This is a genomic window from Solidesulfovibrio aerotolerans, assembly GCF_009856865.1.
Taxonomy (GTDB): Bacteria; Desulfobacterota; Desulfovibrionia; order Desulfovibrionales; family Desulfovibrionaceae; genus Solidesulfovibrio; species Solidesulfovibrio aerotolerans.
Genome location: NZ_WVUD01000010.1, coordinates 1 through 57,671, shown reverse-complemented (window position 1 = coordinate 57,671; position 57,671 = coordinate 1). Strand labels below are relative to the sequence as shown.

Here is a 57,671-nt window from a genome sequence, read left to right as displayed (position 1 = left end):
CGGTGTTGGCCGCTCACAAGGGGCGGGTCGATGGCAAGCGGGTCAGCGACGCCGTCAAGGCGCGCCTCGCTTCCTGACCAGCCTCGCCTACACCCCTTTTTTTATGGAATCCAGAACCCTCTCGTTGCTGGAGTTTCCTAAGGTTTTGGAGCGGTTGGCCAATATGGCCGCTTCCGAACCCGCCGCCGCCGCCTGTCGGGCCATTGTGCCCCTGGGCGATGTTGCGCTTGTGGCCAGGGAACAGCAGAAACTGGCCGAAGCCCTGGAGTTGCGCCGTAATCGCGCCTTTGAATTTTCTCCTTTCCCAGATCTTGAACCCCTTTTCCCCGTGCTCGACAGCGAGCGGCGAACCCTTGATCTGGATGCGTTGGTGGCTTTGGGGCATGTCCTGTCCCGGGTGGCCGCCCTGCGCGACGCCCTGGGCCAGCCGATTTCCGGCGAGGCACCGGCGTCCGTACTGGGGGCCATTGTCTCCGGCACGCCTTGGGCCAAAAAGACCCAGGCCGCGCTGACCCGCTGTCTGGCCCCGGACGGACGGCTGCGTGATGAAAGCTCGCCCGAGCTTTTTTCCGTGCGCCAGGAGATCCGCTCCATCCACCAGACGATCCTCAATAAGGTCAAAGAGTTCGTCTCTGAACGCGATCTGGGACCGCTTTTGCAGGACGACTACGTCACCATCTCCTCGGACCGCTATGTCCTGCCGCTGCGGGCCAATTTCAAGGGGAGGCTCCCCGGCATCGTCCACGACTATTCCCAGACCGGGGAAACCATCTACGTGGAACCGTTTTTCCTGGTGGAGATCAACAACCGTCTCCAGGAGCTTAAAAACGAAGAGCGCGAGGCCGAGGCCCGGGTCATGGCCTTTTTAACCGGTCTGGCCAAGGACGAGCGCCGCGAGATCGTCGCCTCCTACCGCCTGCTGGTGGACTGCGACGTGTTGTGGGCCAAGGCGGCCTTGTGCGACGCCTTTGGCGGCACCCTGCCGGAAGTGGCCGGCGGCCATGCCGTCCAGTTGCTGGCCGCCCGCCATCCCTTGCTGGTCCTGGCTGCTGCCGCCGGCAACCCGGCCGTGGCCCAGGATCTGGTCCTGGCCGAAGACCAGCGGGCGCTTATCGTCACCGGAGCCAATGCCGGCGGCAAGACCGTGTGCTTAAAGACCCTGGGCCTTTTGGCGGCCATGGCCCTGTCCGGGCTGCCCGTACCGGCTGGGGAGGGCAGCAGCCTGCCCTTTTTCCGCAAGATTTTCGTCTTTCTGGGCGACGAGCAAAGCCTTGAGGACCATCTGTCCACCTTTACCGCCCAGATTCGCCATCTGTCCCGGGTCTGGCCCGCCATCGACGCCGATACCCTGGTACTGCTCGACGAATTCGGGGCCGGCACCGATCCTTCCCAGGGCGCGGCCCTGGCCCAGTCCGTGGTGGACGGCCTCCTGGATCGGGGAGCCTGTCTGGCGGCGGCCACCCACTTCCCGGCGCTCAAAGCCTACGGCCTGTCCCGGCCGGGGGTGCGCGCCGCCTGCATGCTGTTTGATCCGGCCACCAAAAAGCCGCTTTATCGGCTGGCCTATGATCAGGTCGGGGCGTCCATCGCCCTGGATGTGGCCCGGGAGCACGGCCTGCCTGAAGATATTTTGGAGCGGGCCAACCGCTATCTGCTGCTGGACGGCAACGATACGGGCTTGGTTTTCGAGCGCTTAAACGAGTTGGCCCTGCGCCGCGAACAGGAATTGGAAGCCATTGCCGCCAAGCGGGTGGTGGAAGAACAGCGCATCCAAAAGCTCAAGGACAACTTGCAAAAAGCCCAGGACAAGCTGGTTGAAGAGATGCGCGAACTGTCCCGGGACATCGTGCGCCGCCACGAAGCCGGACGTCTTGGTCGCAAGGAAGCGCAAAAGGCCCTTGCCGATGCGCGCAAAAGTCTTATTGATGCAAGCAGCGATATTCTTGGCGAACGCAAAGCCGAGTCGCCGGCCGCAGCCTTTGATCTGGCCACTGTCCCCTTGGGCGATACGGTGCTGGTGGTGAGTTGGCAAAAAACCGCCGTGGTGCGGGAAAAAGATTTGAAGCGCCAAGCGGCCAAGGTCGATATTGGCGGTGTCAGCCTGTGGGTGGGCGTGGCCGATCTGGCGGCGGCCGGGAAAGCGGCCAAGGCCGGGGGCACGACGATTGTCAACACGGCCCCGTCCGATGCGGTGCGAGGTGGCGGGCTGGTGTGCGATATTCGGGGCCTTCGGGCTGATGTGGCCGAAAGCGAGTTGCTGGCCTTTCTCGATCAGGCTTTGCTGCGCGGGCATGGCGAACTGGAGATCATCCACGGCCGGGGCACCGGGGCGCTGCGCCGCGAGGTGCACCGCCTGCTCAAAGCCCACCCGCAAGTGACGCAGTTTGCCCTGGCTCCCGAGGATCGCGGCGGCGACGGCATGACCATGGTGACGCTGAAATAGGCTGCCCTAGGGCCTGCCGCGCTTGGGAGCGCAACGATAAGACTGGTCGGCCGGCTGGGTTTGGTCAACGAAAAAGAGAAAGGCGCAAAACGCATATGCAGGATCTCCGGTTTCGCCCGCTTGCCGAAGCCTGCGCGCCACAAGGGGTTATCCCCGCCGGCCGGGTGCAATGAAAAATGATTCCGGAGCGGTGGCGGCGGTTAAGGCCCGGGCCAATATTGCCGATGTGGTGGGACGCTATGTGAACCTGCGTTCCATCGGCAGCCGGCTGGTGGGGCCGTGCCCGTTTCACCAGGAGACGAAAGGCTCGTTTAACGTCCATCCCGACAAGGGTTTTTTTCATTGCTTCGGCTGTCAGGCCTCGGGCGATGTGATTGATTTTTACTGCCGCATAAACGGCCTGGAATTTCGCGAGGGCCTGGAACGGCTGGCTTCGGAATTCGGCGTCGATCTGGGCCGGGTGCGCAACGATCCGCGCGCGGCAGCCAGAAAGCAGGCGCGTGACGCCTGCCTGGCCATGCACGAGCTGGCCGACCGCTATTACCGCCATCTGCTGGGGCAGGGCGAGGGGGCGGTTGCCCGGGAGTATCTGGAAAAGCGCGGGGTGAGCGCCGCCATGATCGAGGGTTTCGCCCTGGGGGTGAGCCCCGAGGGGTGGCAGGGCCTGCAAAACGTGTTGCGCTCCCGGGGCTTTGACGACGACGCAGCCGTGACCGCCGGGCTTTTGACCCTGGGCAAAAACGGCCGCACCTGGGACCGGTTTCGCGGCCGGCTCATGTTTCCCATCCGCGACGGCGGCGGGCGGGTCATTGCCTTTGGCGGGCGCACCATGGGCGATGGCGACCCCAAATATTTAAACAGCGCCGAGACGCCGATCTATACCAAGGGACAGCATCTGTACGGGCTGTACGAGGCGCGTCCGGCCATGGCCAAGTCGCGCCGGGCGCTTTTGGCCGAAGGGTATCTCGACGTCATTACCTTGCACCAGTTCGGCTACACCGACGCCTGCGGCGTGCTGGGCACGGCCATGACCCATGAGCAGGCCCGGCGGCTGACCGGGTTGGCCCCCAAGGTCGATCTGGTTTTTGACGGCGATCCGCCGGGACGCAAGGCGGCGCTGCGCTCGGCCCAGATGTTTTTAACCCTTGGCGGGGCCTGCCGGGTGGTGCCGCTGCCGGACGGCGAGGACGTGGACAGCCTGCTCCACGCCGCCGGCCGGGACGGTTTCGAGGCGTGTCTGGCCCGGGCCGAGGACGGGCTGACGTTTTGCCTGCGCATGGTGCGCGAGGCGTCTTCGCCCAAGGAGATCATTACCTGGGCCACGGATTTTTTGGGCGGCCTGGCCGACGACGGGCTGCGGGCGGTGTTTCTCCCGCGGGTGGCGGCTGGGCTTGGGCTGGCCGAAATCGAGCTGCGCCGGACCGTAGCCGCGCCTTCCAGGCGGCCGGGCGGCGGGGCGGTGGCGGCGCGAAACAATAGCACGCCCCAAAAGCCGCAAACGCTGGAGCTTTCGCCTCGGGACGCCCAGCTCTTGTCCTTTGCCGTGCGGCGTCCCGATTATCTTGCCGGGCTGGCCGGTGAAGGATTGGTCGAGCATCTGGGCAGTGGATCGGCTCGGGAATTTTTCAGCAAACTCGCCGGGGACGGCCCTGACGAGTTGGCTTCGCGTTTTGGCGAAGCCGAGCGGGCGTTTTGGACCAAGGCCCAATTGGAACCGGCCCTTGACGACCAGGACGCGGCGGCGTTTTTTGAGGAAATCCGCGTGTTTTTGCACGAGGCGAGAATAACGGACCGGCGAGGAGCCGTCATGGAAGCTATACGTCGGGCACAGCAGCGGGGAGAAAACGAAGAAGCCTTGCGGCTTCTCGGGGAACTACAGGCCCTTTCCGGGAGGGGAGATGAGTAATCTCAAAGAGATACAACAAATCAAAAGCCTCATCGTCAAAGGCAAGCAAAAAGGTTTTCTCACCTTCGATGAGGTGAACAAAGCCCTGCCTTCTGAGGTCAACAATCCCGAGCAGCTCGAAGAGGTCATTGCCATCTTCGATCAGCTCGACATCAACCTCGTCGATACCGACAAGGACGGCCGCAAGATCGAAGCGGCTGTCGCCGAGCCAGACGACGCCCCGGACGCCGATCTGGAGCTGACCGAGAGCGAGGATTCCCTCGATTATTCCTCGCGCAGCACCGACCCTGTGCGCATGTATTTGCGCGAAATGGGCGCGGTTCCGCTGCTTGACCGCGAGGGCGAGGTGGTCATCGCCAAAAAGATCGAGAACGGTGAGATGGAAGTACTCTACGCCCTGGTGGAAGTGCCGGTGGCGGTGGAGGAACTGATCCAGGTGGGCGAAGACCTCAAAATCGGGCGCATAAAGCTCAAAGACGTGGTCAAGACCATCGAGGAAGACGATCCCTCCGAGGACGAGATGAACCAGCGCCAGCGGGTCATTTTCCTGCTGGAAGAGGTCAAGACGTCCTTTCGCAAAAAGCGCAAGATCTACAGCAAGTTCGACCAATGCGCCTGTCTGGACCGCCGGGTGTTTGGCATCCAGAAAGAGATCATGGTCTTTAAAGAGGAAATTGTAACCCGTCTTCGCGACATCAAGCTCGAAAAGACGCTCATTGATCGCATCATCGAGATTGTCGAGGACTATGTGCGCCAGATGCACAACTGTCAGCGCGATCTTTCGGCCTACATCCTTTCGGTTGGGAAATCCCACTCCGAGATCCAAGAGATGTTCGCCCAGCTCGACGCGCGCTCGATCAATCCCATGGTTGCGGCCGAATCCCTGGGCTTGACGGTGGAAGAGCTTTTTTCCTTTAAGGAAATGCTCTCGGCCAAGATGGAGATTCTCGACCGCTTGCAAGACAAGTGCTGCCACAATGTCCACGAGCTGGAAGAAGTGTTGTGGCGCATCAAGCGCGGCAACAACGCGGCCCAGCGGGCCAAGCAGGAGCTGATTCGGGCCAACCTGCGCCTGGTCGTCTCCATCGCCAAAAAGTACACCAACCGTGGCTTGCAGTTTCTCGATCTGATCCAGGAAGGCAACATCGGTCTGGTCAAGGCCGTGGACAAGTTCGAGTATCAGCGCGGCTACAAGTTCTCGACCTATGCCACCTGGTGGATTCGCCAGGCCATCACCCGCGCCATCGCGGATCAGGCCCGCACCATCCGTATCCCGGTGCACATGATCGAGACGATCAATAAGCTCATCCGCACCTCGCGCTATCTGGTCCAGGAGCTCGGCCGCGATCCGACCCCGGAAGAGATTGCCGAGCGCATGGACTATCCGTTGGAGAAGGTCAAAAAGGTGCTCAAGATCGCCAAGGAGCCGATTTCCCTCGAAACGCCCATCGGCGATGAGGAAGATTCGAGCCTGGGCGATTTCATTGAGGACAAAAAGGCCTTGGCCCCGGCTGAGGAAGTGGTCAACACCAAGCTTGGCGAACAGATCGGGAAGGTTTTGTCCGATCTGACCCCGCGCGAGGAGCAGGTGTTGCGCAAGCGGTTTGGCCTGGGCGAAAAGTCGGACCACACCCTTGAGGAAGTGGGCAAGCTTTTTAACGTCACCCGCGAACGCATCCGCCAGATCGAAGCCAAGGCGCTGCGCAAGCTGCGCCATCCGGTGCGCAGCCAGCATCTGCGCTCGTACTACGAGGGCTAGGCGGCACGCCCCCTGCCTTCGGGCGCTGCCCCAAACGATGTTCCCCCGGCCGCTTACGCGACCGGGGGATTTTTTTGTTGTCAGGCCGGGGGAATGCTTTGGGCGGTGGGCAGTCCCTGACAGCGGAGATTTTGTGAATAACAGTTATACGTTCATTGGGTTGCTGCTTGGCACAGCTTCATAGAAAATACCGGGCGCACCGTTAGGCGGTCTTGATCTCGGGGCGCATGGACAGCACCGGTGCCTTGGCGGTCTTAATCACCTTCTCGGCCACGGAACCGAACAGGATCTTGTCGATGCCCTTGCGGCCGTGGGTGCCGAGCACGATCAGATCGGCGTTGACTTCTTCAGCGGCGTTGACGATCTCCTCGGCGGCATAGCCGGAGACGACCCGGCCTTCCACCGGCACGCCCTTGAAATACTCCTGGATAAACGAATCCATGGTGTCGGACGCACCGTTGACGATGCCCGAGACGAAATCGTCGATGTAGCTGGCCTGGACGTGGAATTCCACATACTGGGTCAAGGACGGGGCCACATACAGGGCCACGACTTTGGCACCGCAGGCCGCAGCCAGGGTCTTGGCGTATTCGGCCACCTTGGGGCTGACTTCCGAGAAATCCAGGGCGCACAAAATGGTTTTGATGGCAACCATGGCTTGCTCCTCGCGTGTTTCGGGTTGTGGGCTGAACTACCCTAACACGGCGGTGCGAAAAGCAAAAGCCGCTTTTCGGGGCTTGGCGTCAACGGCTGCGCAAGACGCGGCGCTGGCGGTAGCCCTCGATGGGGTCAGCTACAAAACGGTTGAGCAGCCAACTGACGGCCACCGTGGCGATAAGGGCGATGGCCGGCAGATGGGCCCGGCCGCAGGCGTATTCAACCATCAGGATCACGGTCCAGTGGGTGATGTAGATGGGATAGGACAGCTCGCCAAGGGTTCGGTCATAGGCCATTTTTTTGGTCAGCCGGAAGAGAAAGGGGATGGACAAAACGGTTGCGGCGTAGAGGTAAAGCTCCTTGCCCATAAACCCCGGCAGGAACTGGTAGCCCAGGAGGGCGGCCAGATAGAGGCCGACAATTTTCCAGAGCGTGGCCTGGGGGATGGCCACGGGTTTGAGCGCGGCATAGAGCCGGTAGGCCAGGATGCCGAGCAGGAAAAAGCCGCATTCCACAGGGAAAAAACGCTGTTTCCAGGGATCAAAAGGCAGATCGGCCCAATAGATCAGCACCCGCAGGACAAAGCTCGCCCCGGCCAGGGCCACGAGCACTCCGGTGCTCCGGCGCACCAGCCAGGGAGCCAGGGCGTAAAAGACCAACTCCAGGGATATGGTCCAAGACTGGGGAATGAGCAGGAAAAACCAGGCCGGCGTGGCCCGGTAGAGGGCGTCGGTACTCAACGCCAGAGTTCCGGCGTCGGTAAGGGAGCTGAAAAAAAGCAGATCCTGGCCGAAAATCGTGATGTTGGCTGCTGCCAGGAGCGCTATCGTCGCCGGTTTGAGGTGGCCCAGCCAGGTCTGCCATGGCCCCAGGAGCAAGGCGGTATGCAGGCCGAATTTAAAGACCAGCGATACCCCCAGTGAGAGCAGGAGCACCACCCAATACAAGGGAAAAAGGCGCAGGAAACGGTTGGAGAAGAACAGGCTGGTCTGGCCCGGACCGTTGTATTTTTCGGTCAGAATAAGGGCCATGTAAAAGCCCGAGATGATAAAAAAGACCTTGATAGCCATGTAGCCGTCGGTCAGCACCAGACCGTAGAGCGGTCCGGTGTGGTTTATTACCACGGCGGCAGCCAGGAGAAATCGCACCAAACCCATGCGGCGTCGTTGCCTCGTGTCTTCGCGGTGCACTGCCCAAGGCAGGACCGATTAAAGAATATCGGCCCGCCTGCGTGAGGCGGACCGGCAGGGAAATGACGCGTTGGCCGCGCGTTCGCGAAATCTGTCCCAGTCTAGAGCCGACCAGACTGCCAACCAACACCCATAACCCCTTGCAAAACTTCTCCTATCAAGGGGGACCGGGGGGATTATCCCCCCCGGCCGCCGGAGGCCTCTTCTGCCTTCTCTTCTCGCTCGTGCGCTAGCCCTTGAGCGCCTTGGTGAGTTTGGCCTTGTCGTCGCGGAACAGCTTGTAGTTGATGGCGTCTTCCATGGCCTGGAAGCTGGCTTCGATGACGTTGTGGGACACGCCGACCGTCACCCAGCGCCGGGACGAGTCGCCGCTTTCGACCAGGACGCGCACATGGGAGGCCGTGCCGCAGCCGCCTGGTTCGCAGTCGTCGCGTTTAAGCCCCGAGAGCACCCGGACCTTGAAATCGAGCAACCGCATCTCGGCCAGTTTCGGATAAAAACCGCGCAGCGCTTTGCGGATGGCCTTGTCCAGGGCGTTGACCGGTCCCATGCCGGTGGCGGCGGTGTGCTTGGTGCGGCCGCCGACTTTGATCATCACCGTGGCTTCGGTCAGCGGTTCGGCCCGGTCGTAGACGTTGTCGTCGAGTATGCGGTAGCGCACCACGGTGAAATAGCTGCGCGCCCGGCCGAGCACGCGGTTGAGCAGCAACTCATACGAGGCTTCGGCGGCGGAATACTCGTAGCCCATGGACTCGCGTTCCTTGATGGTGGAGAGAAGCTCCAGCACGAAAGGATCGTTTTTGTCCAGATCGAAGCCGAATTCCCGGGCCTTATAAAGGATGTTGCTCTGGCCCGAGAGGTCGGAGAGGAGCACCCGGCGTACGTTGCCCACGGTCTCGGGGGCGATGTGCTCATAGGTGCGGGGATTTTTGACCACGGCCGAGACATGCACGCCGCCCTTGTGGGCAAAGGCGCCGTCGCCGACGTAGGGCTGGTTGGACGGCGGGGCCTGGTTGACCATTTCGGAGACGAAATGGGCCGTGGGCGTTAAAAGCGGCAGCTTGCCTTCGGGCAGGCAGTCGATGCCGCATTTGAGTATGAGCGAGGGAATGATGGTGCACAGATTGGCGTTGCCGCAGCGCTCGCCGTAGCCGTTGACCGTTCCCTGGACCTGCACGGCCCCGAGTACAACGCCTTCCAGCGAGTTGGCCACGGCCACCCCGGAGTCGTTGTGGGCGTGGACGCCAAAGGGGACGCCGGGCAGGGCGGCGACCACGGCAGTCACGATCTGGCGGAACTCCGTGGGCAGGGTGCCGCCGTTGGTGTCGCACAAAACCAGCACGTCGGCTCCGGCTTCATGGGCTTTTCGCAACACGGCCAGGGCGTAGTCGGGGTTGGCCTTGTAGCCGTCGAAAAAGTGCTCGGCGTCAAAGAAGAGTTCTTTGACGTTGGGGCGCAGATAGGCCAGGGAGTCGCCGACCAGATCGAGGTTGCGCGGCAGGGTGGTGCCGAGGGCGTCGGTGACGTGGATATCCCAGGTCTTGCCAAAAATGGTGATGACCGGTGCGCCGGATTCGATCAGGGCCTTGAGATTGGGGTCGGTGGCGGCCGTGGCCCGGTGGTTGTGGGTGCTGCCGAAGGCGGCGATGGACGCATTTTTCAGGCTGTAGTTCTGGATCTCTTGAAAAAACCGCTTGTCCGTGGGGTTGGAGCCGGGCCAGCCACCTTCGACGTAGGCCACGCCCAGTTCGTCGAGTTTGAGCGCAATGCGCAGCTTGTCCTCGGTGGTGAGGCTGATGTCCTCGGCTTGGGTGCCGTCGCGAAGAGTCGTGTCGTAAAGAGAAACGCGTCGCATAGGGTGTCTGCTTGTAGGGGCCGGGGCGCGCTTGCAACGCGCCCCGGGCGTGAGCTTTGCCGGTCGGCCTGGGACTTGGTTCGTCGTCCCGGCCGGCCCTTGACGCGAAACCGGCGGGCGTTTCGCGGGGGAACCTGCCTGGCGCTGCGTCCTTAAAAACCGTACAGTATTTTTTAAGAATACCGGGTGGTTATCTCAAAAAACGGCAGGGCGGCCTTTACGGACGCGGCATTAACAGGCCTTGGTCGGAGCCTGGGACAGCCCGAAGGCGTCGTGCAGGGTCCGAACGGCCAGTTCGAGGTACTTTTCCTCGATGAGGCAGGTAATCTTAATCTCGGAGGTGGCGATCATCAGGATGTTGATGTTTTCCTTTTTAAGGATGGTAAACATCATCGACGCAACGCCGGAATGGCTGCGCATGCCAACGCCAATAACCGAGACCTTGCAGACGTTGGTGTCGTGCTGGATTTCGGCCGCGCCGATTTCCGGCTGCAACCGTTGCAGGATGGCCAGGGTAGCGTCGAGGTTGGCGCGCGAGATGGTGAACGTCATGTCGGTGCGGCCTTCGCGGCCGGTGTTCTGGATGATCATGTCCACCAGAATGCCGGCTTCGGCGATGGGGGCGAAAATGGCAGCGGCCACGCCCGGGCGGTCGATGACGTTTCTGATCGTGATGCGGCACTGGTCCTTGTCGTAGGCGATGCCCGAAACCAGCACGTCTTCCATTTCCGTATCCTCCAAAGTGACCAGGGTGCCGGGATCGTCGGTAAACGTCGAACGGACGCGAACCGGCACGTTGAATTTCTTGGCAAGCTCAACCGAACGGATTTGCAGCACTTTTGCGCCCATGCTGGAGAATTCCAGCATCTCGTCATAGGAGATGCGCTCTAGCTTGCGGGCGGTGCTGCACAGATTCGGGTCCGTGGTGTAGACGCCGTTGACGTCGGTGTAGATTTCGCAGACCTCGGCATCAAGGGCGGCAGCCAGGGCCACACCCGTGGTGTCGGAGCCGCCCCGGCCCAGGGTGGTCGGTCGGCCCAGGCAGTCCACGCCCTGAAATCCGGCCACCACCAGCACGTCATGGTCTTCGAGCAGGCCGCGCAAACGCTCGGTGTCGATCTCCATGATGCGCGCCCGGGTGAAATTGGAATTGGTGGTGATGGGAATCTGAAAGCCCAGCAAGGAGCGGGCGCGAAGCCCGGCGTCCTTGCACAAGATGGCAAAAAGGGACACCGAAACCTGTTCGCCGGTGGTCACCAGCACATCGAGTTCGGCCGGGTCGGGATTGGGGGAAAACTCATTGGCCATTTTGAGCAGCCGGTTGGTTTCGCCGGACATGGCCGAAAGGGCCACCACGACTTTGAAACCTTCGGCGTGGGCCTTTTGCACCCGGCTAAGGACCAGACGCATGCGCTCCAGGCCCTTAACCGACGTGCCGCCGTATTTTTGCACCATAATCCGCATGGTTGCCTCCAAATAATCCGGGCAGTCCGCTCTCCCGGATGTTCAACCCGCCACGAGGTCGGGACACGTCTGGGCCAGGGCGGCCAACGCGGCCTGTCCCCTCGCCCCCCAGGCGGTCATCCGGCACAGTCGGCCGGTCGCCGCCGGCAGCCAGTCGCCTTCCAGGCGATGGGCCGGGAGCATGTCCCGCGGCAGGTATTGTCCCCATTCCACGACCACCAGGGCACCGCCGGCGGCAGCCGCCTCCAGGTGTTCCTCAACACAAGGATCGCCGCCGGGTATCCGGTAGAGATCCACATGGAACACTTCGGGTCGGGTCGGGTAGACATTGACGATATTAAAACTCGGGCTGGCCACTTCGGCTTCGTCGCCGCCGGGCAGCGCCTCGGCCAGTCCCCGGACCAGGGTGGTTTTGCCCGATCCCAGGTCGCCGCGCAAGAGCAGCGCGGCCCGTTTTCCCGGATCGGCCAGGATGGCGGCCAAAGCCCGGCCCAGAGCCAGGGTGTCGGCTTCACCCGGCAGTCGCAGGGTCAGCGATGGGCTGGGGTCCATGGTCCGGGCTATTTCTTTAACAGCGTGGCCAAAAGATCCCGCATGCCGATAATGCCGACGATGGCCCCGGCATCCACCACCGGAATGGAGTGGTAGCCCTTTTCGGTCATCAGCGTGGCCACGGTGTCGATGCCGGTGGCCGGCGTGACGGTCACGGGATTTTTGGTCATGGCGTGGGCGGCGGTCAAGGCCGAGATTTTTTCCACTTCCCGGTCGAGATCCTTCATGGAACCCAGCGGGATAAAAGCGTCAAGCAGGGAAAAAACCGAGGGCAGGGACAGGTTTTTCTGCTGGGCCACCAGATCGGACTGGCACAGGATGCCGGTTAAGGCTCCGGCGGTGTTGACCACGGGGACGCCGTTAAAGCCTTTGTCAAAAAGGAGCTGGGCGGCGACGCTGATGTCAGTGTCTTCGGGGATGGTGACGACGTTGGTCGTCATCACGTCTTTGGCTGTGAGCATCCGTTACTCCGTGAGGGCGTGCGGCAGCATGCCGGCAATTTCCGAGGCCAGATTGCCCCGCGCGGGATAGACGTTGGCGAGCAATTCGCCAGCGCGTCCATGCCAATACACTGCAAGGCTGGCGGCGAGCAAGGGGGAAAGGCCCCGCGCCGCGAGGCTCCCGGCCAGCCCGGAAAGTACGTCGCCCGACCCGCCCACAGCCAGATTGGGGGCGACGACGGGACTCACCGCCGCCAACCCGTCCGGCGTTGCCACCACCGTGGCCGGTCCCTTGAGCACAGCCACGCAGCCAAAGCGCGCGGCCAGTTCCCGGGCAGTGGCCAGCCGGTCGGCCTCGACGCCGGCAATGTCCGTGGCCAGCAGCCGGGCCGCCTCGCCGGGATGGGGTGTCATGATCGCGTCAGGACCGAGCTTTGCCGCCAGTTCCGGCGAAAGGGCCAGGAAATAGAGGGCGTCGGCATCGAAAATCACCGGACAGGGCAGGGGGAGCAGGGCGCTTAAGAACCCGGCTGTCTCCGGGTGGCGGCCCAGCCCCGGCCCCAGGGCGACGGCTCCGGCCCCGGCCGCGAAATCGCGCACGGAAGCGGCGTCGGCAGCGCAAAAATGGCCGCCCGCACCAATGGGCATGGTCATCACATCAGGAAAACCGGCTTTAAGCGACACTTCCACCGCCCCGGGACAGGCCACGCTGACCAGCCCGGACCCGGCCCGCAGCGCGCCAAGAGCGGCCAAAAGCGGTGCCCCGGTCAAGCCCCGGCTGCCGCCCACCACCACCACCCGGCCGGCACTGCCTTTGTGGAGCGTCGGCGAAATCGGGCGCACCGCATCCAGAATGCGCGGGGCGATGCGCCCGGCCCGGCAGGGATGGCGCTGGCGCACGGTGCGCGCTATGCCGATCTCGCGCACCAGCAGCCGCCCGACATACGGCGCGGCCTGGGCTGTTACCAGCCCGGTCTTGGCCGCCTCGAACGTCACCGTGGCCCGGGCCGTAACCGCCATGGGCGAAGGCCGGCCCGTGTCGCCGTCCAGGCCCGATGGGATGTCCAAAGCGAAAATATACGACCGCGTGGCCAGCGCATTGACTGCCTCGACCAGGGCGAGCATGTCCGGTCGCAACGGTCCGCGAAAGCCCGTCCCCAACAGCCCGTCCACGATGATATCCGGCGCGTCGGCCCCGGACAAATCCACCCGGGACAGCGGCAGCATCGTCAAACCCAGCTTCGCTGCCAAACGGACGTTATACCCGGCCGCGCCCGTGTATTTACCCCTCGCCCGGGCCAGCCCCACCGTGACCAGCGCGCCCCGGTTGTCCAGATGCCGGGCCAGGGCGACCGCATCGCCGCCGTTGTTGCCAGGACCAGCCAGCAACAAAACCCGCTTGCCGGCCACCTCGCCCACCTCGCCAACCAAGGCGTGCATGGCCTCGCGGCTGGCGTTTTCCATAAGGGCCAGAAACGACATGCCGCACTCAGCCACACAGGCCGCATCCCACCCGGCTATTTCGGCCGGCGTTGGCAGCGGATCAAAATAACGGGGGTCTAGAAGCATGGTGGTCTCCTTTACAAGGGAGAAGCGTGGAGATGCATTGAGCAGCGTGGAGAGAGAAAAAAGAGTGCCTCCGGCGGCCGGGAGGGGGTTGCCCCCTCCCGGACCCTCCCAGTTTGGGGGCTTTTTTCAGGGCAGTCAAAGCACTGCCCCGAAAAAAGCCCCCAAACAGGAAGTCTCCGAGAAGAAAAATAATGAAAGCCAGATCCCCGTTTGTATGTGTCCCATTTGGGGGACTTGAGGCCACGGCCGCCTAGTGTGACGTTCCACAAATAAGTTTGTACTTCATTTGGCGAAAAGCAGTAGTGGCGTCATATCTTTTTGCAGCACCGACTGTAATTTAGTACATAGCTATTTGTGTAACGCGACATTAACACGGTTGTTTCCCGTTGAACGCAAGTGCTGGCTGTCGGCTTGCAGCCGACCCATTCGCCAGCCAACGCCCATAACACCTTGAAAAACTTCTCCTATCAAGGGGGTCCGGGGGGGGTTATCCCCCCCGGCCGCCGGAGGCATCTTCTGTCTTCTCTTCTCTCTTATACTTTCTCTTCTCTTATCCTTCCAATATAACCACCGCCGCTGCGGTGGTGCGGCTGTGGGTGATGCTGACGTGCCAGGTGGCCGCGCCGAGGCTTACGGCCCTGGCGTGGGCCGGGCCGGTGAGTGCCAGGGTGGGGCGGCCGGCGGCGTCGGAGAGGATTTCCAGGTTATGGAAGGTGACGCCTTGGGCAAAGCCGGTGCCCAGAGCTTTGGCGGCGGCTTCCTTGGCGGCAAAGAGGCCGGCGGTGCGGGCAAGGCGCAGGGGCGGCAGGGCGGCGCGTTCGGCCGGGGTGAGGATGCGCTTTAAGAACCGGTCGTCGAACCGGGCCAGGGAGGCCTCGATGCGTTCGAGTTCCACCACGTCGATGCCAAGGCCGCAGATCATGGCCGGGGCTAATCGGGAAAGCGGTTGATGATGGCGCACATGGCGGCGACGGCCTCGACCAGTCCGGTCATAACGGCCCGGGCGATGATGCTGTGGCCGATGGAATATTCGCTGATACCGCTGGTATTTTGAAAGGCAAAGATATTGTCGTAGTCCAGGCCGTGTCCGAGGTTGACGCCAAGGCCGGCCTGCCGGGCCAGGGGGATGGCGGCCAGCAGGCGATGGAGTTCGCCGGACCGGGCGGCCGGGGTTATCGCATCGGCAAAGGCACCGGTGTGCAGTTCGACGTAGGCTGCGCCAACGGCAGCGGCCGCCTCGATCTGGCGCGGGTCGGGATCGATAAAAAGGCTGGCGGGGATGCCGGCGTCGGCCAGGGAGGCGATGAAAGCGGCCAGTTCGGTCTCGCGTCCGGCCACGCCCAGGCCTCCTTCGGTGGTCAGTTCCTGGCGTTTTTCCGGCACGAGGCAGACCATGTCGGGTTTGCGTTTGAGCGCAATGCCGAGCATTTCGGGGGTGGCGGCCATTTCCAGGTGCAGGCGCGTCTTGACGGTTTCGCGCAGCACATGGACATCGCGGTCGCCGATATGGCGGCGGTCTTCGCGCAGATGGACGATGATGGCGCGTGCGCCGCCGAGTTCGGCCAGGGCGGCGGCGGCCACCGGGTCAGGACTTTTGGCCAGGCGGGCCTGGCGGATGGTGGCCACATGATCGACGTTGACCGCAAGCAGGGGCATGGCGCGCTCCTTCTCCAGGGAATAAACGGATGCGGCCACGGTAAGCGTTTTGCAGGCCGCAGGCAACCAGGACGCGGCACGGGGACGATGCTTCGGGAGGGGGCGTTGGGACAGGGTTGTGGCGGACCGTGCGCTTTACAGGGAATGGCTCCATTGGTATCAAGGCCGCTTCTGCCAAAAAGGAAGCGCCATGAACGAACCCACCTCGGCCACCCTGACGTTTGAAGGGAAGACCGTTACATTGCCCATCATTCGGGGCGATCATGTCGAAACGGCTCTTGATGTCCGCAAGCTGCGCAGCCAGACCGGCTGGATCACCCTGGACCCCGGCTACGCCAATACGGCGGCTTGCAAGAGTGCTATCACCCACATCGACGGCGAGCGGGGCGTGGTGCTCTATCGTGGCTACGATCTGGAAGAATTGGCCGAGAAGGCCACTTTCGTGGAAACGGCCATGCTGGTCATGTTCGGCGAGTTGCCGACCCGCAATGAACGCGAAGAATTTCGCATCATGCTGCGCGACCAGGAGTTGCTGCACGAGGCCCTTTTGAGCCATCTGGACGGGTTTCCGCCCAACGGCCACCCCATGGCCATCCTTGCGGCCATGATCAACGCCATGGGCAGCTATTATCCCGAGCTTTACGAGATCGACTCGCCGGAGGATTTCCGGCTGGCTGCGGCCAAGATCATGAGCAAGGTGCGCACCATTGCCGCCTTTTGCTACCGCAAATCCCAGGGATTGCCGCTTAATTACCCCAATCCCAACCTGGATTACTGCCGCAATTTCCTGCACATGATGTTTTCGGTGCCGTTTTGGACCTATCAGGCCCCGGACCCGGTGGTGCGGGCCTTGAGTGTCTTCATGCTCTGCCACGCCGATCAGGCGCTGGACACCTCCTGCGCCACGGTGCGCATGGTGGGTTCGAGCCAGGCCAACCTGTTCGCCAGCGTGTCCTCGGGCATAAGCGCCTTGTGGGGACGCCGCCATGGCGGGGCAAGTTCGGCGGCGCTCGGCATGTTCGAGGATGTCGTGGCCGGGCGCACCACGGTTGCGCGCATCATCGAGGCATCCAAGTCCCGGGCCGAGCGGCTCGTGGGCTTTGGCCAGCGTATTTTCAAGGTCGAAGACCCCCGGGCCCGCATCATCAAAAATACGTATCAGAATCTGGTCAAAAACGGCTACGCCAAACGCGACGCCTTCCACGACATCGCCCTGGAAATCGAGGAACGCGCCCTGGCCGACGCCTATTTCGCCGAGCGCAATCTGTACCCAAACACCAATTTCTACGCCAGTCTGCTGCTGCGGGCCATCAACATCCCGTCACGCATGTTCCCGGTCATCACCGCCATGGGCAACATGCCCGGCTGGATCGCCCACTGGAGCGAGGAGACCAATTCCCCGGACCAGCGCATCCATCGGCCGCGCCAGATCTATATCGGCCGCAAGCGCCATGCCTATACGCCCATGGAGAAACGCAAATCCTGATCGTCCTGCGATGCGCCGGCCCGGGCAGGCGGACCGCCTGGCGGCGGCCCTTGGCCTGCTGTCCCCATCCCGTGTCGGGTTGGCGGGCTAAGCCGGCTCCTGCCGTGTCGGCAACAGCCATTTTCCCTCCAGGTTCGCCGGTTGTTGTACCGGGCGCGCCTGGCAGGATGGTCTGGGCTGGAGTCCGTGTCAGTAAAGCCAACCCTGCAATTGCCTGAGGCGTCCCGCCTTATTCGTGAACCGTCGCGGCTGCCCGAGGTGCCCATGCTCCGCAATAGCGTTATTCGATTGATGTATTGTCTGGCCGTGATCCTGTGTCTGGCCGCCGTCTGCGTGGCTCCGGCCGCCGCAGCCGACCCGCAACCGGCTGCCGCCAATGACCAGGGCGGCGCGGCTATGGCCAACCCGGGTCCAGACAAGGCGGTCGATCCGTCGGCCGATACTGCGGCTGCCAAGCCCGCCACCAAACCGGCCGACGCGCCCGCTGCCAAGCCGGCTGAGAAGCCTGCTGACACCACTGCCGACAAGCCGGCTGAGAAGCCCGCGGACAAACCGGCTGACAAGGCTGCCGACAAGCCGACGGACAAGCCTGTTGACAAGACAGCCGAGAAGCCGGCTGAAAAGCCGGTCGAGAAACCGGCGGACAAGGCCGTGGCCAAGGACGGCGACAAGCTCCCGGCCAAGGAGACCGCAAAACCCGCGGACAAGCCGGCGGTCAAAAAAGCGGCCGGCGACAAGGCGTCGGAGGAAGCCGAGTCCGAGGCTGACCAGCCCAAGGACTGGCAGGTGCTGTTGTCCATCCACCAGGAATCGGTGGTGCAGCAGGCGGCCCGGTTTAAATCCATGGAAGAGCTGCTGCCCAAAAATATCCGCCGCTTCCGCACCGATCTCTCGGCCCTGGAGGGCAAGATCGACGAACTGGGGCTGATCATCAGCCTGTCGGGTGGCAACCCCTGGGAGCTTCGGGCCGTGCTGGGCGATTTTGCCCGGGTGCGTCGTGCGGTGGAGGCGCTTATGGCGCCGTCCCAGGAGAGCCGCGACGAACTGGAGAAGATCGCCGCGCGCCTGGATTCGCTCAAGGAAGAATTTACCAAGCGGCTGGAAGATGATCCCGAACCGCAGATCGCCGACGCCATCAATTATTATCTGCGCTACTTAAAGGGTGTTCGCACCTCGCTTTCCGGGGTCAAATCCACCCTGGACAAGGAGCTTGCCCCGGCCCGCGATGTCTTAGCCGGTCTGGACAAGTCCGAGGAAGCCCTGCGTGTAAAGATCCCCAAGGCCTGGAAAACATACTATTTTGTGGCCTCAAACGACCTGTTTTCGCAAAAGGCCTGGAACGATCTGGACACCCGGTTTACGCACTGGCTCAAGTCCAACACGTCCATGCTGCGCTCACTCACCCGGGGAGGCGACGCCGCCCGGGCCGTGGCCGTGTTGACCAAGGCCGGCGTGGCCCTGGCCATCCTGCTGGTCGCCGGCATCGTCGGTGTCTTGCGCCTGCGCCGCAGCCACCCGGAGGTGGCCCAGGTGGGGACGCTGTACCGCGTCTGGCTGCTGGCCGGGTTGGGACTCATCCTGCACTGGGTGGCTGGCGGCGCGCCGCTGTTGCTCCAGGAAATCCTTAACATTGTGGCTGAAATTCTGCTGGCTGCCGGATTGGCTGTTTTCTCGCGGTATCTGGCCGAGGTTTCCGGGGCCGTGCCCGCCGGGGCCGGCAGTCCCTTGCGCGGGTTGTGGGCCATGTTTTCGCTGGGGCTGTTGCTGCAGATTGCCGATCTGCCCGAGCCGGCCCTGTCAGCGGCCTGGATGAGCCTGCTGTTGCTGTTTATCCTCACGGTGGGCCGGTCCCTGCGTCGCTATGAAGGACCGTTGCGGCTGTTGTGCCGGGCTACGCCGCATCTTTTCACCATCCTGGTGGTCATGACGGCCCTTGGCTGGCAGCATCTGTCCGTGCTGGTTCTGGCGGGCTGGTTTATGCTGCTGGCAGCGGTGCAGATCGGGGCCGGGCTGTCGCGCATTGTCAACTCCTGGCAGGCCCGGGCCAGCCAGGAAGGGGCCTCGGCCCTGACCCGGGCCATGGTTTCGGGGTTGGGCTTTCCGCTGATCTTCATGTCGCTCTTTTTGCTGGTGCTCTATTGGTTTTCCACGGAATTGGGCGGCCAGGAACTCTTTATGGAAGCCGTCGGGTTCACCATCACCGTGGGCCCGGTTTCCGTCACCCTGGGCCGGTTGGCCCTTATCCTCACCGGCTTTTTCGTCACCCGCTCGGCCCTATTCGCCATCCGCTCGTTTATCCGCGACCTGCCGCGCCTGCGTCCGGGGGTTGATCCCGGCGTGCGTGACGTGTTGGAGACAACGTCGTTGTATGTACTGTGGGGATTTTACATCCTCATTTCGCTCTTTCTGCTCGGTTTTTCTTTCACCAGCCTGGCTGTGGTGGCTGGTGGTCTGTCTGTCGGCATAGGCTTTGGCCTGCAAAATATCGTCAATAACTTTGTGGCCGGGTTGATCCTGCTGTTTGGCCGTTCCATCCAGGCCGGCGACACCATCCAGATCGACGCCATCTGGGGGCAGGTGCGCAAGGTCAATATCCGCAATACCGTGGTCCAGACCTTCGACAATGCCACCCTGTTCGTGCCCAACTCCGATTTGATAAGCGGCAAACTGGTCAACTGGACCCACCGCGACCCCACCGTGCGCCGGGAAATTGCCGTGGGCGTGGCCTATGGCTCAGATACCGAGCTCGTGCGCCAGATTCTTCTCGATGCCGCCACTGTCCATCCCCATGTTCTCGAAACCCCGGGGCCGTCGGTGCAGTTTCAGAATTTTGGGGAAAGCTCCCTTGATTTCAAGCTGCTGTTCTGGGTGGACAACGTGGGCGCTGCCGTGGTCACGACCTCGGACATCCGCTTTGCCATTGACAAGCGCTTTCGCGAGGAAGGCATCGACATTCCTTTCCCCCAGCGTGAGGTGCGCATCGTGTCCGGCCACCCGGACGAACTGGCCCAGGCAGCCGTGGCCGGCGCGGCCGATTGACTGGGGAGGCTTGGCGCGGGACAGCCTGCGGCGATTCCGGCTTGTTGCCACCGGCCCGCCGACCACCAGCTCCGGCTGTCCTGGCGCGGGTGAGCCGGCGGCGAATCCGGCTGCCGGGCATGGGTGGTCCATCAGCCATGAGGCGCTCTTGGTGCGGGACAGCCGGCTGCGAATCTGCTAGGGTCTGGAAAAAGGGAAATCGCATGACGTTACGAGCCATGATCCTCGCCTGTCTGTTGCTGGCTGTCGTAGGCTCCGTCGGTTGCAAGAAAAATAGCACGCCGCCGGCCATGCCGCAGATTACCTATCCCGCGCCGACTTCGCCCCTGGAGGTCGAGCGGAATCAATTGGAAGAGGAAAAGCGCTCCCTGTCTGAAGACTATAGCGAAAACATCGACAGCATCCAACGTATCAATGCCCGGTTGATTCAGATTAACATTGAGCTGCACCGCCAGACGAATCCGCAATACTAGCGGGTGGCCAGTGCGGCCGTAAGATTGGCGGCCAGAATGTGCCACGATGTTGCGGCCCGTCAATTTTCGCTTCGGCCGGTGTGGCATAGAGTCAGAAACGTGTTTGTTTGTTGTGAATGCAACACTTAGGTGAGGCTGTTGTTTCCGGGGCCAGCCCAGCGGCCTGTCCCGAAGGCAACACGCAGCGGCGAGCAGGATGGGGCGGCAGGGCCGCCCAGGCGTAGCCGCCCATGAGAACCAAGGACCACTGCCATGTTCGGACGTGCATCAAAAAAGAAACCGCGCCTTGACGCCATCACAGCCTTTCTCGGGGCCGGCACCCAATATCATGGACAATTCAATTTTCAAGGCGTCGTGCGCATCGACGGCTCCGTCATCGGCGACATCATCTCCGACGGGGTGCTGGTGCTTGGCGAGGAAGGGCTGGTCGAGGGCAGCGTCCGGGTGGGCGAACTCATCGCCAGCGGCCGCATTGTCGGCGACGTCGCCGCCAGCCGGCGGGTGATTCTCCATAAAAGCGCCAAAGTGCGCGGCAACCTGGCCACGCCGGCTGTGGTCGTTGCCGACGGCGCCATCATCAATGGCCAACTGTGCATGACAGAACCCCAGGCCGTCATCGTAGAAGACGGCGAGTCCCCGTGCGCCCTGGCCGCTGCCGGCAGCGACGCAGTCGCGCAAACGTCGTAAATTGAGGGATTGCCAAAACCGTTGCGGGCGTTTAATGGCAAAACGCCGCCAAGCGCCCCGTTGTAAGGAGTCCCGCCGCATGGGCCAATTTTTTCCCGATGCCGACCAGTTTCCCTTGGAAGATCAGATCAAGCACCTCGGCGACGATGAGTTGCTCGATTTCTGGGAGGAAACCCAATATCTTGAGCGCATGCTCGTGGAAGAGGAAAATTCCGAAGTGGAACATTCCCTGGAATACGAGCGGGCGATCCTGCAGGAACTCATGCTGCGTTCCTGCCGCCGCACCCTGGCCGGCAACGGCTGAGGCGGCGGCCGCAGCGTCGCTGCCGGCGTGCCTGCCGGCGTCTCCGTGTCTGCCCGCGCAGACATGTCTGCCAGCGCAGGCAGGGCCATGCCGCGTTATTTCTTAAAATATCCCAGCACTTTTTGAAGGGATGCAACACCTGTTGCGTCTCCTCTCCGACTGCTCGTGCCGGCCCGCCGGCCCGTCCTTACAGGATTGCCCGCGGCATCTGCTTGGCGGGTGGGCTACCGCTGCGGCGTGAGGTTTCCTGCGCGCCCCCTCCCCCAGGCATCTCCAAAAAACAAACGGCCTGCAACGCTGGTGCGTTGCAGGCCGTTTGCCTAAGCGCAGAGGCTGTTGGTGTGCCCATCCACCCGCCCGTAGCCAGTCCCAGACAGGCCGGTCAGGGAAGCACCGGGGCTGCCCGAGTGGCCGCCGGCGGCCGCAGAGAGCTGGCCTCAGGCCCGGGTCGGGCAGGCGGTCGAAGTCGCAGCGATGCGGCGCACCACCCAGGACTTAACGATCTGGGCCAGACACATATAACAAAAGATCACCAGGGCGATCAGTCCCCAGTAGCCGACCGGCGGGACAACCAGCCCGAAGGATTCGGCGAGCGGTGAAAACGGCAGCCACACGCCAAGGGCACAGATGAGCAGGGTGGTCAGGCCCAGCGTCAGGCTGGAACGGCTTTGCAGGAATGGAATCTTATCCGTGCGGATGACATGCACGATGATGGTTTGCGACAGCAGCGATTCAATAAACCAGCCGGTCTGGAACAGGGCGGCGTTGTCCCAGGCTCCAAAGACATGGAGCAGGATGAAAAAGGTGACATAGTCAAAGATGGAACTGACCGGCCCGAGATAGAGGATGTAGCGCCGGATATCGTCGATGCGCCAGCGCCTGGGGCTTTTGACGATGTCCTCATCCACGTTGTCGGTGGGAATGGCCGTCTGGGAGAAGTCGTACATGAGGTTGTTGACCAGTATCTGGATGGGCAGCATGGGGAGATAGGGCAAAAAGGCGCTGGCCCCGAGCACGCTGAACATGTTGCCAAAGTTCGAGCTGGCCCCCATGCGGATATACTTGGTGATGTTAAAAAAGATCTTACGGCCTTCGCAGACCCCATGTTCGAGGACGGCGAGGCTTTTTTCGAGCAAAATGATGTCGGCCGATTCCTTGGCCACGTCCACGGCGGAATCAACCGAGATGCCGACGTCGGCGGCCCGCAGGGCCGGGGCGTCGTTGATGCCGTCGCCCATGAATCCGACCACATGGCCGCGCGCCCGCAGCGCCTTGACGATGGCCTCTTTTTGCATGGGGTCGAGTTTGGCAAAGACGTGGCAGGTTTCCACGGCCTCGGAGAGTTCCGTCTCGGTCATGGCGGCTGCCATCTCGCCGGTGATGATGTGATGGCCGGCGTCAAACCCGACCTCGCGGCAGATCTTGGCGGTTATGACCGCATTGTCCCCGGTGAGGATCTTGGGCTGGATGCCGTGGGCCAGCATGGTGGCCAGGGCGGCGGCGGCGGTGTCCTTGGGCGGATCGAGAAAGGCCAGATAGCCCATAAGCGTCAGCCCGGACTCGTCGGCCACGGCGAAATCGTGGCGCGCGCCGTCCACTTCCTTAAAGGCCAGGGCCACCACCCGGAATCCGTCTTCGTTGAGGTCGTGGACGACCGCCTGCATGGTTTCGCGGTGTACGGCGTCCAGGGGCGAGACAACGCCGTCGTGCAGGCAATCGCAGCTTTTGGAAAAGACTTCCTCGGCCGCACCCTTGCAAATGAGGATTGCCTTGCCCGAGCGCTTGTCGCGCACAATGACGCTCAAGCGTCGACGCATGAAATCGAAGGGGATTTCGTCCAGCAGTTCGTAGTGGGACGGGTCAATGGTTGATCCGGCGTCGTCCCCGGAGTTGATCACGGCCACATCCAGGGCGTTTCGAAGCCCGGTTTGCAGCTTGCTGTTGATATAGGCGTATTCCAGAACCGAGTGGTCCTCTTCGCCGGTGACGTCCAGGTATTTTTCCAGGATGATCCTGTCCTGGGTCAGGGTGCCGGTCTTGTCCGTGCACAGGATGTCGATGGCCCCGAAGTTCTGGATGGCGTCCAGGCGTTTGACAATGACCTTGTGCTTGGCCATGGCCAGGGCGCCCTTGGACAGGCACACCGTGGCCACCATGGGCAGCATCTCCGGGGTCAGCCCCACGGCCACGGCCAGGGCGAACATGAAAGCGCCCATCCAGTCGCCGGTGGTGGTCCCGTTTATGACAAACACCAGCGGGGTCATGACTGCCATGAACCGCAGCATGAGCATGGTGAAGTTTTTGATGCCCTTGTCGAAATCGGTGGGAGCGCGTTTTTCCGAGAGTTTGGCCGCGATGCCGCCGAAATAGGTTTTGATGCCGGTGGCCATGACCAGGGCCGCCGCCGAACCCGAGATGATATTGGTGCCCATAAAGCACATGGCCGGATCGCCCAGGCCCGTCTCGCTTTCAGGCGTGGGTTCGCCGGGGGCGCGGGCGATTTTTTCCACCGGCAGGGCTTCGCCGGTGAGCATGGCCTGATTGACGTGGAGATCCTTGGCCCGCACGAGCTGCACGTCGGCCGGCACCATGTCGCCGGCCGCCAGCAGCACCACATCGCCCGGGACAACCTCGGCCATGGGGATTTCGCGCTGCTCGCCGTCGCGCAGCACCGTGGCCGTGGTGTGGACCATTTTTTTGAGCTGTTCGGCGGCGGTGTCGGCCTTAGCCTCCTGGATGACCTTGAGGGTGACCCCGAGTACGGCCATGCCGATAATGACCAGGGCCGAGCGTACATCGTCGGTGGCGTAGGAGATGCCGCCCAGAACAAAGAGCAGGAGAACCAGGGGGTTTTTCACCGCATCGATGATGCGGCTGGCCAGGGTGATGCGCTTTGACGTTCCGGCCTGGTTTGGCCCGTACTGGCGCAGGCGCTCCCGGGCCTCTTCGGTGGACAGACCCGCCATGGCCGGTTTGGCCGCCGGAGCGGGTTCGACCAGATTTGCGCCGCTTTGCGCCACCGCGCCCCACAGGGCTTCCAGGTGCTGGAACGCTTCGTAGGGCGAAACCTTGTCCTTGGCCGCCAGGGCGGCGAAAACATGGGCTTTCTGGGCGAAATGTTCGAGGTTTTTGACAAAGGCCTCTTCCGGGCCAAGACGCAGTGCGTCTTGGCCCTGGGAAAAGGCCGGATGCTCTCCGGGAGAGGCCGCGTGCGGCGTCGGGTCGGTCATGACAACTCCGTGTGCAACTGATCCCTGGCAAATCCGAGCCGCAAGGCGAGTTCCTACCGGCGCACCGACTCCAGAAATTCCAGGCAGACGCGGGCCGCTTTGGCAAAATCCACGCCGCCGTCGATCTCCAGCACCGGCACGTCGCCAAGCAGCGAAAGATACGCGTTCTGGCTGGCCATGGACGGCTCGGCCGGGTCTTCGAATTCGTAAAAAAGCCCCATATCCTTCATAAAGGCCGGCATGAGGTCGCGGCGCTGGCGCAGATCGACCCTGTTGGCGAGCAGCGGCGAGGCGTCGCGTTTCCAGCGAAGGATCACCAGCCCGGCCATGGGGCAGGCCAGCTTGAAGCGGCCCGGACCAAAGCACTCGTCGATAAAGGCGTCGTACTTGTGTTCCAGATCCCACAGTTCGGCCTGGGGCAGGGCGGAAAAGCGCGCCCGATCCTCGGCGTTCATGACCGAGGCCAGGTTGGGGTTATTGAGCACCGTGCCGGGATTGATCCGGGGCATCTTGGCCACCCCGGCCATGGTCAGATTGGCGCCCTCGCGCGAGACCATCACCCGGTCGTTGCTGATGAAATCCGTGCCCTGGCCCATGATATCCAGGGCCAGGGTGGATTTCCCGGCCCCGGCAAAGCCGGCGATGACCAGACCGGCACCGCCCATGGCCACGCCGGCGGCGTGAAAGAGCAGGGCACCGCGCTTGAGGCGATTTTCAATAAAGCGGTTATTGATGAAATTGACCACTTGATTGTCGTTTTCCAAGCACGGCCCAACTGCATAGTTTTTGCCCTGGCCAAACAAAAAGACCAGACCGGTTAAAAGCTTATGCACCACGCGTCCGTCGGGCAGATCGATGGAGGCTTCCTTGAGTTTGGTCTTGCCGGGTTCCCGGGGGTGGACGGCAAAGGGCAGGTCAAAGGCCGGCGGCCCGGCCTCGATGGCCGTGACTTCGATGACGGTCTGGCCGCCGCCGCCGAGAAAGTCGCGGAAATAGCGACCAAGCTTGTCGGTGAGCGCCTGGGAGTTGGAAGTCAGGACCACGGTCACGTCGTCGAAGGTGATTTCCAGGCGCTGGTCGATGGGGGCAGTTTCGAGAAGGGGGGCCATGAGCCCGGCGATAGTGGGATTGTTCATCGCAGCTGCTCCAGGACGTAGTCGGCGTAGGCGGCGGCGGCGTCGATATTGCAGGCGTCGAGCAGCCCCCGGAAGCCGCCAAAGGCCGACACTTCGTAAATGGCCGCGCCAGCCGGCGTCTCCACAACGTCAACGCAGGTAAAGGCCATGCCCGGGAACAGGCTTTGGGCTTTGTGGGCCAGGGCAATGATTTCCGGCGAAGGGTCGCGGGACACGTAGCGGCCACCGGTGCGGGTGGTGGTGTCCCAGGAATTGCCGCTGCCCTGGCGGGCGTAGGTGGCCAGGTACTTGCCGCCGAGAAAGGACACGCCCAGATCGTGGTGGCCGCCGGCGTGGGAGACCATCTGCTGGATGTACATGACCTGGTTGCCGGCAGCCTTGAAGTCGGCAATTTCCTCGTGGGCCTCGGGGCCGTCCTCGATGACGGTCATGCCCCGGGCCTTGGAGCTGTACAGCGGCTTAAATACGGCCCGGCCAAAGCGGGCCACGATTGCGACCGCTTCCTCAATGTCTTCGGTGATTTCCGTGGGCGGCATGGGAATCCCGCCCCGGCGCAGCACGGCCGTGCCGCTCAACCGGTCGATGAGCCGGTAGATGCTGTCGGGATCGGAAAAAACGGGCAGCCCCCCGGAGTGCAGGAAGCGCAGGATTTCCATGCGGTCCAAGGCATTGGGGGTGTAGGACGGCGCGATCTTTTTGACGATCAGCCCATCCAGGGTGGTTAAGTCCGTGTCCTTATAATAGGCCTTGCCCGTTTCCAGATCCAGGCGCACTTCGGCCATGTCGATGCACAGGCGATAGCCGGTGCGCGTCTCCAAAGCGTCCAGAAGGCGCAGGGTGGACCAACCGCCAGGGATACCTACCACTCCGATTTTTTGCATCATGTGCTCCTTGCTCATGAGTTGGCCAAAGATGTTGTTAGTAGCATAGCGCGGCCAGGGGCAGCCGGAACGTGGCCGGATCGCCACTATGGGCGGTCACGCGTTCCAGCAGATAGACGCCGCGATTGAGCATCAATTTGGCAAAGCGCTGGCTCAGTTCAAACCGGGTCGAGGTGATAAGCGAGCGGCCCAGGCCCAGGGCCAGACGCATATCAAAGGTCGTATCGCCCTTGGCCGCGGCAAAGGCAGCGGCAAAACGGTAAAACTCCATAATAACGGCGTTGAGCACATTGCGTCGGGCCTTGTCAAAGACCGGCAGGCGGAAGTTGGAAACCATAAAGACCGACACGTCCTGGGTCAGATCGGTTTCTGTCGAGCGGTGCAGGTCGATGTAGTGGATGCGGTCTTCGGCCGGGTCATAGAGGATGTTGTTGGAATTGTAGTCGCCGTGAATGAGCACCGAGAAGGGCGCAGGCAGCGTTTTCTCCACAGCCTCGGCAGCGGCAAGCAGTTCGTTGAGAGAGGGCACGACAAAGGAGCCGATGGAGCGGCGTTTGAGCTGGAAGTGGGGATGGACCGAGAGCACTTCCGGCAGTCGGGCGCGCAACTGCTTGATTGCGTTGACGGTGACGGGGGTCGGAGCCAGCGTCTTTTCCCACAAGGCTTTGGCCGTGCGGCACTGGGCCGAAAGCGCCCGTCCCAGCAGTTCGAGGTCGCCGGAAAGCGCCAGATCCTGGATGGTCTGGCCCGGCAGCAGTTCGATGAGCATGGAACTGGTCTTTTTCCCCTCGCGAAAGGCTTCCAGGCGCGGGGCCAGACCGGGCATAAGTGCTTCCCAGCGGGCGAAGTTGGCGACTTCCTGGCGCAATTTGTCGCTGTCGCCGTCTTTGAAGATGACTTCCTTGTGGCAATCGTCCTCACCGCCGCGATCCAGCACCCGGCCGATGCGGCAGCCCGAACGGGTGCCCCAGATGGACTCGAATTCGAGGTCGGACAACGGGTTTTCATGGCCGGACTCGGCCAGGATGTCGCTTAAGGCCGTAAACTGGCGGATTTTGAATTTGTCGCCGGTGATGGCGAAAATGGCCGCCTCGCCGACGTTTAACAAGGCGTCGCCCATGCGCTCCAGATAGCGGAAGATAAACAGCGTGGTCAGCAGGTCGCCGGTATTAAAACCCGTGCGCAACTCATCGCGGATGCGGTCGAATTCCTGCTTGTAGAGCCGGTCGAGATGCAGTTCGCAGCGACAGATTTTAAGCGCCGTGGCCATGTCGTGTTCGAGCACCGCTTTGGGCATCCAGGCCAGGGCGTTGCGGATTTCCTGGAAAAACGGCTTGTAGGCATAGCGTTTGAGGCATTCCGGGTCGTCATAATGGCGGGTCTGGCGCACCACATTGACGGCATGGTCGCCCACCCGCTCCAGGTTGCTGCCGATGATGTGAAAGGCCCGGATGCGGGCGACTTCCGGGGCATTGGGCCGGGTTTCGCCATGGAGCGTGGCGAAACAGGCGTTTTCAATGACGCTTTTTAAATTGTCGATATAGTCGTCGCGGGCCTCGATCTTGGCGATGGCTTTTTCGTTGCGGTGCTCAAGGACGGCAATGGCCCCTTCGATCTGGCGTTCGACCTCGACGAGCAGGAATTTAAAATTGCGTTCAATCTCATGCATCGCCGTCGTCCCGGGCTGTGATGAGCAAAGGCCCGTTACATTCCTGTTCGCGCTCCTTCCAGCGAAACGTCAGCTTGAGCTTGCGATCCTCGCCCTTGAGCTTGCCTTCGACGGTGACGGCCACCACGCCTTTGGGGGCGAGTGTCAACACGTCTTCGCCCTGGGTCAGGGTGATTTCGCCTGAGGCAAACCCGTCACGCACCGCCTCGAGATAGGCGGCGATGGTATCGGGCTGTTGGAGTCCGTCATATTTGAAAAGCTTGTTCACGCGCATCCTCCTTTGCTGGCCCCAGGCGCTTTAACCTGGGCCGGGCCACGCTTGTAGCATCCGAATATGAAGAAAAGGTGAACTTTGGGCTGAAATTTCTGACACTCTTTCACCCCCCCGTCCAGTCAGGGCAAACGAACACCGGATTGCCATGCGGCATTGACCCAAACTACACAGTTGGAGCCTATTGCGTGGCGAGCAAATGAACCATATTCCTGTATGGAGGTGGGTATGAGTCAGGAGAATATTGATCGCTATTTACAGTGGTTGCAAGCTGATAAGGATCAATTGTTGCTTGTCAGCGGCATGTCCGTTGCCGAATTGGTGGAGCATGCTGCCGCCTTGGGTTTCGTTTTCACCGCTGAGGAACTCAAAGCCAGGCAAGCGCTGGTGCATCTGATGGAAGGCACCTAGGCCCTCTCCGTTTTCGCTGTTTCCCTGCGGCCGTCGCTGCCCGGCGACCACCTCCTTAAAGCCGATGCTTACGATCCGGAGAAAGGCATGTTGCAGTCCATTTCCAGTCTCGACGGCCACACCCTCTTATTGTTGTGTCTTTCCCTGGGCATTGCCCTTGCTTTTGAATTCGTCAACGGTTTCCACGATACGGCCAATGCCGTGGCCACGGTCATATATACCAAATCCCTGGGTGCCCGCAGCGCCGTTGTGCTGTCGGGACTGTGCAATTTCCTGGGTGTCTCCCTTGGCGGCATTGCCGTGGCCTACGCCATTGTCCATCTGCTGCCGGTCGATCTGCTCGTTTCGGTCAACTCCACCATCGGATTGGCCATGGTCTTTTCCTTGCTCGTTTCTGCCATTCTCTGGAACTTCGCCACCTGGTATCTGGGGTTGCCGGCCTCAAGCTCCCACACGCTTATCGGTTCCATCCTCGGCGTCGGTCTGGCCAATGCCCTGCGCGAAGGCTTGCCGCTTGGCTCGGGCGTCAATTGGCACAAGGCCGCCGAAGTGGGGCTGTCGCTTTTTATTTCCCCGGTCATCGGTTTTGTCCTGGCCGGGGCCTTGCTCCTTCTCCTGCAGCGCCTGCTCAAAAATCCGACCCTGCACAGTCCGCCGGTGGGCAACGCGCCGCCGCCGCTTGGCATGCGGGCGGCCCTTATCGCCTCCGGCCTCGGGGTGAGTCTGGCCCATGGCTCCAACGACGGCCAGAAGGGCGTGGGGTTGATCATGCTCATCCTGATCGGCATTGTGCCCGGGGTCTATGCCATAAACTCCGACGCCACCACCGAGGAACTTTTGGGCGTGCGCCAGGCGGCGGCGCAGTTTACCGATTATTTCGACGCCCACCGCCTGGAAATCGAAAAATTCTATCAAAACGGGGATATCGCGGAACTGCCCGCCAAGACTTCGGCCGTCTCCTGCGACGTGCGCGGGGCCGTGGCCGCCTCCGAGGCCATCCAGCAGTGTCTGGCCCAATATCCGAGTATCGCGGCTGTGCCGGCGGCCGAGCGGTGGACGCTGCGCACCGACATCCTGTGCCTGGACGATGCGGCCCGGGTCATGGCCGGCCTTGCCACTACGAGCGAGGAGCGCCAAAAGCTTGATGGGCTGCGCACCACCCTGCGCCGGCCCACGGAATACGCCCCGAGCTGGGTGATTTTTGCGGTGTCCCTGGCCCTTGGCTGCGGCACCATGGTCGGCTGGAAGCGCATCGTGGTCACCATCGGTGAAAAAATCGGCAAGACCAGGCTCAGCTATGCCCAGGGTGCCTCGGCCCAGATTGTGGCCATGGGCACCATTGCCCTGGCCGATGGTCTGGGGCTGCCGGTCTCCACCACCCATGTGCTGGCCTCTGGCGTGGCCGGCACCATGGCCGCCCATAAAAGCGGCTTGCAGATGCGAACCCTGCGTTCCATTGCCATGGCCTGGGTGCTCACCCTGCCGGCGGCCATGCTGCTTGGGGCCGGGTTGTTTTTCCTCTTTGCCGGGCTGGCCTGAAACCGGACGGCCCGCCGCGTCGTCGCGGCGGGCTTGCCCACGACGGCGTTTGGGCCTAAAGACCGGTGTCGGCCTTTGGCCGGTAGTCTCAAACGCCTGGTCATCCCCTATGCTGCTTTATATCCACGTACCCTTTTGCCGCAGCAAATGCCGCTACTGCGCCTTCGTCTCCAGGCCCCTGGACATGGCCGAGGTGGAGGTCTACGCCGCGGCCCTGCCGCTGGAAATACGGCATTTCGGCAAAAAACTCGGTCGGCCCAAGGTCGAGACGGTCTATTTTGGCGGCGGCACCCCGAGCCTGCTGCCGCCCTGGGCGCTTTCGCGCCTCATGCCGGAAATTAACAAGCATTTTGACCTGCATCCGGCCGTGGAATGGACCTTTGAGGCCAATCCCGATTCCGCCCTGGATGTCGAGTATCTCAAAATCCTGGCCAGCTATGGTGTCAACCGCATCAGCCTTGGCGTGCAGAGTTTTTCCGACGCGGCGTTGACGCGCCTTGGCCGGCCCCACAACGCCAAGACCGCCATGGCTGCGGTCAACGCGGTCCGGCAGGCGGGCTTTGTCAATTTGAGCCTGGATTTCATCTGGGGCCTGCCCAATCAGCGCGAGGGCGCCTGGCTTGAAGATCTCAAAATGGCCGTGCGCCTGCGCCCCGAGCATCTTTCCTGCTACGGCCTCACCCTGGAGCCGGGGACACCGCTGGCCGCCGACGCCGAGGCCGGCGGGCTGGAACTGCCCACCGAAAGCGAGCAGGGCCGCATGTACATCCACGGGGCCGAGTTTCTGGAGGAGCAGGGCTACCTGCAATACGAGATCTCGAGTTTCGCCCGCATGGGCTTTCAAAGCCGGCACAACAGCGGCTATTGGGAAGGCCGGGACTATCTTGGGCTGGGGCCGGGGGCGGTGTCCACCCTTTCCGGGGTGCGCCATGAAAACCCCCGGGACGTGCGGGAGTGGGCCGCCCTGGCCAAGACCGGCCGCTGCGGGGCCGGGGGCGTGGCCCTGACCCGGGAAGAGCGGGTGCGCGAATACGTGATGCTGTCGTTGCGAACGGCCAAGGGACTGCGGCTCTCGATTTACCGACGGCTGACCGGCATTGATTTCCTCAAGGAAAACGAGAGCCTTTTGACCGCGTTGCGGCAAAAGGAACTGATACGCTTAAATAACGGCCATTTGCGGCTGACCAAAAACGGCTTTCTGGTCAGCAACCTCATCCTCGAACGTCTGCGCTACTGACGGCGGTTGCCTGGGGCGGTTGTTCGGGTCTCGGCCAAGTCTGTGGGCGGTTTGCGACCGTCAAGGACGGCGGTCAGGGTGAGAATGTCCTGGCGCAATTCTGCCAGCCGGGCAGCCGGCAGCGACTCGGCGCGCATCTCTGGGTTGGCCAGGGCGTTGACCGGGCGGTCGTTTTCATACATCCGAAAATCCAGGTGCGGTCCCGTGGCAAAGCCCGTGGAGCCGACATAGCCGATGACCTGTCCCTGGACCACCCGGGAGCCGACGGCCAGGCCTTTGGCGAAGCGGCTGAAGTGGTTGTAGCGGGTGACGTAGGTTTTGCCGTGGCGCACGGTGATGTAGTTGCCGGCGGCGTGGTTGCGGCCGCGTTCGATGACCACGCCGTCGCCCACGGTCCAGACCGGAGTGCCGGTGGGGGCGGCGTAGTCCACACCGAAGTGCGCTTTTCGCACCTTGAGGATGGGGTGCAGGCGCGAGGCGCTAAAGCCCGATGTGACGCGCAGAAAGGACAGCGGGGCGCGCAAAAAGGTCTTGCGCAGGGGGCGGCCTTGGGCGTCAAAATAGTCCAGCCGGCCCTTGTCGCCAAGCAGGCCGAAGCCTTCCAGGGCACCGTCCGCATTCACATAGCGGGCCGCCAGCACCCGGCCAAGGCCGGCGAACCGGCCTTCGACGTAGCGGCGTTCCACCACGGCCGCAAAGGTGTCGCCGGGTTGCACGTCCCGGCTGAAATCCAGGTCCGAACCGAAGATGTCGGCCAGGGCCATGGCCGTGGAGGCGTTGCCGCCGGCCTCGGCCACGGCCTCGGAAAGGCTGGTGCGTACCGTGGCCCCGATCAGCGCCGGGCGCACCTCGCACTGGCGCGTTTCCACCCGGGCGGCCAATTCGCCGTCGGTTTCGTCGATGACCAGCATTTCCGTGGGGCTGATGTCGTATTCAAAGGAAACGAGTTCCCGGTCGCGCAGGGTCAGGCGGTAGGGCTGGCCGGAACGCAATTTGGAAAAGGAAAAGTCCTCGGGATCGTCCAGGGCGGCCAACTTGTCCGGGGTGAGATGGCTGCCCAGGATATCGGCCAGGGTCTGGCCGGGCCGGACCTGATCGGTGCGGGTCTGGCTGGCCGGGGCGGCATCAAAGCGTTCAAAGAGGTTGCCGGCCGGTTCGGCTTGCTCCGGGGGAAGCTCCGGGGCGGCGGCCAGGGGATGGGGTGGGCCGATCACAATTCGTTCGGCTGTCTGGCGCGGGAACACGGCCAGGGCCAGGACGGCCGCGCCGGCCAGAAGCGCCAGCAGCCTAAGGCCGGTCCTTCGTCGGGAGCTTGGGGGGCAAACCGGGGAGCTTTCGGGGTCGCGCAGCGGCGCTAAAGGCATGCTTGGTCCTTCCAGGATAGGCGGTTACGCTCGTGGGCGGGTTGGCCTGCCGGTATGCGCCGATCGCGGACGGCGGGTTGCGGCAACGCGCCTTTGCGGCGGCGCGGGAAACGAGGCTTTGGCATCCCTTGTCCGGCTTGTCGCTAAACAGAAGATGAACAATATGTCATGCGCTGGAGCCCGAGCCCGCGTCCTGGCCGCTTGATCCGGCCGCAATCCCTGGAGTGAGACCATGACCATTCCTGCCATCGCCGCCGCTGCCGCCACCCTCTCTGTCGCCGCTGCCGTTCCAGCCCGCGTCCTCGCCCGGGCCGTTGTTTGCGCCGTCTGGCTGCTGGCGGTTGCCGCCTGTTCCCGGCCGGCCGAACTGCCGCACCGGCTTTTCGGTCTGGCCTTTGGCGAGGCCCCGACGGCCGAACTGGTGCGCCAGCAAGTGCCCCTGCCGGCCGACGTGTCACAGCGCCTGGCCTTTTTCACCGCGCCCGGACGGCGGGAAACGGGGTGGGCCGGCGTTGTGCTGACCGATCCTGTCCTGGCCTTTGACCAGGGACGGCTTTTTTCCATCGACGCCGCCCTGGCCGAGGCCCCGGCCGCCGCCGGCTTGCACGACCGCCTGACCCGGGATTTCGGCCCGGCCCATTGCCGGGAAACAGCCGGGCGGACCGTGTGCCTGTGGTCGGCCGGCGAGACAGAGCTGATCCTGGAACGTGCCGTGGACGGCCCGGCCCGGCTCATGGTGCGCCATCGGCCCACCGCAACCGCCGTGGCGGCAGTCCTGCCCCAGGGTGCAGACGGTGGCCGACGGGAATAAGAGCAGAAGAGATAGAAGGGCAAAAGAGGCGGAGGAGGCAGAAGAGGCCTCCGGCGGCCAAAGGGCTGAGCCCTTTGGAATCCCACCTGGAGGCAAGGGGTTAAGGGGGAACGGCGTTGCCGCGACGGTTGGTGGGAGGAAAATGCACTTCCGTCGAATGGGCACTGCCGCAGCGCAAGCGTGGCGGGAACCACCGTTGCTCCGGCGGCCGGGGATGGGTCCGGCGTTCGCAAGGGTGGGTGCGGGCTTTGCAGTCCACGCGGCAGGCGGGGCGGCAACGGCCGCCCCCGCAGTGGCAGCGGCCGCAGCCGGAAGGGCAGGCAGGGTTATTTCTTGCTCTTAACAAACGCCTCGCGGGCAGCCACAGCCGTGTCCGGGAAATCGCTGAAGACGCCGTCCACGCCAAGCTCGAAAAACTGGATGTATTCTTTCACAGGGTCGCCGGCATACTCCGGAGCCAGATAGCGGGCCTCATTGCGAAACGTGTAGGGATGGACGAGCAGTCCTGCGGCATGGGCGTCGGCCACCACGGTGTTGGGGGCGGCCAGGGTCTTGTCCGGGTTTTCCGCGATGATCAGCCGCTTCCAGGGGCCGATGCCCTGGGCAAAGCGGGCGATTGCGGCCAGTTCCTTGGGCGCGAGCAGCTCGGCGTAGGTGCGTGGGTCCCCGGCGACCACGAGATCGTAGGGCCGCATGTCGGGTTCGTCATAGAGAAAGACCAATCGGAGCTTGGTCATTTCGCGAAGATCCTTGAGATTTTGCAACTCGAAGGACTGGATGAAGACCGGCGAGTCGGCCTTGTCGTAGCCGTTTTTATGCAGGGTTTCCACCAGTCGGCCTTCCAGCGGCAGGCCGATGCCGCGAAAATAGGTGGGGTGCTTGGTTTCGGGATACAGGCCGATGACCCGGCCGGTTTCGGCTTCCTTGCGCCGCACCAGGGCAATGACCTCGTCCAGGGTCGCCACTTCGTATTGGCCGTCAGAACTGTGGTCCCGGAAATCGAGCCGTTCTTTCGCCCGCAGGGTCTTTATTTCGGCCAGGGTGAAGTCTTCGGTGAAAAAGCCTTCGATTTCGGTGCCGTCGATCATTTTTTTGGTTTTACGGTCCGGGAATTTGGCGGCCACGTCGGTGGTTCCGGAGATGTCGTTTTCGTGGCGGGCCACGAGCACCCCGTCCTTGGTGGCGACCAGGTCCGGTTCGATGAAGTCGGCCCCCAGGTCGATGGCCAGTTCATACGAAGCCAGGGTGTGCTCGGGCCGGTGGCCGCAGGCGCCGCGGTGGCCGATAACGAGTGGCGCGGCCGGGCGGGACTGGGCCATGGCTTCGCCGGCCAGACCGCCAAGGGCGAGCACGGCCAGGGCAGCGACTACGACGAGTTGGAAAGAGACGTTGGGCATGGGACACTCCTTGCGCAGGTTGGGATTATTGGGGGAGCATTGCCCGGAATGCCTGCCAGGACATAACCGTCGCGCAACAATTACGCGACGGTTGTCTCACGGAGCGCACATCATAAGCAGTTCTGTTTTTGTATGGAAAAGAACCATAAATGCAAGGTGTTGCTGCTGGGCAAGCCATAACGGAACTTTCTGAACGCAACATTTTCGGGGTGACGCCCGGGTTTGACAGACATCCGGAGCAGCCCTACAAGGCCCAAATGCAGTCGTCTCCCGACCCGTTCCCGGCAGCGGGACCGGCCGGTCCCCTGGATCTGGCGGCCGGCCTTTCCCCCAACCCCACAGCCCTTTGCGCAACGGGGCTTTCCGTGCTGGTGGAAACGGCCTATCGCGCCAGCCTCAAGCGGGAAGAGGGGCGCTATCCGTCCTTTCAATTGTTTTCCCCCCTGGCCGGCGGCCCGGAACCGGTGCTCGACCTGCGGTTTTCCCCGCCCCAACCTTTTTGTCTCAATACCTTGCACCGTTTAAGTCCCGGTATCCCGCCCGGACCCTATGCCTTTGTGGTCAAGCAAGGGCAGGATGGTCTGCGGACCGAAGGTGTGGCCCGGGTGGAGTATTCCGGCTTTGCCGCCCTTCGCGGCCGCATCGACTACCATGGTGGCACGCTGTTCCCGGGCTTGTCCCTGCACGTCACCGCGCCGGCGCGGATGCGGGCCGTCCTGCTGCCCCGGGACGGCCCGGCCATCTATCTGGAACTCAAAGAGGGCCGGCTGGCGCTGTGCCACGACAACGCTTTTTCCCCGGTGTTTCTGCCGTTATGCCGTCGGGCGGCCGGGCTGTTGGCGAATGGGGCCGAGGACGTCGGCTCGTTGGCCAGTCTGGTCAAGGCCACGCTGGCCCGGGTATTTTCCCTGGCCGTGACCGCCGGCCATGGCGGCCTGTTTGTTTTTTTGCCGTCCGGCCAGCCTGACGGGGCCGGCATCGAGGGCCTGCTGTCGCCGGGGGTGGGTGTGGCCTGGCCCAATCTGGGCCGGGTGGCCCAGAATCTGGCCGGGGCCGGCCGCAATCTGGCCGTTCACCTGGAGCAGTGGGACACGGCCACCCGGGTCACGGCCCAGGCCTCGTGCGTGGACGGGGCGGTGATTTTGGACGCGTCCCTGTCGGTGCGCGGCTTTCGGGTGGAGCTTTTGGCCCGGGACGAGGAACGCCTGCCGGACTGTGTGTCCCTGTCGCCGGACACCTCCGACCCGGTTGCCACCGGCATGGTGGATTTGGCCGCGTTCGGGACGCGCCACCGTTCGGCCGCCCGGTTTTGCGCCCGATTGCCTGGGGCCGTGGTGGTGGCGATATCCCAGGACGGGGAGATGCGGGAATTTGTGCGGCTTCCCGACGGCCGCATCGGGGTGTGCGGACCGCTGATCCCCATGTCCGTGTCCGCGCCCGTGGCCTGATCGCCGTATTGATGCTTTATAATCGGCCCGGAAAGCGCTAGAGATCAGGTTCGGGACGTGGCCGGGGCAGGAGTGCGCCCGGTGAAGTGAGGAATATATGAGCGAGAACAAACGCCGTCGCAGCCGGGTCAGCGCCCAATTCGACGCCTATGTGTATATCGACGGGGAAAAAATCCCGGTCAGCACGCAAAACCTCAGCCTCAAAGGGGCGCTCTTTGAGCCGGAGTCCAAGCTGGCCGCCGGCCGGGACTGCACGGTTGTTTTCGGGCTGGCCAAAGATATCAAGGTGCGGCTTAAGGCCATCATTGTGCGGTCCAGTGACGAAGGCGTGGCCATTGATTTTGAAAGTATGGACGAAAGCGCCTTTTTCCATCTGCGCAACATGGTGCGGTACTGTTCCCAGGACGCGGACATGATCGACAAGGAATTACAAGTTCCGGCTTTTGATCTGCCCCGGGAGGGAGAGGAGTCTTGAAGCGCCTGCGTCTTTTGCAACGCGCCCGGCAGGGGGCGGTTGTTGCCGTGGTTATGCTGGGGTTTCCCGCGATGTCCGGCGCGCCTGCCGCCTGGGCCGGAGGCCTGGAACAAGCCAAGGCCGGCCTGACCGCCCTGGCCGGCCAGGACTATCATACGGCCCTGACCCAGCTCACCGAGGCCATGGACTCCAACGAGCTGCCGGGTGAACAGGTCCACCTTTTTCTGGCTGCCCGGGGCTACGCCAAGGCGGCCCTTGGCGACTACAACGCCGCTATCGAGGACTATACCAAGGCGCTTGAGAAGGATGCCGGTTACGCCCAGGCGGTCTTTAACCGGGGCAACGCCTATTTTTCCCTGCGACATTACGATCTGGCGATAAGCGATTATTCCAAGGCACTGGAAGCAGACGTCAAGGACGCCAAGGCCCTCAATAACCGGGGAGCGGCCTGGTTTAAAAAAGGCAATCTCCAAAGTGCCATGGCCAACTATTCCATGGCCATCGCCGCCGCCCCGGACGATCCTGACCTGTATCTGAATCGCGGCAAGACGTACGAGGCCCTGGGCGAGCCGGACAAGGCCCGGGAGGATTTTTTGCAAGTGAAAAAGCTTGACCCCTCGGCCAAGACCCCGCTCGATTGAGCCGTTTGGCCGGAGCAGATCGTCCTTGACGTGCGCACACCCATGTGCTTATATCTAAATGTCGGAAAAAACAATTTGAGGGGGAGGTCGAATATGCGTTTGCGAAAATTGAGGACCGTAACTGCTGTATTTGGTTCGCTTTTGGCCTGCTCCTTGTGGATGGCTGCACCGGCCATGGCTGCCGGCAACGGCGAACAGTGGCAAACGGCCCAGTATGCCCCGCAGCAGCAGGGCCAAGGCGGTCAGCGCGGCCAGCAGCAGGGCGGCCAGCAACAGGGCGGCCAGCAGCAGGGCGGCCAGCAGCAGCAGCAGCAGCAGCAGATCGGCAACAATTCCTGCGTGCAAAGCCACCAACGCTGCGCCATGATGTGTGCCGGCAACGGCACCTGTGTTAACAACTGCAACATTGGCTTTGCCATGTGCCAGCAGCAGCAGGGCGGCGGCAGTTAACCAGCCGATTAAACGTTCACACAAGGGCCGCCAAGCGGCCCTTTTTTATTTCCTGGAGCAGCTTTGCCACCCTTGGTCGCGCCTTCGCAGACAATACAGAACCCTGGGGGCGGGATTCTATTCCGGCGCTGTGGCCCGCGCGGCGGCTGCGTATCGGATAGGCTGGCCCCGTGGCGGTGTCAGTCGGAGGCCGCCTAGGGTGTGCCCGCGGTGTCGTCCGGCGTCTGCCGGTGGGGCCGGGTCGGGGCCACGAGATTACGCTCTTCCAGGACATGCCGGTAATCCTCGGCGTACAGGGTCAGCATCACCATGGCAAAGCCCAGCACCAAGGGACCGTAGAGGATGCCGAGCGCTCCAAAGAATTTGATGCCGCCGATGATGGAGAGAAACACCCAGAAGGTGGACATGTTGGAGCGGTTTTGCATGAGCAGCGGCCGGATAAACGAATCAATGCTGGAAATGACCACCGCGCCCCAGATCATCATGAAAACGCCCCACTGCCACTGGCCGGTCAGCATCAGATAGAGGGACACGGGCAGCCAGATAATCGCTGTGCCAATGACAGGAATCAGCGAGGCAAATCCCATCATGCAGCCCCAGAAAAAGGGCTGGATGCCGACGATGAAAAGCCCGATGCCGCCGGCCAGCCCCTGGGCCAGGGCGATGACGAAGGCCCCGAGGATGACGGACTTGGACACGTCGTCGAGTTGGCGGATGATCCGGTTTTCCTGATCCGTGGTCAGGGGGACCAGATAGCGCAGTTGGGCCAGCATCTCGTGGCCGTCACGGATGAGAAAAAACAGCACGAACATCAGAATCAGAAAGTTCATGGTCAAAAGGAACACGTTGCCGATGACCCGGCTGCCGCTGTCCAGGAGCATCTGGCCGGCGGTCTTGGAGATATCGATGAGGTCGGCTTGCAGGGCCAGTTTTTTCAGATCCAGAAAAGGCAGATGCTCCTGGACCCAGGCCATGTATGGCGCCAGCGCGTCCTGGCTGAACAACTGGTTGAAATCGGTGGCGGCCAGTTTGTGCTGCAGGGCGTTGACGGATTGCACCCCCTGGGCCAACAGGGAACCCAGAAAGAAAAAGAGCGGGATGATGATGCAGGTGAAGATGAGTCCGGTGGTTAAAAGCGCTGCCAGGGTGGGCCGTTTCTCGCCGCAAAGCCCCGCGATGCGGCGGTGGACGGGCCGGAAAAGGGCCGCCATCACCACGCCGATGATAAGGATGTTAACGAACGGGTGCAGCACGATGCAGGCCAAAATCAGGGCGGAGGCCAGGATGAGCAGCAAAAAGATGGAATAAATGGGTTTGCTGTTTTGGTTCATTTTGGGGACGTACCAGATCAGGCGCGGCGGCAGCAAGGGCCTTTCGCAGGCGTTGCGGACCAGCCGGCATCCGTCGTAGAGTCGCTGCCTATGCCGGACACGCACCCCCTTTTTGAGCCAGCCGACCCCAGGGAAGACGCCGCAGCGACGCAGCGTCCGCCTGCCCCCAAACGCCTGCCGCGCACGGCCCCCCGGCCCTCCCTGTGGCCGCGCCCCGGCCAGCGCGACATTACCGAAGAAGCCACCGGCAAACCCGGTCCGGCCACGGCCATACGCGCCCGGGAATGGGAAATGATCCTGGCCTCGCGGGCCATCCCCCACTCCATCCGGCGTCAGGGCAGCGGCTACCGGCTTTTTGTGCCGCGCCGCCGGGCCGTAGAAGCCCTGGCGGAACTGGCCGGGTATGCGGCCGAACGCGCGGCCATTGTGCTGTATGATCCCGAGGCCGAACCGGTGCGTCCCCCGGTCTGGCCTGCGGTGCTGGCCTGGATGGGCCTTCTCACCGCTGCCTGGGGATTTATGCTGGGGGAAACCGTCGTTTTCGGGCGGCGCATCGTCTGGAAAAGCCTGGGAGCCGGGGATTCCGCCCTCATGCTGGCCGGGCAGTGGCAACGGGCGGCCACGGCCCTGTGCCTGCACGCCGATCCGGCCCATCTGTTTGGCAACGCCGCCAGCGGGGCGCTGTTCCTGTCGCTTTTGTGCCGCGAGACCGGGCTGGGCCTGGGCTTTGCCCTGACCCTGGCCGCTGGCGTTGCCGGCAATGTATTAAAGGTGCTCATCCAGGGGCCGGGCATGCATTTTCTCGGGGCCTCCACCGCCGTTTTCGGGGCGTTGGGGGCTCTTGGCGGCGTGCGGCTGGCCAACCAGTGGCCGCCGCTGACCTTTCGCCGATCCGCTCCGGCCGGGGCGGCGTTGATGCTGCTGGCCATGCTCGGGGCCGGCGGCGAGGACGGGATGGCCGTCGATCTGGCCGGCCATTTGTTCGGCTTTGCCTCGGGTGCGGCCCTGGGGCTGGCCGCCGGTTTCTGGTTGAAACGCCGGGGGGAGCCGGGGACGGCGGCCCAAGTACTCTGGGGCGCATTGGCCTTTCTAAGCCTTGCGGCGGCCTGGGGCGTGGCGGTTGTGCGCTGATACCGGCCGGCGCGGGGGCAGTGGGCCCAGGAAGGCTTTGCCTTGGCCGCAGTTTTCGGATAAGCCCATGGATCGTCGCTGTTTTGCGCCCGAAAGGGCCGCAATCGGCGCAAGCCGCCTGGGAGTGGGGATGCCATGAGCCTAACGGGCCTTTTATTTGAGGGTGAGGATATCCGGTACCGGACGGGCAAGCACTGGGTGGTGCTGGCCAAGGCGCTGGTGCTTTTTGTCCTGGCCTTGCTGGTCTGGTCGAGCGAACCGACGTTACTCAAACTCGTGCAGTTTAAGGTGCCGGAAGAGCTGGAGCGGTTTGTGCCAAAAATCCTCTCCGTGGGCGTCTGGCTTTTTCGCTACGTGTTTTTTATCCTGCTCACACTTTTGGCTTTGATGCGCCTTTTTTCTTTTTTCACCCTGCGCGTGGGCCTGACAGACAAGCGCCTGGTCTGCGACGATGCCCTGCTCGGCAGTTTCTCGCTGGATCTCGGCAAGATTGAATCGGTCAAGTGTGAGCCGGGGTTTTTCGGGGGGCTTTTGGGCTACGGCAAGATGATCCTGACGGCTTCGAGCAGCCAGCGTCTGGTCATCACCAATCTGTCCCGTCCCCACGTCCTTGAACAGGAAATTTTCGCCGCCAAATAGCGTCCGGGGCTGGCGGCGGCGGGCCGCCCGGCCCTGTCCCCAACACCCCGCGTCGTGGATCCGCGACCATGTATTTGTCACGAAAGCCCATCAAGCATTACGGCATCTTGTTTAAGCTGCTGGTGGTCTTTATCGGCATTATGATCGTGGCCTATTTTACCATTTCCACGCTTCTCATTTATATAAAAGACTCGGTCAACATCTCCCGCGACATCGTCAAGGTCCGTTTCGAAGTGCTGTCCATCTCCCAGCGTCTGGTGGACAGTTTGCTGATCATGGAGGAAAACCAGAAAAAGTACGAGATCCTCCATTCTGATGAATACAAAAAGAATTTCATGGCCGCGCTGTCCGAATACAAAAATGCCATCTGGAGCATTTTGTGGTTTCGCTACGAAGGTTTTTCCGCCTGGGAAGAGTTGCATGCCGAATTTCGCCAGACCTTTCCCGATCTGGCCCAGGGGAGGGAACTGTCCAAAGAACCCTGGGTTGACCAGGATAGGCTCAACCAATGGATGCGTATTGTGGTCAGCGCCCGCCAGGACAACGAACGGGTGCTGGAATCCGGCATGCGCGAGCTGTTTCGCATCAGCGAAGTGGCCGTCAACCGGGGCGTGTCCGGGTTGACCATCTCCATCGGCGTGGGCCTGCTCGGCATCCTCTTTCTCACCTATTCCTTAAGCCGCCCCCTGCGGGAACTGCGCCGGGGCATCCGGGCCTACACCCGCGACGGCCGCCTGGAACCCATCCGGGTGTTGTCCCAGGACGAATTGGGCGAACTGGGCGCGGCCTTTAACGACATGACGGTGCGCCTGAAAGAAGAAGAGCGCATGCGGGCGGATTTTATCGACATGGTCAGCCACGAGATCCGAACGCCGCTCACCTCGATTCGCGAATCCGTCAACCTCATGCGCGAGCGGGTGCTGGGCGACGTCAACGAGCGGCAAAAGCGTTTTCTCGACATCGCCAGCGACGAACTGCAACGTATTTCCGCCATGCTGACCAGCCTGCTCAAGGTGTCGAGCATGGCTTCCCAGATCGTGGACCTGTCGCTGGTGGTTTTTAATCCCGAGGAACTGCTGCGCGAAACCCTGGAAAAGGCCGGCCCGGCCGCCGAGGCCAAAGGCATTGTCCTGGCCCCCCGGGTGGCCGCCGATCTGGTGTCCGTCATCGGCGACCGGGAGTTACTTGGCCAGGCGCTGTACAATCTGGTCGGCAACGCCGTGAAGTTTTCCCCGCCCGAACGCACGGTGCGGGTGGGCCTGGAGCTGGCCGACGGCGGCGCAAAGCTGCTTGTTAGCATTTCCGACGAGGGCCCGGGCATCTCGGAAGAGGAACAGTCCCACGTGTTTAACAAGTACTATCGCGGCGTGCGCACCAAACGCACCACCGATGGCATCGGCCTTGGCCTTAATATCGCCAAAACCATCGTCGAAGCCCATGGCGGCAATATCTGGCTGTCGAGCCTGCCGGGCAAGGGCTGCACTTTCTACTTTACAATTCCAGTGGATGGGGCAAGAGCGTAATATGGCCCAATGTGTTTTGCACCGTGTTGGTTCGACCGCAGTCCATGGCTGCTGCGGGTTGGCGTTATTGCTGGTTCTGGGCTGTGCCCGGCACGAACCGGTCCCGGTTCCTGTCGCTGCTCCGGCGTCGCCGCCGGCTACGCCGGCCAAGGACGTCATAATCTGCAAGATCGAGCGCGAGACGGCCTATGACCTGGGCCTTCGCGCCTACGACGCCGGCGAGGTCAAACGGGCCATGACCTTGTGGCGCGAGGCCACAGCGGACGCCGATCAGGCGGTGCGTCAAAAAGCCCTGTTCGCCATGGCCGGTGTCAGGCTGACCCAGGCCGGCAGTGACGCCGAGCTGGCCACCGCCCTGGACATGCTCGACACCTGGGCGAAAAAATCCCCTCCGGGCGGCAGCGGCGAGGATGCACGCTTCCTGGTGCCTGTGGTCAAGGCATTTAAGCCCGGCTATGTCCTTAAAGAACAGAAAGCGGCCCTGGAGCGCGACTGCGGCAAGAAACTGGCCGAGCGCGAGGAGCAGGTGCGCAAAAGCCTGCAGCAGCAGGTCAAGGCCCTGGAGTCCATCCACCAGCAGATCCAGGAAAAGAAAAAGGGTCTCAGCAATTACTGATCCGGTCGCCCCGCGTCCGGCCGCCCCAAAGCAGCCCATGAGTATAGGCCCGCAGCAGACCCGCAAGATCGTCCTTGTCGTTGACGACGACCCGCATATCCTGGAAGTGCTGGAGGTGCGGCTCGTCTCGGCCGGCTATGATGTGATCACCGCCGCCAACGGCCTGGAAGCCCTGGACGTCTTGGCGAAAAAGCCCGTGCGTCTGGTCATTTCCGACATCCGCATGCCCGGCATGGACGGCATGCGCATGCTCGAAGAGATGGAAAAGCGCAACATCAAGCTGCCCATCATCTTTTTGACCGCCCACGGCAGCATTCCCGGGGCCGTGGAAGCCATCAAGCACGGGGCCGTGGATTACCTGACCAAGCCCTTTGACGGCCAGGAGCTGCTGACGCGGGTGACCGAGGTCTTTGCCAAGGCCGCCGGCCTCGATGCCGCCCGAAATGCCGATCTGGGCGAAACGGGCCTTGTCGGCAAGAGCCAGACCATGCGCGATCTGGCCGCCATGATCGAACGGGTGGCCCCGCGCGATGTCAACGTCCTGGTCCTTGGCGAATCCGGCACCGGCAAGGAGCTGGTGGCCAACCTGATCCACCGTCGCGGCCCGCGCAAAAGCGGCCCGCTGGTCACTGTGGACTGTGGCTCGACCCCGGCCGGGTTGCTCGAATCCGAGCTTTTCGGCCACGTCAAAGGCTCGTTCACCCACGCGGTCAAGGACAAAAAGGGCCTCATTGAGCAGGCCAACCAGGGGACGCTGTTTCTCGACGAGATCGGCAACATCTCCTCTGAAATGCAAATCCGCCTGCTGCGCTTTCTGGAAAACCACAAGATCCGCCGCATTGGCGATGTGCGCGAGATCCAGGTCGATTGCCGGGTCATCGCCGCCACCAACGCCGATATCTTTGAACAGGTGGAAGACGGCGTTTTCCGCGAGGATCTTTTGTATCGCCTCAAAGTGGTGACCATCAATGTGCCGCCCTTGCGCGAGCGGCGCGAAGACATTCCCATCCTGGCCGAACATTTCACCCGCCAGTTCTGCGCCGCCCAGGGCATGCCGCCAGTGACCGTGCCGGTGGAAACCATGGCCTATCTGACTGCCTATCCCTGGCCCGGCAACGTGCGCCAGTTGCGAAATGCCCTGGAAGCCGGGGTGGTTCTGTGCACCGACGGCGTGCTGGCCCCCCAGGATCTGCAACTGCCGCTCGCCGGCAAGGGGCCGGATCGCTCGGCCGACAACCTGTCGCTGGATCAGAGCGAAAAGGCCGCCATCGTGCGTGCCCTGGAGCAGTCGGGCTGGGTGCAAAAGGAAGCTGCGCCGCTTTTGGGCGTCAGCCGCCGGGCGCTCAACTACAAGATCCAGAAATACGGCATCGAGATTCCCAAGCGCCGGTCGAAAAAATAACCGGACCGTCGCCTTCCGGTCCCTCCCGCGCCTTGGCAAGGGGGACGGTTTCTGTCAAAACTCGACAACAGTCCCTTCAGGGGGCGTGCAATACCTGACGTTAACCGGAATCAAGGTCGGGGAAACCCGTAACACCTTGTGTGCGTAATGGGATTCCAAAGGGCGAAGTACCTTTGGCCGCCGGAGGCTTCCTTCTCGCCGGCAGCGCCGACGCGAACGCCTGAGGCAGGGAACAGACTGCGGCCCGGCCTGGGCCGGGATCGGGTGGTGCATGTCGCAAGCGGGTGGAACGACGCCGAAGGCCGGCCGGTCGGACAGGATTGCCAGACAGGTGGTCCTGCCGTTTCGCAAGTCTCTGGAAATCAGCCTTAAAAGCATTCAGGTCCGGTTTTTCCGGTCCATGATCACCGTGGCCAGTCTGGTTCTGGCCGTGGCCTTTTTAAGTTTTACTCTCACCGGTTCTGATGTGGCCGTGGGCCTGCTCCAGTCCGGCGAGCCGCAACAGCGTCTGGCCCTGGTCGATGCCGGCTACGATCTGCCGAGCCTGCCCTCGGCCGCTGTCTCGCCGGCGGATGAGGCCGCGCGCCTGACCACCAGTCCCAAAGAACGCTGGATCGTCATCCTGTCCCTGCTGGTCTGCACCGTCGGCATCGTCAATGCCCAGCTCATGGCCGTCACCGAGCGCTTTCGCGAAATCGGCACCATGAAATGCCTGGGGGCGCTGGATCGCTTCATTTTGCGGCTGTTTCTGCTCGAAGCCGGCATGCAGGGGCTGGCCGGGTCGCTTCTGGGCGCGGTTTGCGGCGTCCTGATCGGGCTGCTGGTCGGGCTTGTCCGGTTCGGGTGGGCTGCCGTGACCAATGTTTCCCTGGTGGCGATTGGGGCGACCCTTGGGTTGTCCGTGGCCGTGGGGGCGGGGCTGAGCCTTTTGGGCGTGGTCTATCCGGCGGCGGTGGCCGCCAGAATGCGGCCCGTGGAAGCCATGCGGGCTCAGGAATGACCCGCCGGGCGGGCTAAGGGAGCAACGGGAAGTATGGTCGAGGCGCACAACATCGTCCGGGTGGCCGGCGTGGCCAGAACATTCACCATGGGCACGCAGGTGGTCCAGGCCCTTCGCGGCGTGGACCTGACCATCAAGGCCGGGGAATACCTGTCCATCATGGGGCCTTCCGGGTCGGGCAAATCCACGCTGTTCAACATGATCGGCGGCCTGGACAAACCCTCCACCGGCAAGGTCTTTATTGACGAAGTGGACATTGCCCAGCTCGATGCCTACGAACTGGCCTGGCTGCGAAACCGCAAAATCGGCTATATTTTTCAGACGTTTAATCTCATTCAGGTGATGACCGCCCTGGAAAACGTGACCCTGCCCATGACCTTTGCCGGCGCGTCCCAGGACGAGGCCACGGAAAAAGGCCTGGAGCTTTTAGGGCTGGTCGGCCTGCGCGAGCGCCACGCCCACCGACCCCAGGAACTCTCCGGCGGCCAGCAGCAGCGGGTGGCCATTGCCCGGTCCCTGGCCAACACCCCGGCCATCGTTTTGGCCGACGAACCCACCGGCAACCTGGACCTGACCACGGGCGAGGAAATCATCACCCTTTTAAAGCGGCTCAGTTCCGACCGGGGCGTGACCGTTATTTCCGCCACCCACGATTACAAAATGCTCAACGTTTCCGACCGGGTGGTCTGGATTCGCGACGGGCGCATCGATAAGATCGAGGAACGCGCCCAGCTCAACATCACCGTGGGCGGCATCGGGACCAGGGAGGGCTGAGTCCGCATGCCACCCCCGTTCCTTTTCCCCCTGGTCTGCCGCCGTCTGTCTGGCCGCGCTGTCGTGGCGCTGCTGCTTGGCATAATACTGTGTCTGCTGGCGGCCGGGCCGGCTGCGGCCAAGCGGGTCAAAAAAAGCGCGGCTGATACCGGCGACAATGCCCTGGCCGCGTCCTGGCTGGGGGTAACCGATGCCGACCTCGACCGGGCCGTTATTGACGCCCTGGCCGGCCTTGGCGACCGCTCCCCGGGTTCCCCGGGGGCAAGTGCCGCCGCCGACGCCCTGGAAGCCTATTTCAAGGGCCTGGGTGTGGGCGAAGTGGGGCGGCTTCGCTACCGCGCGCCGGCCATGGTCCACGGCCCGACCCGGCTCTCCGTGGCCGGTGGCGGGCAGACAACGCTGACCCCGCTGGCGCTTAATGCCTTCACCCCGGGTTCGATTCCCCCCGAGGGCCTGACCGGCCCTCTCGTCTACGCCGGTGCCGGCAGCTACCGTGATTTTGACGGCACCTCCCCCCAAGACGCCATCGTGCTCATGGATCTGCACAGCGGGCGCAACTGGCAGGCTGCCGCCCAGCTCGGGGCCAAGGCGGTCGTCTACATCGACGACAGCCCGGCCGAACGTCCCGCCGACAACGGCGTCTTTCAGGACAAATTCGAGCTGACCCCGGTGCGGTTTCCCCGGTTTCTGCTGTCTGGCGCCCAGGCCAGCCAACTGCTGGGCGATTACCGTAGCCTCAAGGGCGACCCGGCCGGACAATCCGCCACCCTGGCCGCCAAGGCCGCCTGGGAACCGGTGGTGGCCAGCAACATCCATCTGCTTATCCCCGGAACCGATCCGGCCCTGGCCGGCCAGTTGCTGGTGGTGGATGCCGCCTACGATGCCGGCGCGTTGACCCCGGGGCAGGCTCCTGGCGCTGACGAGGCCGCCTCTGTGGCCGCGTTGGTGCGATTGGCCCGGCGTCTGGCCGCCGAGCCGCCTGCCCGGCCAACACTGCTGCTGGCCACCTCCGGTCGCAGCCAGTCTCTGGTCGGCTTGCGGGAATTTTTTGCCGCGCTTCGCGGCAAAGGCAAGGATCTGCGCAGCCAGTACCGGGATCTGACGGAAAGCGTGCGCCACGCCGATACGCTGCTTGCTTCCCTCGACCGCCTGACGGCCGGCGGGGAGGAGGGGGGAAAGCTCTTGGCCGATCCGGCCGTGCGCGAGACGCTGCTGGAAACCCTTAAAGACGAAGTGGACGTCGTCACCACCCGGCTTATGCGCCTGCGGCTGGCCGGCAAGGACCGCGACGAGACGGCCATCGCCGCCCTGGCCACCCGCCGGGGCGATCTGCGCCGCATCATGTGGCGCGACGATTTTGTCCAGTTGCCACCTAGCGAGGCGGCGGCGCTCATGGCCCTTGTGCCGGCGGCCAAGACCCGTCTGGCCGACACCCGGGCCGCTGCCGCAGCCGAGGCCGAATGCGTGGAAAGCGCCCGGGATTTGCGCAAGCTTTTAGGCGACCGCGACATTGCGGCCCAGGTTTCCCTGCACCTGTCCAGCCACGGCGACGGTGTCGGGAGCTTTTACCAGGGCTTTGCCTTCGCGGTGAAACCAGACGTCAATCCGGGGCAGGCCTATGGCCGCATCAACCGGTCGCTGGGTGCCGCTGCTGAGGCCGCCGGCAAGGCCGCCGGGCTGCCCACGAACTATTACCGCGACGGTATGCGCGCCGACCGGCAACATCCGTGGCAGGGCCTGCTCCCCGACCGGCCGGCCCTTGGCGGCGAATTCGCCAACATCGCCGGCGTGCTCGGCATCACCCTGGCCACGGTCGGCGACGCCCGGCAGGCCTGGGGCACGCCCGGCGACACGCCTGCGCGCGTGGATTTTGCCTCCCTGGCCAGCCAGGGCCGGTTTGTCGTCGATGTCCTGGCCTCTATGACGGCTGCGGATTTTGAGGTGGGCGAGAAGCGCCCCCGAAACGTTTTTTCCACGCTGACCGGTCGCGTCAACTTCATCCGCCAGGGCGAACTCTTTCCCGACCGTCCGGCCCCCGGCACGGTGGTGTGTGTCTATCAGGGCAAGACCCGGTTTTACGCCATAACCGACGCCCGGGGCCAGTTTCGGGTCAATGGCTTGGCCAACAAGAAATTTGTGCTGGATAAGGCCGTCATCGAAGGCTACCGGTTTGATCCCGATACCGGCTCGGCCGTCTGGGCCATCGATAAAAAGCAGACCGGCAAGGACGCGTATCGGGTCAAGATGAACCGAAACGCCATGGAAACCGATCTGATCATGTTCGGTTGCGATCAGACCACGCTTTTTTCCGCCTTTGATCCGCGCTCGTTTCGCTATTTCACCCGCATCGAGCTGCTCGACGCCCGGCGCGAAGCCCCGCCCATGCGCTCCTGGTTCAGTCGCTTGGACACCCTGGACTCCACGCTGCTCTCCATTTTTCTCGAACCAGGGACGCCCTTTAAGTGCATCCTGTCCGACACGGTGCTGTCCCGAAAGCTCCTGCTCTTAAACGCCGACGCCGCGCATCCCACCGGCGTTGGCTACCCCGTGGACGCCAACCCGGTGCTGCCGGCCACGGAACTCCTGGGCGCGCGCGACATGTGGGCCTTGGTCGGTCCGCGCATTGCCACCCTGGAAGCCCACGGCATCGTCAGCGAGCGCCTGCGCGACCTGACCGACCGGGGCCGGGCGCTGTATGCCGACGCCCTGGCCGCCAAGGAAGCCAAACGTTTCGACGCCATGGTCAGCGCCGCCCGTTCAAGCTGGGCCTTGGCGGTGCGGGTCTATAACGACGTGGAAAAGACCCAGCGCGACGTGCTCTTGGGCGTCCTTTTTTATATCGCCCTCTTTATTCCCTTTGCCTACTGCGTGGAGCGGGTGGTTTTCAACTACGCCGACATCCACAAGCGCATCGCCGCCTTTTTAGCGACGCTCACCGCCGTTATTGCCGTGGTCTACGCCGTCCACCCGGCCTTTAAACTGACCTACTCGCCGCTGGTCGTTATCATCGCCTTTTTCATCCTGGGGCTATCCGTTATGGTGGCGGCCATAATCTTTATGCGTTTTGAGCGCGAGATGGCGGCGCTGCAACGCCGGGCTTCCCATGTCAAAGCCACCGAGATCGGCGGCATGCGGGCCTTTGCCGCCGCCTTCGTCATAGGCGTCAGCAATCTGCGCCGCCGCAAGGTCCGCACGGCCCTGACCTGCCTGACGCTTATTATCCTGACCTTTACCATCATGAGCTTTACCAGCATCAAATCCACCCGGGACGAGGGTGCTGCCCAGGTGTCGGACACCGCTCCTTATCAGGGCGTGCTGCTCAAAAATATCGGCTGGCATTCCCTGCCCCCCGAATCTTTGGCCGTTTTGGCCGATGCCTGCGGCACCACCGAGGTGGTGGCACCTTTAGCTTGGCTGGAACTGCCCGAAAAAACCGTGGCCCCCATCACCCATCTGCGGGTCGGTGAACACAGCGAAATGGTTCAGGGGATTATCGGCCTGTCGGCCGACGAGTCCCGCCTGGGCCGCATGGCCGGGCTGCTCTCGGCCGGGCAGTGGTTTGCCCCGGGCCAGACCGATGCCGTCATTTTGCCCCAGCCCATGGCTGAGCGCCTGGGGGTCGCCCCGGGCGGCACGGTGACGCTTTTTGGCCGCACCTTTACCGTGGTCGGCCTTTTCCGCAAAAACGCCCTGGAAGAGCGCCCGGACCTGGACGGCGAAGCGCTCACTCCCGTGGTCTTTCCCTCTGAGGTATCAAAGGAATCCAGCGAAGCCGAAAAGGAAGCGGCCGAATCCGGTGAGGACGTCAAGACCCTGCAAAGCCGCTACCAGCATATTGACGACGATCTGGTCGTCATCGTGCCCTACGAGACGTTGATGGGCCTTGGCGGCCAGCTCAAATCCGTGGTGGTGGCCCCGCCTGCCGGCAGTGCGGCCGAGGCGTCGGCAACCGCCGAAGCCGGATCGGCCCTGGCCGGCCGATTGGCCGACCGCTTTGGCCTGGCGGTTTTTTCCGGTCAGGCAGACGGCGTTTTTCTCTACCACGCCGGGGATTCCCTGGGCTATGCCGGTGTAACCAACATCCTCATTCCCTTGGTCATCTCCGTGCTGATAGTGCTTAATACCATGATCGGTGCCGTCTATGAGCGCAAACGCGAGATCGGTGTCTACACCGCCGTCGGTCTGGCCCCGTCCCATGTTTCGTTCCTGTTCATTGCCGAGGCCCTGGCCTTTGCCGTCATCAGCGTGGTGCTGGGCTATCTGCTGGCCCAGGTCACGGCCGGTCTGCTCTCGGGCACGTCGCTGTGGGCCGGCATGACCGCCAATTATTCCTCCACGGCCGGCGTGGCCGCCATGCTGCTGGTCATCGCCGTGGTGCTGCTCTCGGTGATTTATCCGTCCAAGGTGGCCAGCCAGATCGCCATTCCCGACGTCAACCGGTCCTGGACCCTGCCTGAGGCCGTGGATGGCGTTATCACCACCCGGCTGCCGTTTCTGGTCAAGGTGCGCGAACAGGAATGCGCCGGCGGCTTTCTCTTCGATTATTATCAGGCCCACCAGGATGTTTCCCATGGCCTGTTCGCCACGGCTGACGTTGATTACGTCTTTGAGTGTCCCTGGGACATGCCCGGTGCCTCGCCGCATCCCAAAGAGCGGCATCCGGAATTCTGCGATCTGCGGGCCTGCATGCGCCTCACCGGCACGGTCTGGCTGGCCCCCTTTGATTTTGGCATCAAGCAGAGCGTTTCCATCGTCTTTACCCCGGCCTGGGAAACTCCGGGCTATATGGAAATTGATGTGGCCCTGACCCGCGTGGCCGGTGAAGCCGGCATGTGGAAGCGCCTGAACAAGGGCTTTTTAAACGATCTGCGCAAACAGTTGCTGGTTTGGCGTTCTCTGGAGGAATCCACCCGGACCTCGTATGAGGACAAGGTCATCGGCGGCTATACTGCCCGGCTTGGCAGCGACGCGCCGGCAGGGGAGGGGACGGCATGACGTCCGGGTCCATTCGATTCCGGGCCGTGGCCCTGGGGCTGGTGCTGGGGCTTTGCGTGTGTGCGGTCACGCCCTTAAATAACCTCTACCTGGGCGCAACGCCCCTTGGTGGCGGGCATTTTCCCCTGGCCCCGTTTTTTGTGCTGGCCTGGCTCACGGTGGCAACCGCCGGTCTGGGGCGGCTGTTTCGCGGCCGCATGCTCCTGACCGGCACGGATTTGCTCGTGTGCTGGATGCTTATGGTGGTGGTTTCCGGCGTGGCCCATACGGGTCTGGCCCGCACCTTTTTTATCAGCCTGACTGCCCCGCTGCATTTTGCCACCGAAGGCAACCAGTGGAACGTGGTGCTCGGGCCGCTTTTGCCGTCGGGCTGGTATCCCACCGACCCGGAAGCGGTGGAGACGCTGTATAATGGCCTGTCCGGCGGCTATACCATGCCCTGGGGGCAGGTGCTGGCCGCCATCCCCTGGGGGGCCTGGGTCGGACCCCTGGCCACCTGGGCCGTTTTTATCGGCCTGTGCTATTTCGTCCTTCTGTGCCTGACCAATCTTTTTTCCCGGCAGTGGGTGTCCAACGAGCGCATGAATTTTCCGCTGCTGCGGCTGCCGGAAATGCTGACCGGGGCTGTGGATACCGGCGGGTTGGGCGGCTTTTTCAGCGACCGCTTTCTGTTGTCCGGCCTTTTTTTCAGCGTGGCCCTGCATACGATCAACGGCATCGCCTTTTACGATCCGTCCGTGCCGCAGATTCCCACCCTCATTCTGGCCGGGCCGTATTTCCCCAAAACCGGCCTTTTTTCGGGCTTCACCAAGCTTAAGATCTATTTCTACCCGGCCTTTATTGGCTTTGCCTATCTGACGGCGCGCCAGATTTCGCTGAGTTTCTGGCTCTTTTTTCTCCTGGGCGGCCTCGTCTACGGCATCTTCGACATCATCGGCCAACATATCCCGGCCTCGGCCCTGGGCGTCACCTTCGGCCCGACGCTCACCTCCCCCGAAGAGACGCAGATGATCGGAGCCTACGGCGTCTTTTTCATCTTTCTGCTGTGGCTGGCCCGCCACCATTTGTACACAACAGCCAAAGACGCCCTGCGGTTTCGCTTTCGCGGCCCGGACGAGGCTGAATGGGTGGGTGCGCCGGCCTCGCTCTGGGGGCTTATTCTCGGCGGCGGGGCGTTGACCGCCTGGAGCGTGTCTTTTGGCCTGCCGCTGGGACAGGCTGTGCTCCTTTTGGGCGCGTTTTTCATGGTCATGCTGGTGGCCAGCCGCATCATCTGCCAGGGCGGCATCGCCTATTTCACCCTGACCGCCGCCCCGACCGATGGACTGCTGGCCTTTTTCGGCACCGGCATTTTCAGCCGCCTGGGCATTCTCATGGCCGCCGTTATGCAGAAAATGCTCTTTGTCGATCTGCGCGAGTCGCTGCTGCCATCGCTGTTTCACGCCGCCAAGGTGGGCGAGAAAAAAGGCCCCAAAAAGCTCTATCTTGCCGCCATTGTGCTGGCCATCGCCGCTGCCGTGGCCGTGTCGTTTCTGGCCATGCTGGCCGTGTGCCACAAGTACGGCCTGCGGGATCTGCAAGTGGATTGGGAGATGCAGACCGTGGGCACGGTCTATGAAAACGTCCAGCGTCTGCTTGAAGCCCCGGCCGGGGCCAACCGCGCGGTCATCGGTTTCACCGTGGCCGGCGCGGCGGTGATGCTGGCCCTGGTCATCGCCTACCAGCATTTCTACTGGTGGCCCATCCATCCGCTTGGTTTTTTGACCATGTACAGCTCGTCCATGCGCATTCTGTGGTTTTCGTTTTTCCTTGGCTGGCTGTGCAACCATCTGACCCTGCGCTACGGCGGCATCGTGCTCATGAAGCGGGTGCGCTTGTTATTTATCGGCCTCATACTGGGCGATTTTCTCATGGGCGGCGCGTATGCGCTGATCGGACTGTGGACAGGGCAGAGCTATCTCGTGCTGCCGAATTAGGAAATTCCCGATGTACGACGACAAAGAATTAGCCGAATACCGGGATCTGCTCCCCACGCCGACCCATTTCGAAGAGGGCTTCGATTGGAAGACCATTGTCGGTGCGGTCTTTATTGGCTTTCTCATGATGCCGGGCAGCATGTATCTGCAACTGGTCATCGGCACGGGCATTGGTCCGGCCGCGCGGTGGGTCACCATTATCCTGTTTGCCGAGATCGCCAAGCGGGCCTATACGGAACTGAAGCAGCAGGAAATCTTTCTGCTCTATTACATGGCCGGTGCGGCCATGGCCTCGCCCTTTCATGGCCTTTTATGGAACCAATATCTGGTGCAGTCCGATGCGGCCAAGATGCTGGGGCTCACTGACCTTATCCCGCATTGGGTGGCCCCGGGGCCGGAATCCGATTCGCTGCTCGCCCGCACCTTTTTGCATCGTGACTGGCTGGTCCCCATCCTGCTGCTGGTCGGCTCCCAGATTGTCCAGCGCATCGACCACTTCGGCCTGGGCTATGCCCTCTACCGCGTCACCTCCGATGTGGAAAAACTGCCTTTCCCCATGGCCCCGGTGGGTGCTTTGGGCACCATGGCCCTGGCCGAATCCACCGAGGACCGCAAAACCGGCTGGAAATGGCGGGTCTTTTCCATAGGCGGCATGATCGGGCTGGCCTTTGGCGGCATTTACGTCCTTTTCCCCGTGGTTTCCGGGCTTATTTTCACCGAACCCGTGCGCCTGATCCCCATTCCCTGGGCTGATTTCACCCGCAACACCGAGGCCTGGCTGCCGGCCGTGGCCACGGGCATCCAGTTTGATCTGGGGCTGGTTTTTACCGGCATGGTGCTGCCGTTTTGGGCCGTTATCGGCGGTTTGGTCGGGCTGATCATTACCATTGTCGCCAACCCCATTTTGTATTCCCACGGCATCCTGCACCGCTGGCGCCAGGGCATGAGCACGGTGGATACGGTCTTTGCCAACAACTTCGATTTCTACATGTCCTTTGGCATTGGCCTTGGCCTGGCCATCGGCGTCATCGGCATCTGGCAGGTGGCCCGGTCCCTGCAAAAGGGCGGTGTCGGCGGCGCGGCCTACAAGGCGCTGTTTGATACCAACAAGGCGCGTGGCGACATCAATTTCTGGGTGTCCATTGCCATCTACGTTTTTTCCACCCTGGCCTACATCGGCCTGTGCCTGTGGCTGGTGCCCCAGTTCCCCTGGCTCTTTTTCGTGCTCTACGGCTTTATTTACACGCCGCTGATCTCCTACATCACGGCCCGCATGGAAGGCATCGCCGGCCAATTCGTGAGCCTGCCCCTGGTGCGCGAGGCCAGTTTCATCGCCGGAGCGCGGTTTTTCGGCTATCAGGGCATCGAAATCTGGTACGCCCCCATCCCCATCCACAATTACGGCAAGGCGACGGTGGATTTCCGGGAAATCGAGCTGACCGGCACCAGCCTGCGCGGCATCATAAAGGCCGAGATCGTGGTTTTCCCGGTGGTCATGGTGGCCAGCCTGCTCTTTTCCCAGTTCATCTGGCAACTCGCGCCCATTCCGTCGGCCAGTTATCCCTATGCCCAGGAATTATGGCACCTCCAGGCCTTAAACACCCTGCTCATGCAGACCTCCACCCTGGAAGGCAATTCGCTTTTCTTCCAGGCCTTAAACGGCTGGTTTGTCAGCGCCGGCCTGGGCCTTGGGCTGATCGTCTATGTGCTGCTCATGATTTTTGGTCTGCCGGTGCTCCTGGTCTACGGCATCGTGCGGGGGCTGGGGCAGAGCGTTCCCCACGGGCTGATTCTCGAAGTGGTGGGGGCGCTGTTGGGGCGGTATTATTTTCTCAAGCATTACGGGAAGCGTTGGCGGCAGTATGCGCCGGTGCTCTTGGCCGGATTTTCCTGCGGCATGGGCCTTATGGGCATGTTCGCCATGGGGGCCACGCTTATTTTAAAATCCCTGGGCAAACTGGCCTATTAACGGCCACGCCAGCCGTGTGCGCCTGCACCATCGCTTTATTGCGCTCGTCCTAAAGACCAAGCTCGGTTGTCATGTTACAACAATGGGCCATTTGGTATCTCGTGCCCTCCATAAGAAGCAGAAAGCGACTGGAACAGACGTCCTGCCTCAGAAGCAGATAGGACGAGAGCACGCGTCCTGCCTCGGGCGCGCGTTGGTTTTTCGACGAGACATCCACCTACACAGAGCGACCTGTCGCAGCGAGGACCAGGATGGCTATCTCTCTTTCGCAATACGACAAAATGGTATCAATGGATATTAATCACGTTGAACTTATAGCCTCTTTGATTAAATCACAAAAAAGCAGGAGCATTCTGGAGCTTGGCTATGGTTCTGGTCTTTGCACCAGGGCAATCGTTTCTGCAATTGAATATAATTCCATCCCTGTGAACTATGCTGTTGTGGATAACTGGTTTGACACTGAAGGCACCCAGCTGGTGAATCCTGAAAATTTATCAAGATATATCAAATTTTATAAATTATCAGAGCAGGATTTCGTACTAAATTGCGTGACAAAATATGATTTTGTTTTGTCTGATGCAGACCATTATAATAGCAACAAGTGGTTTGATAGAGTCTACAATGAGCTGCTTTCTGTTGATGGAATTTTTGTATGTCATGACGTAACAAATAAGGACTTCAAAAATTTGTTTGATATCTATAAGGTATGCGTAAAGTACAAAATACCACATATGCTTTTTAATAAAAGCACCCTTGCTTCCGAAAGATGTGAGCGAGGCTTGCTTGTCATTTACAAGACAACCGGAGTGGCTCCTGTTTCTCTTCCAGAGGGTGTCATGAAAGAAACAGTGTAGCAGTCCGAGGTGCCTGCGACTGGCAAGGTGCCTCGGTCTCCAGGTGCGCCCAGTATGCATCGTCGCTGCAACGTCCTCCCGTGGGGCGTGTTTCCAGATGCAACCCGCCTTCGTCGAATCTCTACGGCAGCAGTCCCCATCTCTGTACAATTGCAAGAACGGCCGCCTCTGTCCCGGGCCGGGACAGAGGCGGCCGCTCCGTGAGCATTGCCCGTGCAGTTCCAGGCCCGTTCCAAATAATCCAGGGGCCTGGGGCCGGTATTGCCGCAACGGTTGTTTGCGGCAGGGGGACTGGGCCTGAGCGCAACGGAAGCAATGACCAGCCCCAGCATGCTGCGCAGCGTACGCTGCCCAGGAAGCGCCGTAGGCGGCCCCAGGTTCCAATTATGACCATGGGCGGCCTGCCTGTGCCAAAGAGGGCTTCTCGTCCCATTTTTAGCACGTGGCGAGGTGCGGGCACTCTGGGGTATGTCTTCAAAAGGTGCGACGGCATGGACCTGGATGGAAGAAGTGCCAAGGGCCTCGGCCATATTCTCCATAGTTTGGTCGCGGACATCGAAGGGATAGAAGGCGATTTTGAGACGCTGGAGCAGTTTTTCATGGGGCCCGTAGAGCCTGCATATCGCGTCCGGGTGGTCGGCATGGACAAAGTGACAAGGGCCGGGCCGGTGTCGATTCTATGGGCGGTCTGGGGCTGTGGCCGCGGCCGCCAAGGTGCGTTTTGAAAGCACGGCTTCGGCGGGGCGGGCGTTGATCCTGCGGTCGGAAACAACCCCATGGAAGGGAGAGTGCCCGGCTGGAGGAGCAGAGCTTTCCCTTTGCCGTGGATGCCCCGGACCTCGGCAATCTTCACGAGGATTCACCCCATATAATCCGAAAGTGGGGGACAGGTGGGTGTTGATCAGCATGGAATATTGACCCCTCTTTGGATGAAATCAGCGTCCAAAGTTGACCCCCTCGGCAGCCCCCTTAGATGTCTTCGATCATCGGAGACGGGAGGGGCAGCGAGAGGAGATGCTGA

The 57,671-nt window shown here is 62.4% G+C and carries 46 protein-coding genes (1 of these 46 running past the window's edge); 28 read left to right on the top strand and 18 right to left on the bottom strand.

The genetic code is table 11. From position 1 onward, the window contains the following. From GTA51_RS07890 to rpoD, 4 genes are all read left to right on the top strand, one after another. Nucleotides 1-77: the 3' portion of a GatB/YqeY domain-containing protein gene (locus GTA51_RS07890; RefSeq protein WP_160960101.1), read on the top strand. It extends 370 nt beyond the left edge of the window; the window shows 77 of its 447 coding nt (coding positions 371-447); its start codon lies beyond the left edge, outside the window; it ends in the stop codon at nt 75-77. A 26-nt stretch (nt 78-103) separates the two neighbouring features. After that, nucleotides 104-2,443 carry an endonuclease MutS2 gene (locus tag GTA51_RS07885; RefSeq protein WP_160960099.1) on the top strand — a complete coding sequence of 780 codons (2,340 nt, stop codon included), beginning with the start codon at nt 104-106 and terminating at the stop codon, nt 2,441-2,443. A gap of 169 nt (nt 2,444-2,612) precedes the next feature. Beyond that, entirely contained in the window at nt 2,613-4,349 is a 1,737-nt protein-coding gene (gene dnaG / locus GTA51_RS07880) for a DNA primase (RefSeq protein WP_160960098.1), read from the top strand. Next, nucleotides 4,342-6,108 carry an RNA polymerase sigma factor RpoD gene (rpoD, locus tag GTA51_RS07875; protein ID WP_160960096.1) on the top strand — a complete coding sequence of 589 codons (1,767 nt, stop codon included), beginning with the start codon at nt 4,342-4,344 and terminating at the stop codon, nt 6,106-6,108. Before dnaG ends, rpoD begins: the two co-directional genes overlap by 8 nt. A gap of 202 nt (nt 6,109-6,310) precedes the next feature. Here the strand turns inward: rpoD and GTA51_RS07870 are convergent, their stop codons facing one another. The 9 genes from GTA51_RS07870 to GTA51_RS07830 all read right to left on the bottom strand — a co-directional run bounded on the left by GTA51_RS07870 (nt 6,311) and on the right by GTA51_RS07830 (nt 15,491). Next, on the bottom strand, nt 6,311-6,763 hold the full coding sequence (locus GTA51_RS07870) for a universal stress protein (RefSeq protein ID WP_160960095.1): 453 nt from the start codon (nt 6,761-6,763) through the stop codon (nt 6,311-6,313). Between the two features lie 88 nt (nt 6,764-6,851). Continuing rightward, nucleotides 6,852-7,922 carry an acyltransferase family protein gene (locus GTA51_RS07865; RefSeq protein WP_160960093.1) on the bottom strand — a complete coding sequence of 357 codons (1,071 nt, stop codon included), beginning with the start codon at nt 7,920-7,922 and terminating at the stop codon, nt 6,852-6,854. Nucleotides 7,923-8,184: 262 nt separating this feature from the next. Next, nucleotides 8,185-9,810 (bottom strand): citramalate synthase, encoded by a 1,626-nt coding sequence (gene cimA, locus GTA51_RS07860; protein ID WP_160960092.1) that lies wholly within the window; start codon nt 9,808-9,810, stop codon nt 8,185-8,187. A 231-nt stretch (nt 9,811-10,041) separates the two neighbouring features. Beyond that, entirely contained in the window at nt 10,042-11,274 is a 1,233-nt protein-coding gene (locus GTA51_RS07855; RefSeq protein ID WP_160960090.1) for an aspartate kinase, read from the bottom strand. Nucleotides 11,275-11,316: 42 nt separating this feature from the next. Continuing rightward, nucleotides 11,317-11,826: a tRNA (adenosine(37)-N6)-threonylcarbamoyltransferase complex ATPase subunit type 1 TsaE gene (gene tsaE, locus GTA51_RS07850; RefSeq protein WP_160960089.1), complete on the bottom strand. Its 510-nt coding sequence runs from the start codon at nt 11,824-11,826 to the stop codon at nt 11,317-11,319. Between the two features lie 8 nt (nt 11,827-11,834). Next, nucleotides 11,835-12,287 carry a CBS domain-containing protein gene (locus tag GTA51_RS07845; protein WP_160960087.1) on the bottom strand — a complete coding sequence of 151 codons (453 nt, stop codon included), beginning with the start codon at nt 12,285-12,287 and terminating at the stop codon, nt 11,835-11,837. 3 nt (nt 12,288-12,290) lie between these two features. Beyond that, nucleotides 12,291-13,835 (bottom strand): NAD(P)H-hydrate dehydratase, encoded by a 1,545-nt coding sequence (locus GTA51_RS07840; protein WP_160960085.1) that lies wholly within the window; start codon nt 13,833-13,835, stop codon nt 12,291-12,293. 550 nt (nt 13,836-14,385) lie between these two features. Continuing rightward, nucleotides 14,386-14,757, bottom strand: a complete 372-nt coding sequence (locus GTA51_RS07835; protein WP_160960173.1) for a holo-[acyl-carrier-protein] synthase — start codon at nt 14,755-14,757, stop codon at nt 14,386-14,388. Between the two features lie 8 nt (nt 14,758-14,765). Next, complete coding sequence (locus GTA51_RS07830) at nt 14,766-15,491, bottom strand: pyridoxine 5'-phosphate synthase (protein WP_160960084.1); 726 nt, start codon at nt 15,489-15,491, stop codon at nt 14,766-14,768. 190 nt (nt 15,492-15,681) lie between these two features. Here GTA51_RS07830 and GTA51_RS07825 point away from each other — a divergent pair, with 190 nt between their 5' ends. The 5 genes from GTA51_RS07825 (at nt 15,682) to GTA51_RS07805 (ending at nt 21,480) form a co-directional block, all read left to right on the top strand. Further along, complete coding sequence (locus GTA51_RS07825) at nt 15,682-16,977, top strand: citrate/2-methylcitrate synthase (RefSeq protein ID WP_160960082.1); 1,296 nt, start codon at nt 15,682-15,684, stop codon at nt 16,975-16,977. Nucleotides 16,978-17,241: 264 nt separating this feature from the next. Further along, complete coding sequence (locus GTA51_RS07820; RefSeq protein WP_246198044.1) at nt 17,242-20,016, top strand: mechanosensitive ion channel domain-containing protein; 2,775 nt, start codon at nt 17,242-17,244, stop codon at nt 20,014-20,016. 203 nt (nt 20,017-20,219) lie between these two features. Next, a complete protein-coding gene (locus GTA51_RS07815) occupies nt 20,220-20,489 on the top strand; it encodes a hypothetical protein (protein WP_160960076.1) in 270 nt (89 codons plus the stop codon). A gap of 252 nt (nt 20,490-20,741) precedes the next feature. Continuing rightward, nucleotides 20,742-21,176 carry a bactofilin family protein gene (locus tag GTA51_RS07810; protein ID WP_160960074.1) on the top strand — a complete coding sequence of 145 codons (435 nt, stop codon included), beginning with the start codon at nt 20,742-20,744 and terminating at the stop codon, nt 21,174-21,176. A gap of 79 nt (nt 21,177-21,255) precedes the next feature. Then, nucleotides 21,256-21,480 carry a hypothetical protein gene (locus GTA51_RS07805; RefSeq protein WP_160960073.1) on the top strand — a complete coding sequence of 75 codons (225 nt, stop codon included), beginning with the start codon at nt 21,256-21,258 and terminating at the stop codon, nt 21,478-21,480. A 437-nt stretch (nt 21,481-21,917) separates the two neighbouring features. On the opposite strand, the gene mgtA is transcribed toward GTA51_RS07805, so the two are convergent. Genes mgtA through GTA51_RS07780 form a run of 5 tightly spaced genes read right to left on the bottom strand, consistent with a single transcriptional unit; the run spans nt 21,918 to nt 28,670 of the window. After that, nucleotides 21,918-24,710 (bottom strand): magnesium-translocating P-type ATPase, encoded by a 2,793-nt coding sequence (gene mgtA, locus GTA51_RS07800; RefSeq protein WP_160960071.1) that lies wholly within the window; start codon nt 24,708-24,710, stop codon nt 21,918-21,920. A gap of 53 nt (nt 24,711-24,763) precedes the next feature. After that, entirely contained in the window at nt 24,764-25,846 is a 1,083-nt protein-coding gene (locus GTA51_RS07795) for an HprK-related kinase B (protein WP_160960069.1), read from the bottom strand. Next, nucleotides 25,843-26,727 carry a GAK system ATP-grasp enzyme gene (locus GTA51_RS07790; RefSeq protein ID WP_160960068.1) on the bottom strand — a complete coding sequence of 295 codons (885 nt, stop codon included), beginning with the start codon at nt 26,725-26,727 and terminating at the stop codon, nt 25,843-25,845. Before GTA51_RS07790 ends, GTA51_RS07795 begins: the two co-directional genes overlap by 4 nt. Nucleotides 26,728-26,764: 37 nt before the next feature. Beyond that, nucleotides 26,765-28,396: a PhoU domain-containing protein gene (locus GTA51_RS07785; RefSeq protein ID WP_160960066.1), complete on the bottom strand. Its 1,632-nt coding sequence runs from the start codon at nt 28,394-28,396 to the stop codon at nt 26,765-26,767. Further along, nucleotides 28,389-28,670: an amphi-Trp domain-containing protein gene (locus GTA51_RS07780; RefSeq protein WP_160960065.1), complete on the bottom strand. Its 282-nt coding sequence runs from the start codon at nt 28,668-28,670 to the stop codon at nt 28,389-28,391. The genes GTA51_RS07785 and GTA51_RS07780 overlap by 8 nt, the downstream gene beginning before the upstream one ends. A 225-nt stretch (nt 28,671-28,895) precedes the next feature. On the opposite strand from GTA51_RS07780, the gene GTA51_RS07775 reads away from it, so the two are divergent. From GTA51_RS07775 to hemW, 3 genes are all read left to right on the top strand, one after another. Continuing rightward, nucleotides 28,896-29,078, top strand: a complete 183-nt coding sequence (locus GTA51_RS07775; protein ID WP_160960063.1) for a Nif11-like leader peptide family natural product precursor — start codon at nt 28,896-28,898, stop codon at nt 29,076-29,078. Between the two features lie 87 nt (nt 29,079-29,165). After that, nucleotides 29,166-30,617: an inorganic phosphate transporter gene (locus tag GTA51_RS07770; RefSeq protein WP_160960062.1), complete on the top strand. Its 1,452-nt coding sequence runs from the start codon at nt 29,166-29,168 to the stop codon at nt 30,615-30,617. Between the two features lie 109 nt (nt 30,618-30,726). Then, entirely contained in the window at nt 30,727-31,854 is a 1,128-nt protein-coding gene (gene hemW, locus GTA51_RS07765) for a radical SAM family heme chaperone HemW (protein WP_160960060.1), read from the top strand. On the opposite strand, the gene GTA51_RS07760 is transcribed toward hemW, so the two are convergent. After that, nucleotides 31,848-33,218 carry a peptidoglycan DD-metalloendopeptidase family protein gene (locus GTA51_RS07760; RefSeq protein ID WP_160960059.1) on the bottom strand — a complete coding sequence of 457 codons (1,371 nt, stop codon included), beginning with the start codon at nt 33,216-33,218 and terminating at the stop codon, nt 31,848-31,850. The genes hemW and GTA51_RS07760 overlap by 7 nt on opposite strands. A 232-nt stretch (nt 33,219-33,450) precedes the next feature. On the opposite strand from GTA51_RS07760, the gene GTA51_RS07755 reads away from it, so the two are divergent. Further along, nucleotides 33,451-34,029, top strand: a complete 579-nt coding sequence (locus GTA51_RS07755; protein ID WP_160960057.1) for a hypothetical protein — start codon at nt 33,451-33,453, stop codon at nt 34,027-34,029. 326 nt (nt 34,030-34,355) lie between these two features. Here the strand turns inward: GTA51_RS07755 and GTA51_RS07750 are convergent, their stop codons facing one another. Continuing rightward, nucleotides 34,356-35,426 carry a glycerophosphodiester phosphodiesterase gene (locus GTA51_RS07750; RefSeq protein WP_160960056.1) on the bottom strand — a complete coding sequence of 357 codons (1,071 nt, stop codon included), beginning with the start codon at nt 35,424-35,426 and terminating at the stop codon, nt 34,356-34,358. 257 nt (nt 35,427-35,683) lie between these two features. Here GTA51_RS07750 and GTA51_RS07745 point away from each other — a divergent pair, with 257 nt between their 5' ends. From GTA51_RS07745 to GTA51_RS07735, 3 genes are all read left to right on the top strand, one after another. Further along, nucleotides 35,684-36,874, top strand: a complete 1,191-nt coding sequence (locus tag GTA51_RS07745) for a putative sensor domain DACNV-containing protein (protein ID WP_160960054.1) — start codon at nt 35,684-35,686, stop codon at nt 36,872-36,874. Between the two features lie 97 nt (nt 36,875-36,971). Next, the gene (locus GTA51_RS07740) at nt 36,972-37,349 is read left to right on the top strand and encodes a PilZ domain-containing protein (RefSeq protein WP_160960053.1); all 378 of its coding nucleotides are present in this window, start codon (nt 36,972-36,974) and stop codon (nt 37,347-37,349) included. Further along, nucleotides 37,346-37,990, top strand: a complete 645-nt coding sequence (locus tag GTA51_RS07735) for a tetratricopeptide repeat protein (protein WP_246198043.1) — start codon at nt 37,346-37,348, stop codon at nt 37,988-37,990. The genes GTA51_RS07740 and GTA51_RS07735 overlap by 4 nt, the downstream gene beginning before the upstream one ends. A gap of 54 nt (nt 37,991-38,044) precedes the next feature. Here the strand turns inward: GTA51_RS07735 and GTA51_RS20705 are convergent, their stop codons facing one another. Continuing rightward, nucleotides 38,045-38,464, bottom strand: coding sequence for a hypothetical protein (locus tag GTA51_RS20705; RefSeq protein ID WP_211922487.1), 420 nt, complete (start codon nt 38,462-38,464; stop codon nt 38,045-38,047). Between the two features lie 170 nt (nt 38,465-38,634). Further along, a complete protein-coding gene (locus GTA51_RS07725; RefSeq protein ID WP_246198042.1) occupies nt 38,635-39,807 on the bottom strand; it encodes an AI-2E family transporter in 1,173 nt (390 codons plus the stop codon). 54 nt (nt 39,808-39,861) lie between these two features. Between GTA51_RS07725 and GTA51_RS07720 the strand changes: the two genes are divergently transcribed. The 12 genes from GTA51_RS07720 to GTA51_RS07665 all read left to right on the top strand — a co-directional run bounded on the left by GTA51_RS07720 (nt 39,862) and on the right by GTA51_RS07665 (nt 57,375). After that, nucleotides 39,862-40,902 carry a rhomboid family intramembrane serine protease gene (locus tag GTA51_RS07720; protein WP_160960050.1) on the top strand — a complete coding sequence of 347 codons (1,041 nt, stop codon included), beginning with the start codon at nt 39,862-39,864 and terminating at the stop codon, nt 40,900-40,902. A gap of 135 nt (nt 40,903-41,037) precedes the next feature. Then, a complete protein-coding gene (locus GTA51_RS07715) occupies nt 41,038-41,541 on the top strand; it encodes a PH domain-containing protein (RefSeq protein ID WP_160960048.1) in 504 nt (167 codons plus the stop codon). 68 nt (nt 41,542-41,609) lie between these two features. Further along, nucleotides 41,610-43,064 (top strand): HAMP domain-containing sensor histidine kinase, encoded by a 1,455-nt coding sequence (locus GTA51_RS07710; protein ID WP_160960047.1) that lies wholly within the window; start codon nt 41,610-41,612, stop codon nt 43,062-43,064. A gap of 1 nt (nt 43,065) precedes the next feature. Continuing rightward, nucleotides 43,066-43,680, top strand: a complete 615-nt coding sequence (locus tag GTA51_RS07705) for a hypothetical protein (RefSeq protein WP_160960045.1) — start codon at nt 43,066-43,068, stop codon at nt 43,678-43,680. A gap of 37 nt (nt 43,681-43,717) precedes the next feature. Beyond that, nucleotides 43,718-45,082, top strand: a complete 1,365-nt coding sequence (locus tag GTA51_RS07700) for a sigma-54-dependent transcriptional regulator (RefSeq protein WP_160960044.1) — start codon at nt 43,718-43,720, stop codon at nt 45,080-45,082. Between the two features lie 271 nt (nt 45,083-45,353). Then, complete coding sequence (locus GTA51_RS07695) at nt 45,354-46,082, top strand: ABC transporter permease (protein ID WP_160960042.1); 729 nt, start codon at nt 45,354-45,356, stop codon at nt 46,080-46,082. A gap of 33 nt (nt 46,083-46,115) precedes the next feature. Further along, nucleotides 46,116-46,856: an ABC transporter ATP-binding protein gene (locus tag GTA51_RS07690; RefSeq protein ID WP_160960041.1), complete on the top strand. Its 741-nt coding sequence runs from the start codon at nt 46,116-46,118 to the stop codon at nt 46,854-46,856. Between the two features lie 6 nt (nt 46,857-46,862). Continuing rightward, entirely contained in the window at nt 46,863-51,851 is a 4,989-nt protein-coding gene (locus GTA51_RS07685) for an FtsX-like permease family protein (protein ID WP_160960040.1), read from the top strand. Beyond that, nucleotides 51,848-53,827 (top strand): DUF6785 family protein, encoded by a 1,980-nt coding sequence (locus GTA51_RS07680; RefSeq protein ID WP_160960038.1) that lies wholly within the window; start codon nt 51,848-51,850, stop codon nt 53,825-53,827. The genes GTA51_RS07685 and GTA51_RS07680 overlap by 4 nt, the downstream gene beginning before the upstream one ends. Before the next feature lie 10 nt (nt 53,828-53,837). Next, nucleotides 53,838-55,796, top strand: coding sequence for an OPT family oligopeptide transporter (locus tag GTA51_RS07675; protein ID WP_160960037.1), 1,959 nt, complete (start codon nt 53,838-53,840; stop codon nt 55,794-55,796). A gap of 251 nt (nt 55,797-56,047) precedes the next feature. Further along, nucleotides 56,048-56,650 (top strand): class I SAM-dependent methyltransferase, encoded by a 603-nt coding sequence (locus tag GTA51_RS07670; protein WP_160960036.1) that lies wholly within the window; start codon nt 56,048-56,050, stop codon nt 56,648-56,650. 491 nt (nt 56,651-57,141) lie between these two features. Beyond that, the gene (locus GTA51_RS07665; protein ID WP_160960035.1) at nt 57,142-57,375 is read left to right on the top strand and encodes a hypothetical protein; all 234 of its coding nucleotides are present in this window, start codon (nt 57,142-57,144) and stop codon (nt 57,373-57,375) included. Nucleotides 57,376-57,671: the final 296 nt, after the last annotated feature.

What these genes read in the sequence shown, in the direction of transcription:
- GTA51_RS07750 (WP_160960056.1), bottom strand. Translation starts at nt 35,426, where the DNA reads ATGCCCAACGTCTCTTTCCAACTCGTCGTAGTCGCTGCCCTGGCCGTG.
- GTA51_RS07830 (WP_160960084.1), bottom strand. Translation starts at nt 15,491, where the DNA reads ATGCCCCTGCTTGCGGTCAACGTCGATCATGTGGCCACCATCCGCCAG.
- hemW (WP_160960060.1), top strand. Translation starts at nt 30,727, where the DNA reads ATGCTGCTTTATATCCACGTACCCTTTTGCCGCAGCAAATGCCGCTAC.
- dnaG (WP_160960098.1), top strand. Translation starts at nt 2,613, where the DNA reads ATGAAAAATGATTCCGGAGCGGTGGCGGCGGTTAAGGCCCGGGCCAAT.
- GTA51_RS07715 (WP_160960048.1), top strand. Translation starts at nt 41,038, where the DNA reads ATGAGCCTAACGGGCCTTTTATTTGAGGGTGAGGATATCCGGTACCGG.
- GTA51_RS07740 (WP_160960053.1), top strand. Translation starts at nt 36,972, where the DNA reads ATGAGCGAGAACAAACGCCGTCGCAGCCGGGTCAGCGCCCAATTCGAC.
- GTA51_RS07700 (WP_160960044.1), top strand. Translation starts at nt 43,718, where the DNA reads ATGAGTATAGGCCCGCAGCAGACCCGCAAGATCGTCCTTGTCGTTGAC.
- GTA51_RS07820 (WP_246198044.1), top strand. Translation starts at nt 17,242, where the DNA reads ATGCTCCGCAATAGCGTTATTCGATTGATGTATTGTCTGGCCGTGATC.
- GTA51_RS07770 (WP_160960062.1), top strand. Translation starts at nt 29,166, where the DNA reads ATGTTGCAGTCCATTTCCAGTCTCGACGGCCACACCCTCTTATTGTTG.
- GTA51_RS07665 (WP_160960035.1), top strand. Translation starts at nt 57,142, where the DNA reads ATGGACCTGGATGGAAGAAGTGCCAAGGGCCTCGGCCATATTCTCCAT.
- mgtA (WP_160960071.1), bottom strand. Translation starts at nt 24,710, where the DNA reads ATGACCGACCCGACGCCGCACGCGGCCTCTCCCGGAGAGCATCCGGCC.
- GTA51_RS07810 (WP_160960074.1), top strand. Translation starts at nt 20,742, where the DNA reads ATGTTCGGACGTGCATCAAAAAAGAAACCGCGCCTTGACGCCATCACA.
- cimA (WP_160960092.1), bottom strand. Translation starts at nt 9,810, where the DNA reads ATGCGACGCGTTTCTCTTTACGACACGACTCTTCGCGACGGCACCCAA.
- GTA51_RS07870 (WP_160960095.1), bottom strand. Translation starts at nt 6,763, where the DNA reads ATGGTTGCCATCAAAACCATTTTGTGCGCCCTGGATTTCTCGGAAGTC.
- rpoD (WP_160960096.1), top strand. Translation starts at nt 4,342, where the DNA reads ATGAGTAATCTCAAAGAGATACAACAAATCAAAAGCCTCATCGTCAAA.
- GTA51_RS07745 (WP_160960054.1), top strand. Translation starts at nt 35,684, where the DNA reads ATGCAGTCGTCTCCCGACCCGTTCCCGGCAGCGGGACCGGCCGGTCCC.
- GTA51_RS07825 (WP_160960082.1), top strand. Translation starts at nt 15,682, where the DNA reads ATGAACGAACCCACCTCGGCCACCCTGACGTTTGAAGGGAAGACCGTT.
- GTA51_RS07785 (WP_160960066.1), bottom strand. Translation starts at nt 28,396, where the DNA reads ATGCATGAGATTGAACGCAATTTTAAATTCCTGCTCGTCGAGGTCGAA.
- GTA51_RS07865 (WP_160960093.1), bottom strand. Translation starts at nt 7,922, where the DNA reads ATGGGTTTGGTGCGATTTCTCCTGGCTGCCGCCGTGGTAATAAACCAC.
- GTA51_RS07690 (WP_160960041.1), top strand. Translation starts at nt 46,116, where the DNA reads ATGGTCGAGGCGCACAACATCGTCCGGGTGGCCGGCGTGGCCAGAACA.
- GTA51_RS07680 (WP_160960038.1), top strand. Translation starts at nt 51,848, where the DNA reads ATGACGTCCGGGTCCATTCGATTCCGGGCCGTGGCCCTGGGGCTGGTG.
- GTA51_RS07710 (WP_160960047.1), top strand. Translation starts at nt 41,610, where the DNA reads ATGTATTTGTCACGAAAGCCCATCAAGCATTACGGCATCTTGTTTAAG.
- GTA51_RS07815 (WP_160960076.1), top strand. Translation starts at nt 20,220, where the DNA reads ATGACGTTACGAGCCATGATCCTCGCCTGTCTGTTGCTGGCTGTCGTA.
- GTA51_RS07685 (WP_160960040.1), top strand. Translation starts at nt 46,863, where the DNA reads ATGCCACCCCCGTTCCTTTTCCCCCTGGTCTGCCGCCGTCTGTCTGGC.
- GTA51_RS07760 (WP_160960059.1), bottom strand. Translation starts at nt 33,218, where the DNA reads ATGCCTTTAGCGCCGCTGCGCGACCCCGAAAGCTCCCCGGTTTGCCCC.
- GTA51_RS07805 (WP_160960073.1), top strand. Translation starts at nt 21,256, where the DNA reads ATGGGCCAATTTTTTCCCGATGCCGACCAGTTTCCCTTGGAAGATCAG.
- GTA51_RS07670 (WP_160960036.1), top strand. Translation starts at nt 56,048, where the DNA reads ATGGCTATCTCTCTTTCGCAATACGACAAAATGGTATCAATGGATATT.
- GTA51_RS07855 (WP_160960090.1), bottom strand. Translation starts at nt 11,274, where the DNA reads ATGCGGATTATGGTGCAAAAATACGGCGGCACGTCGGTTAAGGGCCTG.
- GTA51_RS07780 (WP_160960065.1), bottom strand. Translation starts at nt 28,670, where the DNA reads ATGCGCGTGAACAAGCTTTTCAAATATGACGGACTCCAACAGCCCGAT.
- GTA51_RS07720 (WP_160960050.1), top strand. Translation starts at nt 39,862, where the DNA reads ATGCCGGACACGCACCCCCTTTTTGAGCCAGCCGACCCCAGGGAAGAC.
- GTA51_RS07795 (WP_160960069.1), bottom strand. Translation starts at nt 25,846, where the DNA reads ATGAACAATCCCACTATCGCCGGGCTCATGGCCCCCCTTCTCGAAACT.
- GTA51_RS07885 (WP_160960099.1), top strand. Translation starts at nt 104, where the DNA reads ATGGAATCCAGAACCCTCTCGTTGCTGGAGTTTCCTAAGGTTTTGGAG.
- GTA51_RS07675 (WP_160960037.1), top strand. Translation starts at nt 53,838, where the DNA reads ATGTACGACGACAAAGAATTAGCCGAATACCGGGATCTGCTCCCCACG.
- GTA51_RS07705 (WP_160960045.1), top strand. Translation starts at nt 43,066, where the DNA reads ATGGCCCAATGTGTTTTGCACCGTGTTGGTTCGACCGCAGTCCATGGC.
- GTA51_RS07755 (WP_160960057.1), top strand. Translation starts at nt 33,451, where the DNA reads ATGACCATTCCTGCCATCGCCGCCGCTGCCGCCACCCTCTCTGTCGCC.
- GTA51_RS07840 (WP_160960085.1), bottom strand. Translation starts at nt 13,835, where the DNA reads ATGCTTCTAGACCCCCGTTATTTTGATCCGCTGCCAACGCCGGCCGAA.
- tsaE (WP_160960089.1), bottom strand. Translation starts at nt 11,826, where the DNA reads ATGGACCCCAGCCCATCGCTGACCCTGCGACTGCCGGGTGAAGCCGAC.
- GTA51_RS07775 (WP_160960063.1), top strand. Translation starts at nt 28,896, where the DNA reads ATGAGTCAGGAGAATATTGATCGCTATTTACAGTGGTTGCAAGCTGAT.
- GTA51_RS07695 (WP_160960042.1), top strand. Translation starts at nt 45,354, where the DNA reads ATGTCGCAAGCGGGTGGAACGACGCCGAAGGCCGGCCGGTCGGACAGG.
- GTA51_RS07790 (WP_160960068.1), bottom strand. Translation starts at nt 26,727, where the DNA reads ATGCAAAAAATCGGAGTGGTAGGTATCCCTGGCGGTTGGTCCACCCTG.
- GTA51_RS07835 (WP_160960173.1), bottom strand. Translation starts at nt 14,757, where the DNA reads ATGATCTGCGGCCTTGGCATCGACGTGGTGGAACTCGAACGCATCGAG.
- GTA51_RS07845 (WP_160960087.1), bottom strand. Translation starts at nt 12,287, where the DNA reads ATGCTCACAGCCAAAGACGTGATGACGACCAACGTCGTCACCATCCCC.